Below are 57671 nucleotides of genomic sequence, written 5' to 3'. Positions count from 1 at the left end.
ACGGCGCGGGCGAGCCCGAAGTCGGCGAGCTTGACCTGACCGTCGGTGCCGAGCAGGACGTTGTCGGGCTTGAGGTCGCGGTGGATGATGCCCGTCGAGTGGACGGCCTCGAGCGCGGCGAGGATCGCGTCGAGGACGACGATCGCCTGCCGGGGGGTGAAGGTGCCGCGGTGCTTGAGTTCGCGGCGCAGGGTCACCGACGGCAGGTGCTCCATGACGAGGTAGACGACGTCTCCGTCACGCGCCTGGTCATGGATGGCGACGAGGTTGGGGTGGGTGAGGCGACCGGCGTTGATGGCCTCACGGCGGAAGCGCTCGACGAAGGTGTCATCGGAGATGAGGTGCTCGTGCATGACCTTGATCGCGATCTCGCGGTCGAGACGCAGGTCGGTGCCCCGGTAGACCATCGCCATGCCGCCGCGGGCGATCTTCGCGTCGATCCGATACCGGTCGTTGAGGACGACCCCGATGAGCGGGTCGGGCAGCGAGTTCATCGGGCCTCCTCCAGCCGCTTCCGCTGGAGCTGCACGCCGCGGACGAAGGCCTTCGTCTCCGGGAGCGGTCCGTCGGCGCGGACCGAGCGCAGATCCTGGTAGTAGCCGGCCAGCGCCTCGTCCTCGGAGTCGGTGGACTCGATGAGCCACCCGAGGATGACGGTGCCGGCGACGATGTTGTCGGCGATGTCGAGGACGTCGAGTCCGCGTCCGACGATGTCGCTGGCCCATCTGGCCGAGCGGGGGGTGACCTGCATGATGCCGATCGCGTTGCCCGCCGAGACGGTCGCGTGCTGGAAGCCGGACTCCTGGGCGGCGACAGCCTGCATGAGCGCGGGCTCGGCGCCGAGCTCCTCGGCGATCGAGGCGACGAGGAGCCGCGCCTGCTCCGGGTTCGGGTGCGAGCGGCCGAGCAGCGTGGCCTTGTTCAGGCGGGCCGCCTGGACGACGCTCTCCCGCAGCTCCTCACCCCAGCCGCCGGCGGCGACCTGGGGCAGCGGGGCCGGAGGTTCGGGGGCCTGCCGGCGGGGGCGGGTGCCGGTGTCGCGGAGCATGAGCAGTTCTCCGACGCGGATGTGGGAGTCCTCGCCCATCCCGTTCGCCCGCCGCAGCGTGCCGGGGGAGACCCCGTGGGAGGCGGCGATGCCGAAGAGCGTCTCTCCGGGGGCGACGATGTGCGAGGGATCGGTCTCGGGCAGGTCGTTCTTCTCCGGCAGGGAGAGCACCTGGCCCTGGACGAGGTTCTGGCGCGGCGAGATCCGGTTGAGCTCGGCGAGCGCGGGCACGGAGACGCCGTGGCGGCTGGCGACGGCGTAGAGGGTGTCGCCCTGCTTGACCTTGTACGTCCGGCCACCGTGCGTGACGGGGACGGTCTCGCTCTTCGTGCCCGTCAGCCACTGCGGGGTCGCGGCACGGTCAGGGGCCGCAGACGACGGCGCGGTGTCGGCGGCAGGGGTCGACTCGGGAGCCGCCTCGGCGGGGGCATCGCCGGACCCCTCGGGACGGGGGACGGGACCGGTCGAGTTCACCCGGGAGGCCGCACGGATGTCAGGGGCGGCGGTGATCGGCATCGGAGAAGTCCGTCGCGAGCGTGTCATCTGTCACCTGTTCGGCTGCATATCGTGTGGGGAAGTTCCACCCACCAGCGTATCGACTGGGCCGCTCCGAGCCCGGGATTGCGGCGGGCATGGCGGCGTGTTTCTTCCGAGGAATTGCTACGCTGGGGGCGTGAACACCGAAGAACTCGTCGAGGACTGGGCCACCCTTCCCGACATCGCGGAGACCACCGGACTGGGCATCACACAGGTGCGCCGACTCCTCGAGGACGGCGCCATCTGCGGATACAAGCACGGAGACCCCAAGGTGCTGCGCGTGCCGACGGCCTTCTTCGTCGACGGCGAGGTCCTCACCCCGCTCAAGGGGACGCTGAGCACGCTCAAGGACGCCGGATTCGACGACGAGGAGTCGATCAGGTGGCTCTTCACCCCCGACGACTCCCTGCCGGGTCGTCCCATCGACCTGCTGCGCGCCGGCAACCGCAAGGAGGTCCGCCGGCGGGCCCAGGCCTTGGCCTTCTGAGCCCCCGCCTGCGCCTCGGCGCAGAGCTCTCAGCGGCTCAGCGCTGCCGGTAGCTCAGCGTCTCCGCGAAGGACGTCAGCCGCGTCCGTGCCCCCTCGCCGAGGTCGAACGCCGCCCCGTTGCCGCCTGACCAGGCGCTGAGCTCGCTCAGCGCCGCAGCGTGCCGGTCGGCGATGATCTCCTCGAGGGCGTCGAGTCCGCCGACCGTCCGGAGCATCGCGACTGTCTCCGCCACCGTCTCCGCGCTCAGCGTCGGATCGCCGAGGCGGGAGGCGAGCAGGTCCGCCTGCTCCCTGTCCATCCGGCGCAGGCTCTCTGCGATGAGGACCGTCCGCTTGCCCTCGCGGATGTCGTCGCCTGCGGGTTTGCCTGTCGCGCTCGGGTCGCCGACGACGCCGAGGACGTCGTCGCGCAGCTGGAACGCCTGCCCGAGCGGCAGGCCGAAGCGGGAGAGCGCGGCGAGCTGCGCGTCGTCGGCCCCGCCGAGCGCGGCCCCGAGGAGCAGCGGCTGCTCGACGGAGTACTTCGCCGATTTGAAGCTGAGCACCTCCCACGCCCGCTCGCCGATGCGGGCGTCGTCGAGGGGGATAACCTCGGCGCGGACGTCGAGGAACTGCCCGACCATGACGTCCCGGCGCATCTGCGCGCGCAGACGCTGCGCGGGGACGGAGGCGCCGAGGCGGTCCTGCGCGGACTCGAAGAGCTCCTCGCTCAGGGCCAGGCAGATGTCGCCGATGACGATCGCGGCCGAGACCCCGAAGGCCTCGCCGTCGCCCTCGTAGCCGAGCGAGGCATGGAGGGACTCGAACTGCCGGTGCAGGGCCGGAGCCCCGCGGCGGGTGTCCGAATGATCGATGACGTCGTCGTGGATGAGGGCCGCGGCGTGGAGAAGCTCGAGGGAAGCGGCTGCCTCGGCGAGCCCGGTGCGCGCCTGGGACCCCGGGGTCAGCTCGCTGCCGGCGGCCAGCTGGAAGCCCCACCACAGGAGGACGGGTCGGATCCGCTTGCCGCCGCGGGTGTAGGCGATGAGCGAGTCGCCGATCTCGGCGGTGTCCGGGGAGATGGCCGCGAACTCGGCGGCCTTCGCTCGGAGGAAGCCTTCGATTCCGGCGGCCGCCTCGGCGGCGATGTCAGCGGGAGCGTCGAGGGACTCGACGCGGTCGGCTGAGATCACGGAGCGATGTTCCCGCCGAGGGAGACGATCGAGGCCTTGGGATCGTCCGGGTCGTCGCTGACGGTGATGACGAGGACGCCGTCGTTGTCCTTGTGCCGGAAGTTGACGACCTGCGCGGACTTCGTCATCGACTCCTTGCCGAAGGTCTCGAAGCCGGCCTTCTCGAGCCGGTCGGTGTAGAAGGAGATGATGTCCTTCGGTTCGGCCTGCGCGCGCATGACGAGACTCACGGCGTCGAGTTCGCCCGATTCGGCGGCCGCGCGCGAGCTCGAGATCACCTCGGCGTCGGGGTAGGGCTCCATGAAGTCGGGGAGCTCGACCTCCTCCTCCGCAGCCGTCTCCGTCGGGGCCGGAGACCCGGTGGGGTCGGCGGACTGCGTGCCCGCCGGGGTGGTCGATGCCTCGCTCGGCGAGGCGTCCGGCGTCGACCCGGACTGGCCGGTGCAGCCGGTGAGAGCGAGGCCCAAGGCGAGAGTCAGCGTCGTGACAGTCCTGCGCGATACCATGTCTGACAGATTACCCGCAGACCCCGCAGGAGCCGAACCCGCCGGTTCGGACCGCGATCGAGCCATGGGTGGGACATGAGCCGCAAACAGCTGGCCCGCTCCGGCGGTGACCTCGAGCATCTCGGCACGGACGACACCGGTGCGACGATGCTCCACCTCGACATGGACTCGTTCTTCGTCTCCGTCGAACTCCTCACCCGTCCCGAACTCGTCGGCCGTCCCGTCATCGTCGGCGGGCGGGCCGGCCGCGGCGTCGTCGTCTCCGCGAGCTACGAGGCCAGGGAGTTCGGCGTCCACGCCGCAATGCCGATGTCCCGGGCGATGGGCCTGTGCCCCGTCGCCGAGGTGATCCCGCCCTCCCACGGCCTCTACTCCGCGTACTCGAAGCAGGTCTTCGAGCTCGTCGCCCAGGTCACCCCCGACTGCCACCAGGTCAGCGTCGACGAGGCCTACATCGACGTCTCCGGGGCGGTGCGGCGCCTCGGCTCCCCGGTGGCGATCACCTCGGCGCTGCGCGCGGAGATCGAAGCGCGCACGGGCCTGAGCGCCTCCGTCGGCATCGCCGGCTCCCGGGTGGTCGCGAAGCTCGCCTCGGCGCGGGCGAAGCCGCACGGCCAGCTCCTCGTCCCGCTCGCCGCGACGCAGACGTTCCTCGACCCGATGCCGATCGAAGCGCTGCCGGGGGTGGGGGAGAAGACCCGCATCGGGTTCGCAAAATACGGGATCCGGCTCATCGGCGACCTCGCGGCCATGGACGAGGCCTGGGTCGGGCGGGTGTTCGGGGCGCACGGACACCACCTGTGGCGCAGCGCCCACGGACTCGACTCGCACGGCATGGACCGGCAGGTCAAGGACCGCTCGATCAGCGCCGAGCACACCTTCGGCGCCGACATCTGGGACGTCTCCGAACTCGAGCACGAGCTCCTGCGCCTCTGCGACAAGGTCGCCCACCGGGTGCGGGCCGAGGAGAAGGTCGCGACGACCCTCGGGCTCAAATACCGTCTCGACGACTTCACGACCCTGTCGCGGTCGATCACGCTCGAGGCGCCCACGGACCTCGCCCGGGAGATGTACGAGGCGCTGCGGCCGGCGCTCACCGGGCTGCGCGAGCAGCGTCAGCGGGGGGTTAGGCTGCTCGGGGTCAGGGCCGCCGGGCTCATGGACTTCGCGGTCAGCGGACGACAAGCCCGCTTGGACGAACCCGAGCATGCGGGGAGGGAGGCGGAGATGGCGCTCGACGACGTGCGCCGGCGCTTCGGGACCGATGCGATCTCCCAGGCCTCACTGCTGCGTAGGCACCCCAGGCCGCGCTGAGGACGGGGCGGGAACCGAGTACGGCGGCTGGCCTGGGAGAACGTCGAGGCCCCTCGACCCGGCCGCGGCACCGGGGCCGCAGCGCCGGTCTGCAGCCCTGCGGAGACGGGCGTGCGGACGAGTCTGTGGACGGGATGGGAATACCGCCGTCGCCCCCGTTCCCGAGATGTTTTTTCAGTGTTCAGAGACTATGATTGAGGCACAGGCCAGAGTAAGGAAACGGGGGTTCGACATGCCACTCTCCGATCACGAACAGCAGCTTCTCGATCAGTTGGAGAAGCAGCTGCGCAGCGAAGACCCCCGGTTCGCACGCAACATCTCGGAGACCCAGGCCGCTGTCAGCGGTCCCGGGTTCTCGGCGAAGCGCTTCGTCGTGGGCATCCTCGTCGCGCTCCTCGGTCTCGCCGCAACGATCTTCGCGATCTCGATGGTCAACCAGGCCGTCGCCTGGATCGCCCTCGGCGTGGTCGGCTTCGGCCTCATGGTCGCCGGCATGTACTGGGCGTTCAGCCGTCCCGGTCGCATCGGAGGCGGGGCGAAGGGCTCCACGGGTGCGGCGGCGCCGAAGTCGAACGCGAAGGGCTCCTCCGGCGGCTTCATGAGCCGGATCGAGGACCGGTGGGAGAAGCGCCAGCGCGGCGAATGACCGACCGCTGAGACACCGAATGCCAACCGAATGCGCTCCCAGCCGGGGGCGCATTTCTGCTGTCCCTGCCGGATCCTCCCGGGGGAGGAACGACTCGTGCGCACAGCCGCAGCACTGACCTCGGCCGGGGTGATCGCCGCGATCGGCGTCGTCGCCTTCGGTGAGCTCTCCAGCTGGGCCGCCAGCCGGCGAGGGTTCCCGCGGAGCGGGTCGGAGACGTCGGAAGGCGCCACCGATCCGTCGGCGTCGCACGCCGTCCTCGTCCTCGGGTACCGCAACCCGGGTCCACGGGCGAACGCGATCAACCGCTTCCGGGTGCGCGCAGGCGTGCGCTCGGTCGATCCGGAAGCCGCGGAGTCCGCGCTCGTGCTCTCCGGCGGCGCGGTCGCAGGAGCGCTCCCCGAAGCCGAACTCATGCGCCGGTACGCCCGCGACGAGCTCGGCTTCACCGGTGCCATCCGCCTCGAGACGGCAAGCACGAGCACGAAGGAGAACATCGAGCAGGCGATCCCGCTCCTCGAGGAGGCGACGAGCATCGCCGTCGTCTCGACGTCCCACCATGCCCTCAAGGCACGGATCTGCCTGCGGCGGCTGCGCCCCGACCTCGCCGAGCGCCTCGTCCGCGGCGGCGACTACCGCCTCGGGGAGCTGTGGTGGGTCAAACCCGTCGAAGCGGTCCTCGGACGCCGGAGCCTCCGGAGGCTCACTTCGGCGGGCTGAAGATGCTCGCCGGCCAGATCTTCGCCCGGATCCGTGCGCCCGGCGTCGCATGCTCGGACAGGTCGGTCTGCACCTCGTCGACGACCGCACGGGCCTCGGCGTCAGAGACGTCGACCGGCTGCGCACCGTAGCGCTTGGCCTCGAGGGCGTCGATGAACCCGGCCAGCGCGGTGTCGCGGCGGCCTCCGTCAGGGCCCGAGGGCACCGGTCGACGCAGGGCGTCGAGTCCGCCCGCAGGGGCGAGTCTGCCGTCGGGGCGCGCGGTCGCGCTGTCGGGTCCGGCAGTCGCACCGTCGGGTCCGGGGCCGGGCCCAGGCCCGCCCGTCGCCGGGTCCCCGGCGGTTGGCCCGGCATCCCCCGGAGCGGCGCCGGCGACTGCCGGACCTCCGGCGAGGACGAGCTCGTCGTGGCGCAGGGTGCGGCTCGGGTCGAGGCTCTGCCCGTAGTCGGTGGCCAGTGCCCTGATCTCCGTCCACACCCGTTCGACGTCGACGGGTGAGCCGGTGCGGCGGCTGCGCAGAAGCATCCGCCAGATCGCGGGGATCGCGAGCAGGAGGAGGACGAGCGCGGCGATGACCAGGGCCCAGACGATCGTCGAGTAGTCCGCCGACGCCGGCTGGGCGGCCGCGTCGGTCTCCTCGGTCGTCGGCTCCTCGGTCTCGGCCGGAGCCGTCTCGGCAGCCGACTCCGTCGGCTCCTCTGTCGGCGAGGCCGACTCCTCGGTCTCCTCGTCGGTGCTCTCACTGCTGCCGTCGGCGAGCGTCCACGCCGGCGGGGCGCCGGCCGGTCCGCCGGGCGTCGGTTCGAAGCGGACCCAGCCGGCGCCCTCGAAGTAGAGCTCGGGCCACGCGTGCGAATCCTGCATGGACACGTCGTACCCGTCGCCGGATTCGGTGCCTCCGGCGAAGCCGACGCCGATCCGGGCGGGGATCCCCATGGTCCGCGCCATGATCGTCATCGCCGAGGAGAACTGGACGCAGTAGCCCTTCTTCTCGGTGAGGAAGTCGGAGATCGCATCGCCGCTGGCCTGTTCGGGAGCGTCGAGCGAGTACTCGAACTCACCGCTGCGGAAGTACGCCTGGAGGAGCACAGCCGCCTCCCACTGGTTGCTCGCCCCGGCTGTGACGTCCTCCGCGGTCTGCTGCACGCTCGGGGGCAGGCTCGCGGGCACTTCGAGCTCGGTCTCGAACTGGCTCGAGTTCACCGGAGTCGCCGTCCTCAGATCCTCGACGTTGGGGGTGATCGAGAGGTACTCCATCGAGTACTGCTGACCTGCTGAGCGCTCACCGTTGCCGACGATCGTCAGCGACTCCTCGTCGTAGATCCACCGGCGGTTGAGTCCCTGGGGCTGCTGCGGCGCATAGGGAGTCGGCAGGTACTGCTGGTCGTAGTCGCCGATCGTGACGTCGATGCGCTCTTCGGTGTAGCCGTTGTTGCGCGGCAGCCCCTCCGGCCACGGCAGCCCTTCCGAGGCGATCGCGAACTGGTCGAGGCCGAACGGCGTCGGGGCCCACGTCTGTCCGTCGAACGAGTTGACCGAGGTCAGCCGGATCGGCTCCGGCTCCTCCGCCGTCGTCGTGTAGGAGAACAGCGTCGAGTCGTCCCGGTCACCGAGGTCGGAGCGCAGATCGAGGAACGGATTCGTCACCGTGAGGTCGCCCTGGTTGTTCGAGGCCCGGTCCGGCAGGGTGGGGACCGTCGGCAGGATCGTGGGCAGACCGATGCCGAGGATGACGGCGACCGCTCCGGCGACGAGCGCGGTGAGTCCGCCCTGCCACTTCGCCGCCGGGAAGTACGGACTGAGGATGAGGAGGAGGAAGGCCGCGAGCACTGCGGCGATGTGCCACCAGCGGACCTCGGCGGGGGCGAAGAAGACGGGGATCATCCACAGCACGAGCAGGAGCACACCGGAGACCTTGGGCGCGCGCAGGTCGGAGACGAGGCCGTCGATGAGGATCGTGATGAGTGTGAAGGCGATCGTGAGCATCGCGGTGAAGCCGGGTGTGCTCGCCGCCGGCGGCGTCGAGGCGTAGAGGTCGCTCACCCCGGAGGAGAGGAGGTCGATGACGGCGACGAACGAATCACCGGTGGGGATGACTCCGAAGAGCATCGTGTCGGGCACGCAGAGGATGAGGACGGCGAAGACGCCGACGACGCACTGGGCGATGACGGCGGTGCCGGTGGCCCGCAGTCCGGCGATGCTGCGGAAGATCGCGCCGACGGCGACGATGAGGGCGACGGCGACGAGGACCGGCGGCAGCCAGCCCAGGTCGGAGAAGACCGCGGAGAGACCGATCGCCGTGAGCACCATGGCGACGAACACGGCGAGGGACTCGAACCAGGTCGAGGACTTCGCCTCGGTGGTCTGGGCGAGGTCGGCGGTCATCGGATCACCCGTTTCGTCTCGAAGGTCGTCCACGATTCCGGAAGGTCCTCGCTGAGGCCGAGCATCGTCATGTCGTCGATCTCGGAGAGGCTGCGGACCGTGATGGGGATCCGCCGGGAGAAGTGCGCGGCCATCGCCTCGGCGCGGGAGTCGTCGGCGGCGCAGATGACGACGTGGTTGGGATCGTCATGGGCGGGCAGCTCGGCCCGCCCGGGTTCGATGAGCGCGGTGAGCAGGCGCAGTCGGTCGACGTCCTTCTGCCCGCGGAACCTGATCTCGTGTCCCGGAGCGACGACGCAGACCTCGTAGTCGGCGCGGAGGAAGGCGACGCCGGCGGCTGCCGCTGCGGCGATGAGGAACTCGGTCTCGAGCTCGTCGGGTGCCTGCTCCGGACGATCGAGGTCGATGACGATGAGCGCGTGGAGCGTCTCCTCCTCGGCCTCGTGGCGGACCATGAGCTCCCCGGACTTCGCGGTCGTCGGCCAGTGCACGTGCCGGAGGTCGTCGCCGGGCACGTACTCCCGGGTGTGGAAGTCGCGGGTGGTGTGCCCGGAGCGGATCTTCCCCTCGTCGAGGCGGGCCGGCCGGTTCGCCGATTCGCGGGGGATGCGCGCGCCGAGCGTCGGCACAGCCACGGCGATGGGGAACGACCCGAGGACCTTCTTCTTCGCCGTGACGAGCCCGAAGGGCCCGGCGACGGTGATGAGCACCGACTCGATGCCGCTGACCCCGCGTCGTCCGGGGGTGAAGGAGGTGAGCACGGTCTGCGAGCGACCGCCGGCCAGCGGCGGGACCTCCCCGACGGTGGAATCGCCGAATCCGTCGGCGGCGATGAAGTCGATCGTCGAGGACGGCACCGCGAGATGGCCCGTGTTCGTCACCACCGCGTCGAGCTCGACCTCCTTGCCTTCGGGCGCCAGGGGGTACCGGTCGCCGCCGGGCCGGAGCCGGACCTCGGGCAGGGGGGTGCGCAGGCTCACCGAGATCCGCCGGGTGCTCCACCCGATGAGTGCCGCGGAGAGGAGCACGAGGGCGAGGAGGAGCAGGCCGGCGGGGAGCAGACCGGGCAGGGCGAACCGGTAGGCGCCGACGATGAGCGCGGCACCGGCGATGATGAAGATGATTCCCGAGGTGCTCAGTCGCATGCCGTCACTGATTCGCAGAGACGGGGACCCGCTGGAGGACACGGCCGATGAGTTCGGCCGCGAGCTCGGAGTCGTCGCCGTCGCGGGGGATGATGCGGTGGGCGAGGATGTACGGCGCGAGTGCCTGGATGTCGTCGGGGGTGACGAAGGTGCGGCCCGACAGCGCTGCGCGCGCCTTCGCCGCACGGAGCAGGTGGACGCCGCCGCGCGGCGAGGAGCCGAGCAGGATCGCCTGGTCGTTGCGGCTGGCCTGGAGGATCGCGACGATGTACTCGCGCAGCTCGCGGCTGGCACCGACGTGACGGACGATGTCGCGGGCCTGTCCGACCTGTTCGAGGCTCGTGACCGCCTGTGCCGCGGCGAGCGGGTCGTGCTCGATCTGATTGTCGAGCAGATCGACCTCGTCGGCCGTCGCCGGGTAGCCGAGCGAGAGTCGGGTCATGAAGCGGTCGCGCTGGGCCTCGGGCAGGGCGTAAGTGCCCTCCATGTCGATGGGGTTCTGCGTGGCGACGACGATGAACGGCGACGGCATCCTGTGCGTCTCCCCGTCGATCGTCGCCTGACCCTCGGCCATGCACTCGAGCATCGCCGACTGGGTCTTGGGGGAAGCGCGGTTGATCTCGTCGGCGATGACGATGTTCGCGAAGACCGGGCCGCGACGGAACTCGAAGTGGCGGGTCTCCTGATTGAACAGGTTGACCCCGACGACGTCGGTGGGCAGAAGGTCGGGCGTGAACTGGATACGGCGGACCGAACCGTCGACGACCTTGCCCATCGCACGGGCCAGGAGCGTCTTGCCGACGCCGGGCACGTCCTCGAGGAGGACATGGCCGCCGGCGAGGAGGGCGATGAGGGAGAGGCCGACGGCCTCGTCCTTGCCCTCGAGCACGGAGTTCATCGCCGTGCGGGCGCGGGACGTCAGCTGCTGAACCCATTCGATGTGCTCGGTGCCGATGACGGAGTTGGTCTGCGTGGCTTCCTGGCTGGTCGACATGCGTCCATTCTTCCCTATCCCGCCCCCGGCATCCATTCGGGCGCCTCTCAGGAACTCTGCGGTCGCCGTCGACCTCGCCCCACTCCGCTCCCCGGCCCTGCCCGCACGCCTCCCGGCGGGTCTCCACTTCCCTCCCCACCTTCCTCCACCGCCCGCCCCACTTCGCTCCACCGCCCGCCCCACTTTCCTCCCCACTGCCCTCCACCTCGGCGGTCAACCCCGGAAATCCGGGGATCACGGACCCTGACACCCCCGCCGAGGCGGCCCATCCCACCGGGAGACGAGCACCGTCGAACGCGCCGATGGGAAATTTTCTCCACTTTCCTCCACCGGTCTGACCTGGGATTTCATTGGCCTTGGAGGGGAAGTGGGGGGAATGTGCTGGATGATGTGGAGGGAAGTGGAGTAGGGTGGTTGCTATCGGAGCCGATTGGTTTCGAAAGGGGTGAGACGACATGTTCTTGGGCACTCATATGCAGAAGCTCGACGACAAGGGTCGCCTCATCCTGCCCGCAAAGTTCCGTGACGAGCTCTCGCCAGGACTCGTTCTCACCCGTGGCCAGGAGAACTGCCTCACCCTGTTCCCCACCACGGAGTTCGAGGCCGAGCACGAGCGGATCCAGAACGCGCCGAAGACGAACAAGGAGGCACGCGACTACCAGCGCGTGTTTCTGTCGGCGGCCTTTGCGGATCAGCCGGACAAGCAGGGGCGCATCACCGTCCCGCACATACTGCGGCAGTACGCATCGCTCGATCGGGAGGTCGCAGTAATCGGCATGGGCAACCGAGTCGAGATCTGGGACGCACCGACGTGGGAGGAGTACCTCGTGGGAGCGCAGCAGGCCTTCGCCGAACGCGAGAACGAGGTGATCCCCGGAGTGATCTGATCCTGCTCGGGTTCGATCCTTGCCCGCCGTGTGCTGAGATTCGGGGCACTTCCCCGGTTCCGAAGCTCACCCGTCCTGACACACTTCCCCGGTGCCAGGGCCGCGGCGGACAAGGTTCCGACTCCAGCAGGGCACCGAGACCAGAGACGACCACGCACGAAGGACTCCACCATGAACGCACAGCATGTGCCAGTGCTCCTCGAGCGCGTGGTCGAGCTCCTCGGCGTCGGCGTCGCCGCCGCCCGCGACCAGGGGCGCACCCCCGTCATCGTCGACGGCACCCTGGGCATGGGCGGCCACGCCGAGGCGGTGCTCCGGGCCTTCCCCGACGTCCACCTCGTCGGCATCGACCGCGACCTCGAGGCCATCGCCATCGCGACGAAGCGGCTGGCCCCCTTCGCCGAGCGCACCGACATCGTCCACGCCGTCGACGACGAACTGCCGCGCGTCCTCGCCGACCTCGGCATCGAGGCGATCAGCGGCATCCTCCTCGACCTCGGCGTCTCCTCCCTCCAGCTCGACGAGGACGACCGCGGCTTCTCCTACTCCCGTCCCGCCCCGCTGGACATGCGCATGGACCAGAGCCGGGGGAGGACCGCCGCCGAGGTGCTCGCGACCTATCCCGAAGCCGAACTGCGGCGCATCCTGCGCGAGTACGGCGAGGAGAAGATGGCCGGGAAGATCGCGAAGATCATCGTCACTGACCGTGAGACGACCCCGTGGGAGACCTCCGATCAGCTCGCGGCGATGCTCGCCCGCGTCCTGCCCGAGGGCAAGAAGCGCTCCCACCCGGCGAAGCGGACGTTCCAGGCGCTGCGGATCGAGGTCAATGACGAACTCGGCGTGCTCCGCACTGCCCTGCCGGCCGCGCTGGAAGCGCTCCACGTCGGGGGAGTGGCCGTCATCGAGTCCTATCAGTCGCTCGAGGACACGATCGTCAAGCGGATCTTCCGAGCCGGCACCGTCAGCCAGGCGCCGCCGGACCTGCCCGTCGTGCCCGAGCACCTGCAGCCGTGGCTGCGCGAGATCGTGCGCGGAGCCGAAGTCGCCGACGACGAGGAAGCCGAGACCAACCCTCGCGCGAAGAGCGTGAGACTGCGCGCCGTTGTCAAGATCAGGGAGGACCAGCAGTGAGCCACGCACACGCCGTCGCCGGAGCACCTCAGCGCCGCAGGCAGGAGACCCCCGCATCGTCTCCGCGGCTGCGCCTGCTCAAGTTCGAGCTGCCGAAGTCGAAGCTGCCCTTCTCGCTGCTCTGCATCGGGATCCTCGTCGCCACGCTCGTCGCCGTCCTCCTCCTCAACATCTTCATCTCGAACACCTCGTATGAGATCGAGCGGCTGGGAGCGGAGAAGGAGAAACTCGCCGAGGAGAAGGACCGCCTCGTCGAGGACAACTCCTACCGCGAGTCCCCGCAGAACATCGCCAAGGCCGCCGAGGAGCTCGGCCTCGTCCGCGACACCTCCCCGGAGTTCCTCGACGCGAAGACGGGCAAGGTCATCGACGCCCCGCCGATCGACGAGTCCGGTGAGAAGAAGCCGACAGTCGTCCCCGGCCCGCGCGCCGATACCAGGGAGGACCTCCGACCCAATCTACGATCGGATGAGAAGCTTCCCGTCGTCGGCGGAAGCCCGGGCAAGGACATCGCACCCCCCGCACAGAAGTCCCCGAACTGATCCTCGCCCGCTCGGGGCGGGGGAGCCCCGCAGCCGGGCCGGCGCCCGGAGACAGAGACGAGCCACGAGGTAAGGACGAGGCATGGCCCCACGAGCGCGCAAGGCGAAGGCACCCAACCTGCGCCGTCGGATCGCCGTCGTCGCGATCCTCTCCGTGATCGTCCTCGTCGTCACCGGCGTCCGCCTCGTCTCCATCCAGGGCATGGACTCGATGAAGCTCGCGGAGAAGGCGCTGGCCAACCGCCTCGTCACCCGCACCCTGCCCGCCGACCGGGGACAGATCGTCGCCGCCGACGGCACGGTGCTCGCCGACAGCGTCTCCCGCTATCAGCTCGTCGTCGACCAGAAGAACGTCGCCCAGTACAAACGGGACGGCAAGCTGCTCGGAGCGTGGGGGGCCGCCGAGGCGCTCGCCGGACCGCTCAACACCGACCCGGGCCTGCTCTACCCCGAACTCGTCGGCGACAAGCGGTGGAACCCGGTGGCCAAGGGCCTGACCTCGGAGACCTGGCGGGAGATCGAGGCCCTTGACATCCTCGGCATCTCCGCCGAGGAGTACGCGGTCCGCTCCTATCCCTCCGGCGGGGTCGCCGGCAACCTCGTCGGCTTCCTCAGCTCCGACGGCCAGGCCCAGGCCGGCCTCGAACTCGCCTACGACGAGCAGCTCTCGGGCCGTGACGGGCAGCAGCAGTACGAACGCGGCGCGCGCGGGGACATCATCCCCCTCGGCGACAACAACATCCGCGCGGCCAAGGACGGCGACGGCATCCGCACGACGATCAACCCGTCCGTCCAGTACTACGCGCAGCAGGCGATCGCCGAACAGGTGAAGAAGCACAAGGCCGAGTCGGGATCGGTCGTCATCAAGGAGATCAAGACCGGCAAGATCCTCACCGCCGCCGATGCCCCGAGCGTCGACCCGAACAATCCGGGCAAGGTCGACGGCGCCGACCGCGGGTCGCGCATCTTCACCGACGTCTTCGAGCCCGGGTCGACGGCGAAGATGGTCACCGCCGCAGCGCTGCTCGACCAGGGCCTCGTCACCCCGGACCAGGAGTTCACGGTCCCCGACACGTGGAAGGCACCCAACGGCGAGGAGTTCCGCGACTCCTCACCCCACCCCGACCAGAAGCTCACGTTCGCCGGCATCCTCGCCGAATCCTCGAACACTGGAACGATCCTCGCCGGTCAGGCGCTCACCGAGGCGCAGCGGTATGAGTACATGAAGCGCTTCGGCTTCGGATCGGCATCGGGCATCGGCTTCCCCGCCGAGACCGGCGGCATCCTCCACCCCTATCAGGACTGGGACGGGCGGACGAAGTACACGGTGATGTTCGGACAGGGCATGGCGGCGAACGCGATCCAGACCACCGACGTCATCGCGACGATCGCCAACGGAGGAGTCGACGTGCCCTCCCGCCTCGTCGACGGCACGATCTCCCCATCGGGCAGGACGATCCCTCTCCCCGCCGACGAACCGAGACGGGTGGTCAGTGAGAAGGCCGCCGACCAGACGCTGGCGATGCTCGAGGGCGTCGTCGCCGAGGGCACCGGACAGTCCGCGCAGGTCTCCGGCTACCGCGTCGCCGGCAAGACGGGCACCGCGCAGGCCCCGTCCGCCGAAGGCGGCGGCTACGACGGCTACACCGCGTCCTTCGTCGGAGTCATCCCCGCCGAGGACCCCCAGTTCGCGATCTCCGTGACGTTGCAGCGCCCGCGGAAGGGCTACTACGGTGGTACCGCCGCCGCGCCCGTGTTCTCCGATGTCGCCGGCTTCGTGATGCGGCACTACAAGATCCCCCCGTCGTCGACGGACCCGAACCTGCCTGCTCGAGAATGGAAATGATGCGCATCTCCCAGCTGCTCCCCGCGGCCCCCGGCACGATCCACGGAGACCCCGACCGTGAGGTCTCGGGAGTCTCCCACGACTCGCGCACGGTCGCCCCGGGGCAGCTCTACGCCGCCCTGCCGGGGTCGAACGTCCACGGCGCCCGCTTCGCCTCCGACCTCATCGCCGCAGGCGTGAGCGCGATCCTCACCGATCCGGTCGGCTGGCGGCTGATCGCCGAGGCGGTCGACCCGGACGCCCTCGCCGCGGTCACCGGCCTCGTCGTCGACGACCCCCGGGCCGTGCTCGGCTTCGTCTCCGCCGCCGTCTACGGCACCGACGTCCGCCCCGAGCTCCTCGGCGTCACCGGGACCAACGGGAAGACGACGACGACCTACCTGCTCGCGGGCATGCTCGAGGCCCTCGGACGGCGCACCGGCGTCATCGGCACCGTGGCGACCCTCATCGACGGCACCGCCGTGCCGGCCGTGCGCACCACTCCCGAGGCGCCTGAGCTCCACGCCCTGTTCGCGAAGATGCGCGCCGCCGACGTCGACACGTGCGCGATGGAGGTCTCCTCGCACGCGCTGAGCCAGCACCGCGTCGACGGCGCCCACTTCGCCGTCGCCGGGTTCACCAACCTCTCCCAGGACCACCTCGACTTCCACCATTCGATGGACGAGTACTTCGCGGCCAAGGCCGCGCTCTTCACCCGCGCCTTCGCCGACCGGGCCGTCATCGTCATCGAGGACGAATGGGGCGAGCGGATGGCCGCGGCCGCGCAGATCCCCGTGACCACCCTCGGCCGCGACGACCGCAGCCGGCTGCGGATCGACCACACACCCGGCGAATCCGACTTCAGCCTCCGCCTCGGCGAGGGAGAGACCATTCCCCTGCGCTCACCGCTGCCGGGGGACTTCAACGTCACGAACACCGCACTCGCGGCCGCGATGCTCGTCGAATCCGGGATCCCGGCGACCGAGCTGAGCGCGATCGGGCGGACGTTCACCGCCGCCGTCCCCGGACGCATGGAGGTCATCGGCATCGCCGAGGACGCAGCGCACGAGCTTCCGCGGGCGATCGTCGACTACTCCCACACGCCCGATGCGATCGCGAAGGCCCTCGCCTCGCTCGACGCCGACAGCGACGAGCTCGTCATCGTCGTCGGCGCCGGCGGCGATCGCGACCCCGGCAAGCGCCACGGAATGGGTGCGGCCGCGGCACGCGGGGCCGATGTGATCGTTCTCACCGACGACAACCCGCGCAGCGAGGACCCCGCGGCCATCCGGGCCGCCGTCAGGGCGGGAATCGATGCCGAGATCGCTGCGGGAGGCGCGCGTGTGAAGAAGGTCATCGAAATCGGCGATCGCGGCGAGGCCATCGACAAGGCGATCGCCTCCGCGAGCCCCGCGACCACAGTGCTCATCGCGGGCAAGGGCCATGAGACGGGCCAGTCGGCAGGCGGCGTCGTCACCGAATTCGACGACCGCTCGAGGACACGCTCAGCGCTGACCGCGCGACTCGGGCGCCCCGAAACAGGTAAAGTTCACAGTTGATATGAAGCGACTGAGTGCAGCCGAGATCGCAACCGCCGTCAACGGCGAGTTGTACGGCATCGACCCCGAATCCCTGTTGAGCGCCGGAGTCGTCACCGACTCCCGCGAAGTCGGCCCCGGTGACATCTACGTCGCCCGCCGCGGAGAGAATTTCGACGGCATCGAGTTCGCCGCCGCCGCCGTGGAGGCCGGTGCCGCGCTCGTCATCGGCGAATCCGTCCCCACCGTCGACGACAGCCCGCTGCCGACGGTCCTCGTCGCCGACGCCACCGAGGCGCTCGGGCAGCTCGCCCGCCGCAGCGTCGAAGCGCTGCGCGAGACCGGGGAGCTGCGCGTCATCGCCATCACCGGCTCGGTCGGCAAGACCACCGTCAAGGACCTCACCGCCGATCTCCTCGCCGGTGCCGGCCCGACGGTGTGGCCCCCGAACTCGTACAACAACGAGGTCGGCGTCCCGCTCACCGCGCTGCGCGCCGACGAGGAGACGCAGTTCCTCGTCCTCGAGATGGGCGCTCGCTCGATCGGCAACCTCGCCTACCTCACGAGCCTCATCCGGCCCGACATCGCCGTCGAACTCGCCGTGGGCACCGCCCACTCGGGCGTGTTCGGCTCGATCGACAACACGGCCCGGGCGAAGGCCGAACTCGTCGAATCGCTCGTCGCGGGCTCGACGGCGGTGCTCAACGCCGACGACTCCCGCGTCGCGGCGATGCGCGAGGTGCTCGCCGCAGACGTCGAAACGCTGTGGTTCTCCCAGCGGGAATCCCTGCCCGAATGGGTCGGTGCCGACGACCGCATCGTCCGCGCGACCGGGATCTCCACCGACTCCTCCGGCCACCCCTCGTTCGCCCTCCATCTGCCCGGCGAGGAGCCGCAGGAGGTGCGTCTCGCGCTCGTCGGCGAGCACCACGTCGGCAACGCCCTGGCCGCGGCCGCCGTGGCCTTCGCCTGCGGAGTCGGGGTGAAGTCGATCGTCACCACGCTCGCGACCTCCTCGGCGGCGAGCCGCTGGCGGATGGAGCTCATCGACTCGCCCTCGGGCGTGACCGTGCTCAACGACGCCTACAACGCCAACCCGGAGTCGATGCGCGCCTCGCTCAAGACGCTCGCGGCGATGGGCCGCGGCGACGAGGACAGCCGCCCCCGCCGGACCTTCGCCGTGCTCGGCGAGATGCTCGAACTCGGCGACGAGAGCGTGTCCGCGCACTCCGACATCGGCGAACTCGTCGTCCGGCTCAACATCACCCGCACCATCGTCGTCGGCGAGGGGGCGAAGCCGATCTTCAACGCCGCCAACCTCGAAGGCTCGTGGGGCAACGAGGCGACCTGGGTCGCCACCGTCGCCGAGGCCAAGGACCTGCTCGGCGCCGAACTCGCCCCTGGTGACATCGTCCTGTTCAAGTCCTCCCGCGACGCCGGTCTGCGGTACCTCGGGGACGACATCGCCGGCGTCTCGGGGGCCCAATGATCGCGGTTCTGCTCGCAGCCTGTGTCAGCCTCTTCCTCGCGCTCGTCGGCACCCCGCTGTTCATCCGGGTCCTCGTCAAGCGCGGCTACGGGCAGTTCGTCCGCGATGACGGTCCGACCACGCATGCGACGAAGCGCGGCACCCCGACGATGGGCGGCGTCGTCATCATCGGCGCCGCGATCATCGCCTACCTGCTCGGCCACCTCCTCACCGGCTCGGTGCCCACCGCCTCGGGACTCCTCGTCCTCTGGCTCGCCGCGGGCCTCGGCGTCGTCGGCTTCCTCGACGACTTCATCAAGATCAAGAAGCAGCGCTCGCTCGGTCTCCGGCCGGTGCCGAAGCTGCTCGGGCAGGCCTTCGTCGGCATCTCCTTCGCCGTCCTCGCCCTCCAGTTCCCCAACGCCTTCGAAGAGACCCCGGCGTCGACGAAGATCTCCTTCATCCGCGACACGAACATCGACCTCGCCTTCGCCGGCGGCGTCCTCGGCCTCATCCTCTTCGTCATCTGGGCGAACCTCATCGTCACGGCCGTCTCGAACGCCGTCAACCTCACCGACGGACTCGACGGTCTCGCCGCGGGCGCCTCGGCGGTCGTCTTCGCCGCCTACGTCGTCATCGGCACGTGGCAGTCGACGCAGAACTGCAACCTCATGTCCGAGGCGACGAACGCGTGCTACTACATGCGCGACCCCCGCGATCTCGCCATGGTCGCCGGCGCCATGGCCGCCGCGTGCTTCGGCTTCCTGTGGTGGAACACCTCACCGGCGAAGATCTTCATGGGCGACACCGGATCGCTGGCGATCGGCGGCGCGATCGCGGGTCTGGCGATCATGTCGCGCACCGAGCTGCTCCTCCTCGTCATCGGCGGACTCTTCGTCATCATCACGCTCTCGGTGATCATCCAGGTCGCCTCGTTCAAGACGACAGGCAAGCGCGTCTTCCGGATGGCCCCGCTGCAGCACCACTTCGAACTCAAGGGCTGGGCCGAGGTGACGATCGTCGTCCGCTTCTGGATCATCGCCGCACTCTTCGTCATCGCCGGCATCTGCCTCTTCTACGCCGAATGGGTCGCCCGCGTTGGCCACTGACCCCGACCTGAACTATCCGCTCGCCGACCGGGTCCCCGCGGCCCTGTCCGGACCGAGTTCGTCCCTGTCGGGACTGCGGATCCTCGTCACCGGACTCGGCGTCTCCGGCTTCCCCGCCGCCGTCCACCTCGGCGAACGCGGTGCCGAGGTCGTCGTCATCGACGGCGACACGACCCGCGACCTCAGCGAGAAGACCGAGATCCTCGAGGTCTTCGACGTCGACATCCGACGCGGACCGGCGGCAGTGGCGGGCCTGCCCGAGGGTCGGTTCGACCTCGTCGTCACCTCACCGGGCTGGAAGCCCGAGCAGCCCGTGCTCGCCGCGGCGATCGCGGCAGGGATCCCCGTCATCGGTGAGGTCGAGCTCGCCTGGCGCATCCGCGGGACCAACGACGCGAAATGGCTCGCGATCACCGGCACGAACGGCAAGACGACCACGACGACGATGCTCGAATCGATGCTGCTCGCCGCCGGGCTGCGCGCCCGGGCCTGCGGCAACATCGGCACGCCGCTGCTCGAAGCCGTCCTCGAACCCGGACTCGAGGTGCTCGCGATCGAACTCTCGAGCTTCCAGCTCCACTGGGAGTTCTCGATGTCGGCGACCTCCGCCGTCGTCCTCAACCTCGCCCCCGACCACATCGACTGGCACGGCAGCGCCGAGGCGTACGCCGCCGACAAGGCGAAGATCTACCACGACGTGTCCACCGCGTGCGTCTACAACGTCGCCGACGAGGTGACCCTGCGCATGGTCGAGGACGCCGACGTCGTCGCCGGGGCCCGGGCGATCGGCTTCACCACGGAGATCCCCCGCGCCGGTGAGCTCGGCGTCGTCGACGAGCTTCTCGTCGACCGGGCCTTCATCCCGCAGCGCTACACCGCCGCGGCCGAACTCGCCTCGCTCAGCGACGTCGCGCAGGCCGCCGGCACCCCGGGCAGACGACCCGCCGATCACCAGATCGCCAACGCCCTGGCCGCAGCGGCACTTGCCCGCAGCATCGACGTGCCCGGACAGGCGATCGCCCAGGGGCTGCGCGACCACGCCCCGGGTGCCCACCGGATGGTCACCGTCGCCGAGGCCGACGGGGTGAGCTGGGTCGACGACTCGAAGGCGACGAACACCCACGCCGCCGACGCGTCGCTGTCCAGCCTCGAGTCGATCGTCTGGATCGCCGGCGGCCTGCCGAAGGGCGCCGACTTCACCGATCTGCTCTCCCGGCACGGCCAGCGGCTCAAGTCCCTCGTCCTCATCGGCGCCGACGACACCGCGCTGCGCCAGGCGGCGATCGCGGCGGTCCCCGACCTCGAGATCGTGCGCATCGACCCGAATCTCGCCGACGACCCGAACGATCCCACCGTCGCCCCCCGTGAGCGGGGAGCTGCGGTCATGGACGCCGCGGTCGCCGCGGCAGTCGACATCGCCTCGGCCGGGGACACCGTGCTCCTCGCCCCGGCCGCCGCGAGCATGGACCAGTTCCTCGACTACACCACCCGGGGCGACCTCTTCGCCCGCGCCGTCCACGCCCGCACGGAGGCCTGACATGGGACGGCAGAGCACCGCGAAACCGGGAGCACGCCGACCGACGAGTTCCGCGGCAGCGCCCGCGAAGGCGGCAGCGCCCGCGAAGGCGGCAGGAACAGCGAAGGCGAAGCCGAAGCCGGCGAAGTCCGCGAAACCGAAGCGCACGAAGCCGGCGACCGCCTCGGCGAGGACCGCTTCGGCGACAGCGACGGCTGGCCGGACTCGCAGGCCCTTCCCCGGTCGCGGACTGCTGCGGGCGATCGGCGCCGAGTACTCCCGGGTGTCGGCCCACCCGCTCACGACCTACTACATCATCCTCATCTCCGTCGTCGCCCTCACCTGCCTCGGCCTCGTCATGGTGCTCTCGGCGTCCTCGATCACCTCGTACGACGGGGGAGAGGGCTCCTCGTTCGCCTACTTCAACAAGCAGGCGGGCTTCGCCGGCGTCGGCTTCGCGCTCCTCATCGCCGCCTCCTTCGTCCCACTGACCATGTGGAAGCGCCTGGCGTGGTGGGCGATGGGCCTCGGTGTTCTCATGCAGGCCGCCGTCTTCGTCCCCGGGCTCGGCAAGGCGACGAAGGGCAATGCGAACTGGATCCAGATCGGCGGCTTCCAGCTCCAGCCCTCGGAGTTCCTCAAGATCGCCCTCGCGGTGTGGCTCGGCTGCGTGCTCGCGAACAAATTCGGGAAGATGACGACCTTCAGCCATGCGATGATCCCCGTCGTGCCCGGCATCGCCGCCGCTGTCGGCCTCGTCGTCGCGGGCAACGACCTGGGCACCGCGCTCGTCCTCATGGCGATGGCCCTGGCCTGCCTCTTCATCGGCGCCTTCCCCGGGAAGTACTTCGCTCTGCTCGCCCTCGGACTCGGCGCCGTCACCGCTTTCTTCGTCTTCAGCAGCGAGAACCGTCTCAACCGGCTGACCACGGTGATCACCGGTCACTCCGACCAGTCGGCGATCGACGTCACCGGTCAGGCCTGGCAGTCCAACCACGGACTCTTCTCCCTGGCCTCGGGAGGATGGTTCGGCGTCGGGCTCGGAGCGAGTCGCGAGAAGTGGTCGTGGCTGCCCGAGGCACACAACGACTTCATCTTCGCCATCATCGGCGAGGAGCTCGGTCTGGCCGGAACGCTCGCCGTCATCCTCGTCTTCGCGATGCTCGCCTTCGGACTCATCCGGGTGATGGTGCGCTCGACGAGCCTGTTCGTCACGATCACCACCGCGGGCCTCTTCGCATGGCTCATCGGCCAGGCGGCCATCAACATCGGCGTCGTCGCCGGCCTCCTGCCCGTCATCGGCCTCCCGCTGCCCTTCGTCTCCTACGGTGGATCGTCGATCATCGCCTCCCTGCTCGCCGTCGGCGTCCTCCTCTCCTTCGCCCGCACCGAAGAGGGAGCCGCCGAGGCGATCCGTGCCCACAAGGACCGTGTGCGGTCCTCCTTCGGCGTACTCGCGAAGAAAGTGAGGAAATGACGTGACGAGCATTCTCCTGGCCGGTGGCGGCACCACCGGGCACATCTCGCCGATGCTGGCGATCGGACGGCAGCTGCGGGAGTCCCTGCCCGAGGCCGACGTCTTCGCGCTCGGAACCGACGACGGCCTCGAGACCAGGGTCGTGCCGGCGGCCGGCTTCGAGCTGCTGACGATCGAGAAGGTCCCCATGCCGCGGTCGCTCTCGGCCGGGCTGCTGAGGTTCCCGAAGCGCTTCTCCGACAACATCGCAGCGGTCCGGGCGATCATCGCCGACCGGGACGTCGCGGCCGTCGTCGGCGTCGGGGGATACGTCTGCCCGCCCGCCTACCTCGCCGCGAAGCAGGCGAGGATCCCCATCGTCATCCACGAGGCGAATGCGAAGCCGGGCATGGCCAACCGCCTCGGTGCGGCCCTCACCCGTCCCGGACGGGTCGGAGTGACCTTCCCGGGGACGAAGCTGCGCGGTGCTGAGCTCGTCGGGATGCCGATGCCCGCCGCGATCACCGACCTCGACCGTGACGACCCGTCCGTGCGCGCGGCCGCCCGGGCCGCCCTCGGGCTCACCGATTCCCGGCCCGTCCTCGTCGTCACCGGCGGATCCTCCGGCGCGCAGCGGATCAACGAGGCCTTCGAAGGCGCCGCCGCCGCGTGCCAGGCCGCGGGCGTCCAGGTCCTCCACCTCACTGGTGCCGGCAAGGGCGAGGCCCTGCGGCAGACGACCGCCGAGCTTCCCGACTACCATGTCGTCGACTACGTCGACGGGATGGACCGGGTCTACGCGGCCGCCGACCTCCTCGTCGCGAGGTCCGGGGCCGCCACCGTCGCCGAGACCACCGTCGCCGGGGTGCCCGCGATCTACGTCCCTCTGCCGATCGGCAACGGCGAGCAGCGTCTCAACGCCGCCGGCAGCGCCGAGGCCGGGGCATCGCAGATCATCGACAACCAGGCGTTCACCGAGGCGACCGTCACCGACGTCGTCCTGCCCCTGCTCGCCGACCCCGACCGCCTGCGGGGGATGAGCAGGGCCGCCCGCGCGCTCGACTACCCGACCGATGCGGCGGCCACGATGGCCCAGATCACCACTTCCGCTCTGAGAGGTTGACCATGAGCACAGCTGAGATCGTCCCCGTCACCGAACTCGGAGCCGTCCACTTCATCGGCATCGGGGGCTCGGGCATGTCCGGGATCGCCCGGATCATGGCGATGAACGGGGTGAGCGTGTCGGGATCGGACGCGAAGGAGTCCGCCGTCGTCGACATCCTCCGGGCGCTCGGCGCCCGCGTGGAGATCGGCCACTCCGCCGACCACCTCGGCGAGGCCGACACCCTCGTCGTCTCCTCGGCGATCCGCGAGGACAACCCGGAACTCGTCGCCGCGCGCGCGAAGGGGCTGCGGATCCTCCACCGCTCCGGGGCACTCGCCTCGCTCATGGCCGACTCGAGGGCCGTCGCCGTGGCAGGCACCCACGGGAAGACGACGACGACGTCGATGACGACGGTCGCGCTCCAGGCCTGCGGACTCGACCCCTCGTTCGTCATCGGCGGGGTGCTCTCGACGACGGGAACGAACGCCCACCTCGGCACCGGGGACGTCTTCGTCGCCGAGGCGGACGAGTCCGACGGCTCCTTCCTCCTCTACGAGCCCGCGATCGGCATCCTCACCAACGTCGAAGCCGACCACCTCGACCACTACGGGACCGCGGAGAACGTCCGGCAGGCCTTCATCGACTTCTGCGACGGGATCGGCCGGCGCGGCGGCACGGTCATCGCCTGCGCCGACGACCCCGGCTCCCGGGACGTCGCCGAGCATGCGCGCGAGACCGGGACGACAGTCCTCCTCTACGGCACCGCCGAGGACGCCGACATCCGGATCCTCGACCTCGTCTCCGGCCTCGGCTCGGAGTTCTCCCTCCTCGTGCCCGGACGCAGCGCACCGCTGCCGGTGGCGCTGCGCCAGCCCGGAGCCCACAACGCCCGCAACGCCACGGCTGCGATCGCGGTCGCCCACAGCCTCGGCGCCGACGTCGAACGGGCGGCTGCCGGTCTCGCCGGGTACGGGGGGACGCGGCGGCGCTTCGAGGAACGCGGTCTCGCCGCAGGCGTGCGCGTCATCGACGACTACGCCCACCACCCCACCGAGGTCCGCGCGGTCCTCTCCGCCGCCCGCGGCGTCGTCGCCGACGAAGGCCGCGTGTGGGCGATCTTCCAGCCGCACCTCTACTCGCGGACGGCGGAGTTCAAGGCGGAGTTCGGTCAGGCCCTCGGACTCGCCGACGAGGTCGTCGTCCTCGACGTCTTCCCGGCCCGCGAGGATCCCGTTCCCGGGGTCACCGGCAACCTCATCGCCGAACGCGTACCGCACTCCCACGTGACGTTCCTCTCCTCGTTCGGCGATGCCGTGCCGTACGTCGCCGAGCGCGTGCGCCCCGGCGACCTCGTCCTCACCATCGGCGCCGGCGACGTGACGATCCTCGGTCCGGAGATCCTCGCCGCCCTGGAGAAGTGAGACTGGTGCCCCTGCAGCCCCCACGCGTCGGCGACGAGTCGACGGCGGACCTCACCGGGATCATCCGGGCCCGCCGCCGCGAGATCTGGGCCAAGCGGCTGACCGTCCTCGGCAGCATCGCTGCCGTCCTCGCGCTCGCGGCCGTCGCCTGGTTCTCCCCGCTGCTCGCCCTCGGGTCGGTCTCCGTCGACGAATCCCGGCTCGTGGCCGGCGGCAAGGTCGCCGACTTCGTCGAGGCGGAGCACGGCGGCACCCCGCTGCCGCAGCTGCGGATGTCCCGGATCGAAGCCGAGGTCCTCGAGCGGTTCCCCCGCGCCGAGGCGGCCGACGTCCGCTACTCGGGCCCGCGCTCGATCTCGATCGCCATCACCGACCGCACCCCGGTCATCGCGATCGCCGCCGGCAGCGGCTTCACCCTCTACGACGCCGAGGCGGTCGACCTCGGCACCGTCGACAAGGCGCCGCAGGGGCTCACGGTCCTCGAGTCGGCCTCGCCGAACGAGGAGACGATCGCCGCGGTCATCCGCTTCATGTCCTCGCTCAGCCCCGAGCTGCGGTCGCAGCTGAGCACGGTCGAGGCGAAGGGCAGCGAGGGACTGGCCGGCACGATCGTGACGGGGGAGACGACGGCCTCCGTGGTCTTCGGCGACGCGGAGAACGCGAGCCAGAAGATGCAGACGGCACTCCAGCTCGCCGCGGACGGCCGCACGGAGATCGACGTGTCCGTGCCCTCGGTGCCCGTCACAGGCTGACCCGACCCGGACGACGTGCCGCGATTGGCTCCGACACACCGAGGCTGAGACTGGCCGATGTCCGACACTCCGGGGAGAATGGTTGCAGTGGTATCGCCCAGGCCAATAGCCTCAGGGCAGAGACTTCGAACAATGCACGCTTGAGACAGCGTGGACGATGCACGTGAGACGAGGAACCGACTTGGCTGAATTCCCACAATCCGGAGCGGATATCAAGGTTGCCGGTACCGGCGGCGGTGGTGTCAACGCTGTGCAGAGGATGATCGACGTCGGCCTGCGGGGCGTGGAGTTCATCGCCATCAACACCGACGCGCAGGCGCTCGTGCTCTCCGACGCCGACGTCAAGCTCGAGATCGGCCGCGACCAGACGCGCGGCCTCGGCGCCGGCGCCGACCCGGAGATCGGCCGCAAGGCCGCCGAGTCGAGCGAGGACGCCATCCGCGACGCCCTCGAAGGCGCGGACATGGTCTTCGTCACCGCCGGCGAGGGCGGCGGCACCGGCACCGGTGCGGCACCCGTCGTCGCCCGCGTCGCCCGGTCGCTCGGCGCCCTGACGATCGGAGTCGTCACCCGCCCCTTCACGTTCGAGGGCCGCCGCCGTTCGGCGCAGGCCGAAGCCGGCATCGCCGCGCTGCGCGAAGAGGTCGACACCCTCATCGTCATCCCCAACGACCGCCTGCTCTCGATCTCCGATCGCAGCGTCTCCGTCGTCGAGGCGTTCCGCTCGGCCGATGAGGTGCTGCGCTCCGGCGTCCAGGGCATCACGGACCTCATCTCCGTGCCGGGCCTGATCAACCTCGACTTCGCCGACGTCAAGTCCGTCATGCAGGACGCAGGCACCGCGCTCATGGGCATCGGCGCGGCCACCGGCGACGACCGCGCCGTCCAGGCCGCGGAGTCCGCGATCGCCTCCCCGCTGCTCGAAGCGAGCATCGACGGCGCCCACGGAGTGCTCTTCTGCATCCAGGGCGGGGCCGACCTCGGCCTCTTCGAGGTCAACGAAGCCGCCCGCCTCGTCCAGGAGGCCGCCCACCCAGAGGCGAACATCATCTTCGGCGCCGTCATCGACGACAACATCGGTGACGAATGCCGGGTCACCGTCATCGCCGCCGGATTCGACAGCACCGTCGCCGGACAGGAGTCGAACGTCGTCGAGGCCGTGCCGGCTGGCGTCGGCGCATCGTCGGGTCCCGCCGTCGTCGAATCGGAGGCCGAGACCTATGAGAGCTCCGAGCCCGAGACCTCCGAACCGGAGCCGCGCCGTGAGGAGCACCAGATCCCGACCTCGCTGCCCAATGAGCGGAGCACGTCGAGCCTCGACAACGATCTCGACATCCCCGACTTCCTCAAGTAGCATCCGGCACCATGCTGCACTCGAGATTCGTCGTCCCCGGTCGGTCGACCGCGCACGTCGCGTTCACCGACCGGCACGGCGGGTACTCGAGCGGCGACTTCTCCTCGTTCAACCTCGCCCGCCACGTCGGCGACGATGAGGAGCTCGTCGCCGCCAACCGCTCCGCCCTCGCCCAGGTCCTCGGGCTGAGTGCGGAGCGTCTCAGCTTCGTCTCCCAGGTCCACGGCACGGCCGTCCACCACGTCACCGACACCGCCGACGTCCGTGCCGGCGCCGAAGCCGACGCCCAGGTGAGTGCGCTTGCCGGGGTCGGCCTGGTGATCATGGTCGCCGACTGCACGCCGATCCTCCTCGCCGACACCGAGGCGGGAGTCATCGGTGCCGTCCACGCCGGGCGGCCGGGAATGGCCGCAGGCATCGTCCCCGAGACCCTGGCGGCCATGCGCGACCTCGGGGCTCGTGAGATCCATGCCGTGATCGGCCCCTCCGTGTGTCCGCGCTGCTACGAGGTCCCGGCGTCCCTGCGCGACGAGGTCGCCGCGGTCGAACCCGTCGCCGCCTCGGTCTCGGTCTCCGGCACCCCCGCCCTCGACGTCGCCGGGGCCGTGGCCGAGCAGCTGCGCCGCGAGGGTGCGATCATCGACCACTTCTCCCGCACGTGCTCGCGCGAGTCCGAGGACCTCTACTCGTACCGTCGCAGCCGGCGGACGGGCCGCTTCGCCGGCGTCGTTTGGCTGCAGTGACCCCGTCGCCTCGAGGGATGTGAGGATTTTTCCGCACGACACACCGCGACGGCACCGCCTGCGGAAGCGGAGAGTGCGATAGTTTGGCCGCAGATGTCGAAGTGCCGCAGGCCAGAGGAGCGTTAGGTATGTCAGCAATCAAGAAGACTCTCGAGTACCTGGGATTCGTCGAAGAGGACGACGAGACCCAGACTCCCGAGCGACGGAACCGCGAGGTCGTCGAGAGCTACGACGAGCCCGAGCGTGCGAAGGAGCCCGCCCCGGTCGACGAGCGTCCGCCCGCGCAGGTGACGCCGATCCACCCGACACCGATTCGTCCCGTTGACACTCCGGCGCCAGGAACCTCCATGAATCGCATCAAGACCATCCATCCCCGCAGCTACAACGACGCCATGGTCATCGGCGCGGCCTTCCGCGACGGCACCCCGGTGATCATGAACCTCTCGGAGATGGACGAGAACAACTCGAAGCGCCTCGTCGACTTCTCCGCCGGCCTCATCTTCGGCCTCCACGGCTCGATCGAGAGGGTGACGAACAAGGTGTTCCTCCTCACCCCGGAGAACATCGAGGTCAGCGGAGAGAGCGAATCCGACGCGGACACGCAGGCGAGCTTCTTCAACCAGAGCTGAGCCGGTCTGAGCAGATCCTCAGGTCGACCGTATAGTCTGGTCGACGACAGATCCGCACCGACGAAAGGCACGAGGATCCCACGTGGCCATCATCTTCTACATCCTCGGCACGGCACTCAGCCTCTACGTGTACGTGCTGCTCGCCCGAGTCGTGCTCGATCTCGTGCAGGTCTTCTCCCGCGACTGGAAGCCGCAGGGCTTCTTCCTCGTCCTCGCCGAGATCGTCTACACGCTCACGGATCCGCCGCTCAAGCTCCTGCGGAAGGTCATCCCTCCGCTGCGCCTGGGGCAGATCTCGCTCGATCTCGGGTTCATCGTCCTCCTCATCGGCATCCAGATCATCGCCTCGTTCCTCTTCGGGCTCTCGCGCTCGGGCGTGTGAGACTGCGGCAGGGGACCTGACGGGCGGAGAAGTTCGCCCAGTTCGGCGTGGCGGAGCATTTCTGCACGACAAAGCGGCAGGTGTTACGCTAATGTGACGTTGAAGCCGTCCCATGTGGGCGGCAGTGAAATGAATGCAGATCGACCAAAGGTGACCTCATGGCGCTCACGCCTGAAGACGTAGTAAACAAGCGGTTCCAGCATGTGAAGTTCCGCGACGGATACGACCAGGACGAGGTCGACGATTTCCTCGACGAGGTCGTCGTCGAGCTCCGCCGTCTCTACCAGGAGAACGACGAACTGCGTCAGAAGCTCTCGGCCGCCGAACAGCGCGTCAAGGAGCTCGAAGCCGGTGGCGGCTCCGCCAAGGCCGCGCCCGCGGGTGACATCGACGCCACTCAGGCCATGCCCGCCGCCGTTCCTGCGCCGGACTCGTCCAAGGACGCTCCCGCCCCGAAGGCCGAGAAGGCTCCCGAGGCTCCGTCTGCTCCCGCCGCCGACGAACCCAAGGCCCCGGTCGTCAAGGAAGCCGCCCCGGCTCCGAAGACGAACGACTCCGCTCCCGCCGTCTCCGCCGCGGCCCCGGCCGCCGCCGCTGGTGCAGCGGGCGCCGGTGCCGGTGCCGCCGCCGCGGGCGGCAACGACTCGCACGGACTCATCGCGCTGGCCCAGCGGGTCCACGACGAGCACGTCGCCGAAGGTGAGCGCAAGCGCGCCGAACTCATCAAGGGTGCGGAGAAGGAAGCACAGGACATCGTCGGCAAGGCCGAGGCGAAGCGCGACGAGACCCTGTCGAGCCTCGAGACGCAGAAGTCCCAGCTCGAGCGTTCGATCGACCAGCTGTTGAACTTCGAGCGCCAGTACCGCACGCGTCTGAAGAGCTACCTCAACGATCAGCTGCGTGACCTCGAGAACTCGACGAGCCTCGCTCCCGAGACCCTCGACGGCAACTCGTTCGGTTCCTCGAACCACAAGCTCTGATCTCCGAGCGCCTCGCTGGGGCCGGACGACCGATGTCGTCCGGCCCCAGCGTCGTCTCCGCGCAGACCGCGGTCTCAGGGAGTCCGCGGAACTCTCAGCCGGTGCACATTCGTCCGGTGCCGCGGCGGCACATTCCGGTCGGTCGGGTCGGCTAGAATGATCCGAATGAACGATCACCGCCCGGAGCCGCGACGGCGGCTGCTCGTCATCCTCTTCGGCCTGGCCGCGGGAATCCTCGTCATCGACCAGGTGCTCAAATTCCTCGCCGTGACCTTCCTCGAGGGCCAGCCGCCGATCCCCGTCATCGGCTCACTCGCCGGATTCACCTTCTACCGCAATCCCGGCGCCGCACTCGGACTCGGCTCCGGAGTGACGTGGATCTTCCCGCTCATCGCCATCGCCGTCTTCGCTGCGATCCTCGTGATGTCGCGCAAGCTCGGCTCCCGCGTCTGGGCGATCGGTCTGGGGATGCTGCTCGGCGGACTCTTCGGCAACCTCGTCGACCGGCTCTTCCGTCAGCCCGGCTTCCTCCGCGGCGCCGTCGTCGACTACATCGACCTCTCGCTCTTCATCTGCAACTTCGCCGACATCGCGATCTCCGCGGCAGCGGTCACCCTCGTCATCGCGAGCATCCGCGGGATCGAACTCGACGGCTCGCATCGGCGCAGCGAGGAGAGGACCAAGGAGGACCTCCATGACTGAGCGCTCGATCCTCGTCCCCGAGGGCCTCGACGGGCAGCGGGTCGACTCGGCCCTGTCGAAGCTGCTGGGACTCTCCCGCACGGCCGCCGCCGACATTTGCGCCGACGGCGGGGTCGAACTCGACGGGAGTCCCGTCGGCAAGTCCGACCGTGTCACCTCCGGCGCCCGCCTCGACGTCACGCTGCCCGAACCCAAGCGCCCGCTCGAGGTCGTCGCCGACCCCGTGCCGGGGATGCGCATCGTCCACGACGACGACTCGTTCGTCGTCGTCGACAAGCCGGTCGGGGTCGCCGCCCATCCCGCGATCGGGTGGACCGGGCCCACGGTCGTCGGCGGCCTCGCGGCGGCCGGCTTCAGGATCGCGACCTCCGGCGCATCGGAGAGGCAGGGCATCGTCCAGCGCCTCGACGTCGGCACCTCGGGACTCATGGTCGTCGCGAAGAGCGAATACGCCTACAGCGTGCTCAAACGCGCCTTCAAGGATCGGACCGTGTCGAAGACCTACCACGCGCTCGTCCAAGGCCTGCCCGACCCCGTGCTCGGAACCATCGACGCCCCCATCGCCCGACATCCGCGCCACGACGGGCTCTACGCGGTCCACAGCGAGGGCAAGCACGCGATCACCCACTACGAGGTCATCGAAGCCCACCGGCGGGCGGCACTCCTCGAGATCCACCTCGAGACCGGGCGGACGCACCAGATCCGCGTCCACTTCTCCGCTCTCAAGCACCCGTGCGCCGGGGACCTGCCCTACGGGGCCGATCCCGTGCTCGCGAAGGACCTCGGGCTGCAGCGGCAGTGGCTGCACGCCGTGGGCCTCGGCTTCCACCACCCGGAGTCGGGGGAGTGGGTCGAATTCGAGAGCGAATACCCCGACGATCTCCAGCACGCTCTCGACACGATCCGCCAGGGCTGAGACACGCCCGGACGGGGCCCCGACCGGTGTCCTTCGGGGTCGCCGAGATCACCTCAGCCGTGTCCCCGGCATGGTCTAAGCTGGGTGGGCAGACAGGCCCGCATCCGAGGGAAGGCAGCCCGTGCCGAACGACGATTTCGTCCATCTCCACGTCCACACCGAGTACTCGATGCTCGACGGGGCGGCCCGCCTCGGCGACCTCATGGCGGCGACGAAGGCCTCGGGGATGTCGGCCATCGCGACGACCGACCACGGCTACCTCTTCGGAGCCTTCGACTTCTGGTCGCAGGCGACCAAGGCCGACATCAAGCCGATCATCGGCGTCGAAGCCTACGTCACTCCCGGCACCGACCGGACCGACAAGACCCGGGTGAAGTGGCGCACCGACGAATCGCAGAAGTCCGACGACCTCTCCGGCGGCGGCCTCTACACGCACATGACCCTGCTGTCGAAGGACAACACGGGCATGCGCAACCTCTTCAAGGCCTCCTCGCATGCCTCCCTCGACTCCGTCACCGCGAAATGGCCCCGTCTCGACCTCGACCTCCTGCAGAACTACTCCCAGGGCCTCATCGCCACCACCGGCTGCCCCTCGGGCGAGATCCAGACCCGACTGCGCCTGGGCCAGTACGACGAGGCGAAGGCCGCGGCGGGCAAGTACCGGGAGATCTTCGGGGCCGAGAACTACTACTGCGAACTCATGGACCACGGGCTCTCGATCGAGAAGCGGGTGACCAAGGATCTGCTCCGCCTTGCCGGAGAGATGGACATCCCGCTCGTGGCCACGAACGACCTCCACTACACCCACGAATCCGATGCGAAGGCGCACGAGGCGCTGCTCGCCATCCAGTCGGGTTCGAAGCTCATCGAACCCACCTACGACCAGGGCGGGTCCCGCTTCGCCTTCTCCGGTTCCGGCTACTACCTCAAGACGCCGGCGGAGATGCGGGCGCTCTTCCGCGAGATGCCCGAAGCCTGCGACAACACCCTGGAGATCGCGGAGAAGTGCGAGGTCTCCTTCGACACCTCGGCGAACTACATGCCGAAGTTCCCGTGCCCTCCCGGCGAGGACGAGACGTCGTGGCTGATCAAGGAGGTCGAGAAGGGCCTCGAATACCGGTACCCCGACGGCATCCCCGACGACGTGCGCAAGCAGGCGGACTACGAGCTCGACATCATCATCTCGATGGGCTTCCCCGGCTACTTCCTCGTCGTCGCCGACTTCATCAACTGGTCGAAGGACAACGGCATCCGGGTCGGGCCAGGCCGTGGCTCGGGTGCCGGATCGATGGTCGCCTACGCGATGCGCATCACCGATCTCGACCCGCTCCAGCACGGACTCTTCTTCGAGCGCTTCCTCAACCCGGACCGTGTGTCCATGCCCGACTTCGACGTCGACTTCGACGATCGTCGCCGCGGGGAGGTCATCGAGTACGTCACCCGGAAGTACGGCGACGAGAGGGTGGCGATGATCGTCACCTACGGCACGATCAAGACGAAGCAGGCGCTCAAGGACTCCGCCCGGGTGCTCGGCAAGCCGTTCTCCCTCGGCGAGAGGCTGACGAAGGCCCTGCCGCCGGCGGAGATGGCCAAGGACATTCCGCTCGCCGACATCGAGAACCCCGAGTCGAAGCGGTACAAGGAGGCCGGGGAGTTCCGCGAATTCGTCGCCACCGACCCCGAGGCGAAGGAGACGTTCGAGACGGCGAAGGGCCTCGAGGGACTCAAGCGCCAGTGGGGCGTCCACGCGGCCGGCGTCATCATGTCCTCGGACCCGATCATCGACGTCATCCCGATCATGCGCCGCTTCCAGGACGGCCAGGTCATCACCCAGTTCGACTACCCGACCTCAGAGGGCCTCGGGCTGATCAAGATGGACTTCCTCGGTCTGCGGAACCTCACGATCATCTCCGACGCCGTCGAGAACATCAAAGCCAACCGGGACTTCGACCTCGATCTCGAACACCTGGAGCTCGACGACCGGGGCGCCTACGAACTCCTCACCCGCGGGGACACGCTCGGCGTCTTCCAGCTCGACGGCGGCGGCCTGCGCGCGCTGCTGCGGATGATGAAGCCCGACAACTTCGAGGACATCTCGGCGACGCTGGCCCTCTACCGTCCAGGCCCGATGGGTGCGGACTCGCACACGAACTACGCCCTGCGCAAGAACGGCCTCCAGGAGGTCACCCCGATCCATCCGGAGCTCGCCGAACCGCTCAAGGAGATCCTCGACACGACCTTCGGCCTCATCATCTACCAGGAGCAGGTGATGGCGATCGCGCAGAAGGTCGCCGGCTACTCGCTCGGTCAGGCCGACATCCTCCGGCGCGCGATGGGCAAGAAGAAGAAGGCCGAGCTCGACAAGCAGCAGGTCGGCTTCTTCGGGGGCATGAAGGAGCGCGGATACTCCGAGGCCGCCGCGCAGGCGCTCTGGGACATCCTCCTGCCCTTCTCCGACTACGCGTTCAACAAGGCCCACTCCGCGGCCTACGGAGTCGTCTCCTACTGGACGGCCTACCTCAAGGCGCACTACACGGCCGAATACATGGCGGCCCTGCTCACCTCGGTGGGCGACAACAAGGACAAGCTCGCGATCTACCTCAACGAGTGCCGCCGCCTCGGGATCACGGTGCTCCCGCCCGATGTCAACGAGTCCGCACTCCACTTCACCCCGGTCGGCGAGGACATCCGCTTCGGCATGGGCGCGGTGCGCAACGTCGGCGGCAACGTCGTCGACGGCATCGTCGCCGCGCGTGAGGAGAAGGGCTCGTACACCTCGTTCACCGACTTCCTCGACAAGGTCCCGAGCCACGTGTGCAACAAGCGCACGATCGAATCGCTCATCAAGGCCGGAGGCTTCGATTCGCTCGGACACACCCGCCGCTCCCTCGTCGAGGTCCATGAGGAGGCCGTCGACTCGGTCATCGGCGTCAAGCGCAAGGAGGCGATCGGCGAGTTCGACCTCTTCGCCGGCCTCGACGGCGGCGACGACGGGCCGAGCTTCTCCGTCGCGATCCCCGACCGCCCCGAGTGGGAGAAGAAGGAGAAGCTCGCGTTCGAACGCGACATGATCGGCCTCTACGTCTCCGACCATCCCCTCAACGGCCTCGAAGGGGTGCTCGCCGCAGAGTCCGATGCCTCCATCGCCGAGGTGGTCGACCCCGAATCGCACCGCCCCGACGGTTCGCAGATCAAGGTCTGCGGGATGATCACCCAGGTCACGAGGAAGGTGTCGAAGAACTCCGGCAAGCCGTACGCGATCGTCACGCTCGAGGACCTCGACGCCGAGGTCGAGGTGATGTTCTTCGGAGACACGTACGAACCGGTCGCGAGCCTGCTCGCCACCGACCTCGTCATCTCCCTGACCGGGCGGATCCGTCAGTCCGACGACCGGCCGACCTCGCTCATGGCGATGTCGATGACGATCCCCGACATCACGGATCCCGGCGACCGGCCGCTCAACCTCATCGTGCCGATGGAGAAGGCGACCGAGGAGATGGCCGAGAAGCTGCGGCGCATCCTCGAAGCGAACAAGGGCCACACGGACGTCCACCTCGTCCTCACCCAGCCCGGCCGGCAGACCGTCATGCGTCTCGACCGGTCGATCCGCGTCGACCCGAACCCGAGCCTCTACGGCGACCTCAAGGCACTCCTCGGCTCCCGCTGCCTCAGCGCCTGATGCGGCGTCGGGAGCCCGCGACCGCGGGACTAGAATGGTCTGGTGAACATTCTCGACTTCCGCGGTGAGACCCTGAGCCGACGATTCCTCCGGCAGCGACTGCCTCGGGCGGCGGAGACCCATGCCGACGTCGAACGGCGGGTCGCCGAGCTCCTCGACTCCGTCGCAGTCGGCGGCTCGAGTGTCGTCGCCGACCTCACCGAACGCTTCGACGGAGTCCGTCCGGAGACGCTGCGGGTGCCCGCCGAGGCGCTCGCGCAGGCGGCGGCCGACCTCGACCCCGAGGTCAGGGCCGCGCTTGAGGAGACGATCGAGCGCACCCGCCGCGTCGCTGCCGACCAGGTGCCCACCGACGTCCGGACCGAACTCGGTCCCGGAGCCGAGGTGACCACCCGCAGCCTGCCCATCGAACGCGTCGGCCTCTATGTCCCCGGCGGACTCGCCGTCTACCCGTCGACGGTCGTCATGAACGTCGTCCCCGCGCAGGCCGCAGGTGCCCAGTCGCTGGCGATCGCCAGCCCTCCCCAGGCCGACGGCCTCCCGCACCCGGTGGTCCTCGCCACCGCCCACATGCTCGGCGTCGACGAGGTGTGGGCGATGGGCGGAGCGCAGGCGATCGGGGCGCTGGCCTACGGCTTCGACGACGCCGAGGTGCTCGAACCGGTCGACCTCATCACCGGCCCCGGCAACGCCTACGTCGCCGCGGCGAAGTCACTTGTGCGCTCGCACGTGGGCATCGACGCCGTGGCCGGGCCGACCGAGATCATCGTCCTCGCCGATGCCACGGCCGATCCGGCCTTCGTCGCAGCCGACCTCATCAGCCAGGCCGAGCACGACGAACTCGCCGCTTCCGTGCTCGTCACCGACTCGCAGCCCCTGCTCGAGGCGGTGGAGGCCGAGCTCGAGCGGCAGGTCCCGGAGGCCGCCCATGCCGAACGGATCCGCACGGCCCTGGCCGGCAGCCAGTCCGCCCTCGTCCTCGTCGACGACCTCGACGACGCGATCACCGTCGTCAACGCCTACGCCGGTGAGCACGTCGAGATCCACACCGCCGACGACCGCGCCGTGGCCGCACGGATCGTCAACGGGGGAGCGGTCTTCGTCGGCCCGTACGCTCCGGTCTCGCTCGGCGACTACTGTGCAGGATCGAACCACGTGCTCCCGACCATGGGCACCGCCGCCCACGGTTCGGGTCTCGGCGTCCATTCGTTCCTCAAGGTCAGCCAGGTCATCGACTATTCGCGTCCGGCGCTCGGCGAGGTCAGGGACCATGTCGTGGCGCTCGCGCGGACCGAGAACCTTCCGGCCCACGGACGTGCCGTGGCCATCCGCTTCGAGGAGTGATATGCGCTGTCCATTCTGCCGGGAGTCCGATTCCCGGGTGGTCGATTCGCGGACGAGCGAGGACGGGGCGGCGATCCGCCGTCGGAGGCAGTGCCGCCATTGCGGACGCCGCTTCACGACGATGGAGGCGACGAGCCTGTCGGTGATCAAGCGCTCCGGCGTGACCGAGGAGTTCTCCCGCCAGAAGATCATGTCCGGCGTCCGCAAGGCCTGCCAGGGCCGCCCGGTCGGCGACGACGACCTTGCGAAGCTCGCCCAGAAGGTCGAGGAGGACATCCGCTCGAAGGGGATCGCGGAGATCGACGCGGACGAGGTCGGGCTGAGCATCCTCGAACCGCTGCGCGAACTCGACCAGGTCGCCTACCTGCGCTTCGCGAGCGTCTATCAGGGCTTCGATTCGCTCGAGGACTTCGAAGCGGCGATCGATTCGCTGCGCGCCGATGCGGCCCTGCGCTCCGGCGATTCACGTCAAGCGGTGCCCGAGGACTTCGAGGACTGAAGATTCTTCGGAAAATCTCGCCCGGGATTCCGCGATCACGTCCATAGTTGTGTACCATTGTCAGTGCGCGCCTATGGTGCGTGGCCGCTTGCGGTTCGGAGGGGAAGCCGAACCGTCAAGCGGCCTTCTACGTTCCCGGGCAGTGAGCGGCGATTCCGGCCGTTCGTGCTGGTGAGAGCAGAAGAAGTCCCCACGCAACGACCATGGTCGTCGCGTGGGGACTTCGTGTCAGTCGAGACCGAGTTCGGCGAGCTCCGTCGGTGCGGCGGCGAGCACGCCGAGGCGGTCCGTCGTGCGGGTGAGCGCGACGTAGAGCGCGCCGACACCCTCGTCGCCGCCCACGGGCGCGATGAGCCCCGGCTCGACGATGAGCACCGAATCGAACTCGAGGCCCTTGGCCTGCTGCGGGGTGATCACCGCGATCTGATGGTCGAGCCCGGCCGCCGAGCGCCCGACGTCGAAGCCCGCGAGCACCTCGGCGACGGAATCGAGAAGGACCTCGGGGGCGATGACGGCGATCTTCCCACCCGCGACGGCATCGACCTCCTCCGCGGTCGCCTCGGGGAGGCCCGCGATGACGGCCGCGGTGTCGGGATAGGACACCAGCCTCGGCGGGTGCCCGCCCTGACGCACGGACTCGACGAGCTCGAGCTGCGGGAAGTGGCGGTGGAGGTAGGAGTTGGCGAGATCCATCACCGCCTGCGGGGTGCGGTAGGAGACGGTGAGGACCTCGAGGGCGAAGCGGTCGCCGACGAACTCGGAGAGGATCGATCCCCAGGTCCGGGAGCTGTCGCTGTGCGAGGCCTGCGCGAGGTCGCCGACGAGGGTCGCCGACTTCGAGGGCACGCGGCGGAAGAGGACCCGCCACTGCATCGGCGAGAGCTCCTGGGCCTCGTCGACGACGAGGTGGCCGTACGTCCATTCCCGGTCCTCGATCGCGCGTTCGGCGAGCGTCGTCGCCGGTCCCTCCTCGGCCCACCGCGCGGCGAGGGTCTCGGCGCTGACGATCGACGAGGTCTCGGTCATGTCGACGACGGCCTCGGCGTACTCCCGGGCGGATTCGTCCCGGGCCGCGGTCTGCTGCGGGGTCGAGCCGAGCAGCTCCGCGAGCTCGTCGAGGAGGGGAGCGTCCTCGATCGTCAGCGGCGCGTCGACCGGGCGGATGAGCTCTGCCTGCTCGTCCGGGGTGAGCACGCCTGCCGCAGCAGCCTCGAGTTTGTGGGGTTTGGTCAGCAGCGCGCGGAGGGCATCGCCGGGGCTGATGGGGAACCACGCGAGATTGAGCGCGCGGCGGACGTCGACGGCGGAGCGCAGCTCGTCGAGGAGCTCCGGCAGCCGCTCGCCCGCGCCGTCGAGTCCCATCTGCACGGCGAGGTCCTCGGCGAGGGTCTTGAGCAGGCCCGAGACGAAGCCGGTGCGCGCTGCGTTGTGGGGGTCCCCGCTGCGGCGGGCGCGCTCCCTGGCCGAGCGCACGTCCTTGCGGCGCAGGAGCACCGTGTGGGCTCCCACCCGGAGCCGTTCGTCGTGCTCGGGCACCCGCTCGTAGTTGGCGATGTGGTGGGCGAGCACTCTCGCCATCGCGGAGCGTCCCTTGATCTCGGCGACGACGGGATCGTCGGAGATCTCGGTGTCGAGACCCGGGTAGAGCTGTCCGGGGGTGAGCAGCAGCGCACCGGTCTCGCCGAGGCTGGGCAGGACCTTCTCGATGTACTTGAGGAACACCGGAGAGGGGCCGACGAGGAGGACGCCGGACTTCGCGATCCGCTCGCGGTGCCGATAGAGGAGGTACGCGGCGCGGTGGAGGGCGACGGCGGTCTTGCCGGTGCCCGGTCCTCCCTGGACGACGAGGACGCCCTGGAGGGGCTGGCGGATGATCGCATCCTGCTCGGCCTGGATGGTCGCGACGATGTCGCCCATCCGGCCCGTCCGATGCGTGGTGAGTGCGGCGATGAGGGCGCCCTCACCCTGGAGCGCCGAGCGCTGGGAGTCGTCGAGCGCGTCGATGTCGAGGACGTCGTCCTCGACATCGGTGACCCGGCGGTTCTTCGTCACGAGGTGGCGGCGGCGCACGACGCCTTCCGGGTTCGCCGCGGTCGACTGGTAGAAGGGCTCGGATGCGGGAGCGCGCCAGTCGATGAGGATCTGCTTGCGGTCGGCGTCGGTGAGTCCGATGCGCCCGATGTAGCTCGGTTCGTCCGAGTCCCTGAAGTCGAGGCGACCGAAGCACAGTCCGTCCTCAGCGCTGTTGAGGCGGATGAGCTGGTCCTCGTACAGGGTGGCGAAGGCGTCGCGTTCGCTGCGGTGCTGGTGATTTCCCCCGACCTCGGAGATCCGGACGGTCCCCAGACGGGCGGTGGTCTCATCGCGCAGCTCGTCGAGTCGTGCGTAGAGTTCGTCGAGCTTGCTCTGTTCGACGCGGATTTCTGAAGTCTCGCTCATCTCACCTTCCAATCGGCATTCAATTATGCCGAACTTTGGGCGACGGGAGTAGTCGGGCCGTCACCTGGACGGTGTGTTCGCCGTCACTGAGGTGCTCACCTGCCGAATCGGGCGCGCAGCTCCTCTGCGCTCAGCCACCGCGCCATCGTCGCCGCCGTGCGCAGCGAACGGTCGAGCGCCGAATCCGGCAACGGCTCCTGTGCCGCGGCGACGACGACGTTGCCGCGGCGCCTGCCTTTGAGGACCCCGGACTCGGAGGCGGCGGCGACATGGGAGAACGCCGAGCCGGCGGCTTCGAGCTCGGCCCGCAGCACCCGATGGTCGCCGGAATCGGGAACATTGGCGAGGAAGAGGCCTGCGGGGCGCAGGACGCGAGCGCATTCGGCATAGAACCCCGGGGTCTGCAGGCTCTCGGGAACGGAGTCGTGGGAGAACGCGTCACGGACGATGACGTCGGCGGTGTCGTCGCGGAAGGCCGCGATCTCCTCGGCGGCGTCCCCGGCGCGCAGCGCCAGGGCGGGGGAGCGGGGAAGGGCGAACCAGGTCCGGACATGCTCGATGAGCACGGGGTCGATGTCGATCGCCGTCTGTCGTGAGCCGGGTCGGCGGGCATCGAGCGCGCGGGCCAGCGCGCAGCCTGCGGCACCGAGGTGGATCGCCCGCAGCGAGCCGTCGGGAAGGGCGGCCTCGATGATCCGTGACATCCAGTCGAGGTATTCGAAGTCGAGCCTGGCGGGATCGCTGAGCGTGATCGACGACGACGGCACGCCGTTGACGTGGAGGACGTAGCTGTCGGGTTCTCCGTCGACCTTCTCCAGCCGGGCCTCCCCGGTTGCGATCGGAACGACCTGTGTGCTCGGGGCTGTGAATATCCGTCTCTTCGCCACCCCTCACTTCTATGCCAATTCGCCGCCGAGGGCAATTCGCCGCCCGGGCGCGTGTGGACGGCGACGCCGACTCGTGTGCGCTCGGCCTGTGCACGGCCAGGCTCCGTCCACAGCCGGGACCGCGGCTCTGGCGCACGGCCGGGACGGGGGAGTCGACTGTGGGCATGGACACGCCAGCGAAGACGGCCGAGGATCTCATCGGGATCGTGCCGCACACCCTTGGATACACCCCGGCGAGCAGCCTCGTCGCCATCCTCGTCGTCACCGACGGCGACGGCGTGCAGTCGTGCGGGACGACGATGCGCGTCGACTTCGACCTCGAGACGGCTGCGATGACGCTCGCGGAGGGAGGTGAGTGGTTGCGCGATCTCGTGTGCCGGGCGTGTGCGCCGAGCGGGGTCTTCCTCATCCTCTACGACGACGACTACATCCCCGCCGGTGCCGTCCCCGAGCGCTTCGGGCCGACCCGTGGGCACGGGGACGGGGTCGGCGATCGTGTCGGGTTCGGAGACGGTGCCGGCGGGGACAGCGTCTGCGACGACGATGCCGACGAGGACTGGTTCGATGAGGACTATGCGGGACTGCACCGCGGACTCGTGCGCGCCGCGACCGATGAGATGGCGACGGCGCTCGGCGATGCGGGCATCGCGACCCTGAGCGCGTGGTGGGTGAGCGGCGGACGCTTCGGTCGCATCGACGACGGCGAGGATCCCGGCACCGACATCGCCCTCGCCCAGTCCTCGGCGTGCGCGACCGAGCTCGTCTCGACCGGATCCGCCCCGGCCGCCGGGCCCGCGGACCTCGTCGTCCGACCGGTGGACGCCGAGGCGGCTGCCGAGTACCGCAGCGGCGCCGCCGATCCCCGCCCGAGCGTCGAGGAGAGCTTCGGCCGCCTCGGCGAGATCTATCCGACCCTGCTCGAGATGCGGGCGGGGACCGAGGCCTTCGACCGGGAGCGACTCGAGGCGCTCATGACCCCCGACGTGGTCTGCGCCTTCGACCGCCTGCTCGCGGCGAAGTGGTCGCGCGACGCCCTCGAGATGATCCTCAGCTTCGACCACCCCGACTTCCTCCCCAAGCGGATGTGCCGCCTCGCCCCGGCCGAGCTCGCCCGCGCGGCCCGCCGCGCCGGGGCCTCGCGGCTGGCCGCCGAGCAGATGATCGGCCTGTCCGCGCGCGCCCCGCAGCCCCGCGACATCCTGCTCGCCATCGACCTGTGCGAGGCGTACGTCCACTGGTCCGGTCCCGAGACGCTCGCGACCGCCTACGGAGTGATCGCGTGGTTCCACTGGTCGCTCGGCGGATCGACCCTGGCCGAGCAGTACGCGTTCGCCGCGCTCGACCACGACCCGCACCATTCGCTGGCCGAACTCCTCGTCTCGGCGATCGGTCAGGGGTTCCTCCCGCAGTGGCTCATGCCCGAACCGCGGGGAGCACGCGACCTCTGACGCGGCGGGACGCCGCGCCGGCAGGAACCGGCCGCGGAATGGACAGGACACGGAATAACGTGCGAGGATTGTGCGTTGACCCTGTCATTGCATAGTGGGACAGTTCTGCGATCGTCCCCGCGGGCACGAACTCTGCGCCCTCTTGACAAGGGTCTTAGTAGTGTCCTGGTGCAATCGGGAAGTATGAACGCTCGCGAAAGGTGTACACGTGCCGACAGTCGACAGGAAAACGGTGACTGAGGAGTCCGAGGCCACGTCCGCGACGGCGTCCACGGGCGGCTCCACGACCACAGCGGCGAAGGGGAAGAAGGCGACGAAGACGTCGACGACCACGCGAGCGAAGACGACGGCGGCGAAGAAGTCGACGGCCGAGAAGAAGACGACCGCGAAGTCGACGACGGCGAAGAGGACCACGGCCAAGAAGGCGGCGGAGAAGGCCCCCGCCGGCGACACCGATTCGGCGACGACCGAGGCGACGAAGAAGGCACCGGCGAAGAAGACCGCCGCGAAGAAGACCGCAACGGCGAAGAAGACGACGGCCGCGAAGAAGTCCACTGAGCCGAGCGAAGAGACGACCACGAAGAAGAAGTCCGACGCGGACCTCGAGTCGACCGACGAGGTCGAGCCGACCGCGGATGCGCTCGCCACCGAGCTCAGCCCCTCCGAGTCGACGGAGACGAAGAACTCCGAGGAGAAGGAGAAGAACGCCGCGGTCACCGAGGCCGGCGGCTTCATCGTCTCCGACGCCGACGAGGACGACGCCCCTGCCCAGCAGGTCGTCTCCGCCGGTGCGACCGCCGACCCGGTCAAGGACTACCTCAAGCAGATCGGCAAGGTCGCGCTGCTCAACGCCGCTGAGGAGGTCGACCTCGCCAAGCGCATCGAGGCCGGAATGTACGCCGAGCACCTCCTCGAGGAGGGCGAGGTGAGCGACCCGCGCCTGACGATGGACTACAAGTGGATCATCCACGACGGGCGGATCGCGAAGAACCACCTCCTCGAAGCGAACCTCCGTCTCGTCGTCTCCCTCGCCAAGCGCTACACGGGCCGCGGCATGCTCTTCCTCGACCTCATCCAGGAGGGCAACCTCGGTCTCATCCGCGCCGTGGAGAAGTTCGACTACACGAAGGGCTTCAAGTTCTCGACGTACGCGACGTGGTGGATCCGGCAGGCGATCACCCGCGCCATGGCCGACCAGGCGCGCACGATCCGCATTCCGGTCCACATGGTCGAGGTCATCAACAAGCTCGCCCGCGTCCAGCGCCAGATGCTCCAGGACCTCGGCCGCGAACCGAGCCCCGAAGAGCTCGCGAAGGAGCTCGACATGACGCCCGAGCGCGTCGTCGAAGTGCAGAAGTACGGCCGCGAGCCGATCTCCCTGCACACGCCCCTCGGCGAGGACGGCGACTCCGAGTTCGGTGACCTCATCGAGGACTCAGAGGCCGTCGTGCCCTCGGACTCCGTGAGCTTCACCCTGCTCCAGGAGCAGCTCCACTCGGTCCTCGACACGCTCTCCGAGCGTGAGGCCGGCGTCGTCTCGATGCGCTTCGGCCTCAACGACGGGCAGCCGAAGACCCTCGACGAGATCGGCAAGGTCTACGGGGTCACCCGTGAGCGGATCCGCCAGATCGAATCGAAGACGATGGCGAAGCTGCGCCATCCGTCGCGCTCGCAGGTCCTGCGCGACTACCTGGACTGATCGCGGTCACAGCTGCGACGACGTCGGGCACGGCACTTTCTGGTGCCGTGCCCGACGTCGTCGCGTCTCCAGGGGTCCCTGCGCGGCGGACGGGGGACTCAGAGCCAGTCGACGATGCCCGCAGCGATCGCCTCGGCGTAGCGCCGCCGCCCGTCCTCGGATTCCATCACCTCGGCCTCGTCGGGGTTGCGCATCTCCCCGCATTCGACGATGACCGCGGGCACCGAGGCGTTGTTGAGCCCGGCGAGGTCGGGGCGCGGACTGATCGCATCCTCTCCGTAGGCCTGATTCGGGGTGAACGACTCGGCCATCGCCGTGCTCACGGACAACGCGAGCGCGCTCGACTGCTCCTCGAGTTCGGGACTCGTCCCGGGGTCGGCGACGATGACGTGGTAGCCCTTCGTCCTCGTCGACTCGCTGCCGTTGGCGTGGATGCTCACGAGTACGTCGGCATCGTCGGCGAAGGTGCCGCGCTCGTCGACGCACGGACCGACCCCGTCATCGTTCTCGCGGCTCATGATCACTCTCGCTCCCTTGGCCTCGAGGTCGTCGGCGAGCAGCTGGGCCACTGCCCACGCGAAAGCGGATTCCGCGTATCCGTCGTCGGTGGCGGTGCCCGTCGTGTTGCACGCCTTCGTCCCGCCGCGACCGTCGGGGACCCGCCGCGCGATCTCATCGGGGTTCGCGGCATTGCCGCCGTTGTGCCCGGGGTCGAGCGCGATGGTCCGCCCCGTCAGCTCGTCGGCCGCAGGAGTCTCCGCCGCCGAGGCGGATGTGGCCAACGGCTCCGGAGCGACCGAGGGCGGGTCGGCGGCGGGAGAGGGTCCCTGCGCGCAGCCGGTGAGCATCGCCGCCGCGACGAGGGTGCTCGCCCAGGCGAGCGTGCCGCGGGGCGGGTGCGAGGTGCGGCGCAGAGTTGTCATGAGTCCATTGTCCCAGCATTCGGAGCCGACACGGTGCCCCCGCAGCCCGCCGCCCGGGAGTCGGACGATTAGAATTCAATCGAACGAGAGGAAGAGTGTGGAAGAGGAAAGCTACGGCGCCCGCCATCTGTCCGTGCTGTCCGGCCTCGAGGCCGTGCGGAAGCGACCGGGCATGTACATCGGAACGACCGACTCCCGCGGGCTCATGCACTGCTTGTGGGAGATCATCGACAACGCCGTCGACGAAGCCCTCGGCGGGTTCGGTTCGTCCATCCTCATCGAGCTCGAACCCGACGGCTCCGTCGCGGTGACCGACCACGGTCGCGGCATTCCCGTCGACATCGAACCGAAGACGGGGCTGACCGGGGTCGAGGTCGTCATGACCAAACTCCACGCCGGCGGCAAGTTCGGCGGCTCCTCCTACGCCGCCTCGGGCGGTCTCCACGGTGTCGGCGCCTCCGTCGTCAACGCCCTGTCCTCGCGTCTCGACGTCGAGGTCACCCGCGGGTCGAAGGTCCACAAGATGTCGTTCCGCCGAGGCGTCCCCGGTCGTTTCGACGACTCGGGGGGCGCCCCGAGCCCGGACAGCCCCTTCGAGGAGTTCCACGAGGCGACCGGCCTCGAGATCGTCGGCAAGGCCAAGCGCGGGGTCACCGGCACGAAGGTCCACTACTGGGCCGATCCGCAGATCTTCCTCGGCAGCGCCCAGTTCGACTACCAGCACCTCGTCGAACGCGCCCGCCAGACGGCGTTCCTCGTCCCCGGCCTCGAGCTCACGATCGTCGACCGCCGGGGTGTCGCCCGTGACGAGACCGGTGAGGTCATCGCCGAACGCGTCGAGGACTTCCGCTTCGACGGCGGGATCACCGAATTCGTCGACCACCTCTCGATCGACCCCCCGATCACCGACACGTGGCGGATGCAGTCGACGGGATCGTTCAAGGAGACCGTGCCGGTCCTCGACTCCTCCGGCCACCTCGTGTCGAAGGAGGTCGAACGTGAGGTCGGCGTCGACGTGGCGCTGCGCTGGGGAACCGGCTACGACACGAAGATCAAGAGCTTCGTCAACGTCGTCGCCACTCCGCACGGCGGCACCCACCTCGCCGGCTTCGAACAGGCCACGCTCAAGGCGATGCGCAAAGCGGTCGAGGCCAACGCCCGCAAGCTCAAGCTCGGCAAGGACAGGCTGGAGAAGGACGACGTCCTCGCCGGGCTCACCGCCGTCGTCACCGTCCAGCTCGCCGAACCCCAGTTCGAGGGGCAGACGAAGGAGGTCCTCGGCACCGCCGCGGTCCGCCAGATCGTCGCGAAGACCGTCGAAGCCCAGCTCGGAGCCGTACTCTCCTCGACGAAGCGTGCGGAGAAGCAGCAGGCCGCTGTCCTCATGGAGAAGGTCGTCGCCGAGCTCAAGTCGCGGATCTCCGCGCGCACCCACAAGGAGAACCAGCGCCGTAAGACCGCGCTCGAGGCCTCATCGCTGCCGGCGAAGCTCTACGACTGCCGCGACAGCGGAGTCGAGACCACCGAGCTCTTCATCGTCGAGGGCGACTCGGCGATGGGCACGGCGAAGGCCGCCCGCAACTCCGACTACCAGGCGCTCTTCCCGATCCGCGGCAAGATCCTCAACGTTCAGAAGGCGTCGCTGTCCGATATGCTCGCCAACGTCGAGTGCGCCGCACTCATCCAGGTCATCGGGGCCGGCTCGGGCCGCAGCTTCGACCTCGAATCGGCTCGGTACGGTCGGGTCATCATCATGACCGATGCCGACGTCGACGGCGCCCACATCAGGACGCTGCTGCTCACGCTCTTCTTCCGGTACATGAAGCCGCTCGTCGAGGAGGGTCGGGTCTTCGCCGCCGTTCCGCCGCTGCACCGGGTGGAGATCGTCACGAAGCGCGGCATCCCCAACGAGATCGTCTACACGTATTCCGAGGCCGAACTCCACGCGCTGCTCAAGAAGCTCGACAAGTCGAAGAAGACGTACAAGGAGCCGATCCAGCGGTACAAGGGCCTCGGAGAGATGGACGCCGACCAGCTCGCGGAGACGACCATGGACCCCGCCGACCGCACCCTGCGGCGGGTGACGATGGCCGACGCCGAGGCGGCGGAGCGGACCTTCGAGCTCCTCATGGGCTCGTCGGTGGGCCCCCGCAAGGAGTTCATCGTCTCCGGCGCCGCGATCCTCGACGCCGAACGCATCGACAGCTGAGCGGCTGGCGCGGTCGGCTCGTCGTCGGGGGAGCCGACCCGGATCTCAGGTGAGGGCGGGGACGGGAACGAAGAGGAGCACCGTCGGGATGAGCAGCAGACCGGCGGCGGCCAGACACGAGACCAGCCGCACCATCGCCCGGGCCGGGTGCCGGGGTTGGCAGAGCCGCTCGATGCGCTCGGCGCTCAGCTCTTCCCGATGCTCGGGACTGATGCGGGCCGCCGCCGACACGGCTCGGGCGAGCACGGCCGGATCGATGCGCTCACGGGCCTGGTCGTCGGCCATGAACTCGATGAGCCGGTTGACCGAATTCAGTCCGATCGCGGTGGCCGAGAAGAACGGCAGCGCCCGGTGCCAGGCGGCGAAGGGAATGACAAGGATATCGTGACGAAAATCGAGGTGCGCCTTTTCGTGGGCGATGACCGCGGATCGCTCGTCTTCGCTGAGGACCTCAAGGAGCCCTGTTGAGAGCACGGCTGTGCCCTTGCGCGGGCCCTGCGGAAGGCAGTACGCCACGGCCTCGTCGGAGGAGATGATGCGCGTGTCGGGATAGTTCTGGGATGGTTCGCTGAGCAGGTGTAATATCTCGGCATGACGCAGTCGAGTCCTCCGCGCTGAGTAGAACGTCAGCGCCAGGCAGCCGAGGAGGCGCCCGATCAGCACGAGCGCGATGATGAGGAACGTCCACGCGAAGATCGAGAGCTTCGCGTGGGATTCGCCGCGCACGAGATCCCAGAGGCCGTGGGGCAGACTGGTGGACGCAGGGTCGACGGCGAAGGCGAGTGCCGCTCCGATGAGGGAGAGGCCGCCGGAGAGGCCGACCGCCTGCCAGAGGATGACCTCGGAGATCGGATCGCTGCGGAATCGCCGCAGCAGCGCAGGCACGGGCCACGCCAGCAGGAATGCGAGAATCGCCAGAAGGCATCCCACGAGGATCATGGTGGAACTCGGCCGGCCGTCAGGAACGCGAGGAGTGGTTGCGTCCGAGCAGGTTGCGCAGGGTGTTCTCGTCGGCCTCGGTCACGGTGCCGAGGAAGCGGGCGAGGACAGCCTGGCGATCCGGGGCCTGGGAGAGCACCTCGGTCATGAGTTCGGCGACGTGGTCCTCACGCGTCGACACCGCGATGTAGCGGTGCGGGCGGACGCTGCGGTCGCGGGTGACGAAACCCTTCTTCTCCAGCCGGGTGAGAACGGTGTGGATCGTCGTCAGAGCGAGATCCCGATCAGCGAGGGCGTCGCGCAGCTCGGCTGCGCTGAGTCCGTCGTCGTGGACCCAGATGGCGTCCATGACGCTGCGTTCGAGTTCGCCCAGTGTTCCCACGATTCCCTTGTCCTTCGAGAAGTCCATTCGCCTTGTCCGCTCATTCTACCTCTACGCAATGTCGAATTCCATGTGAGGCCGGCCTCTGTGCGCGGTGGGTTCGACCTGGTGCCGCGGAATCTGCCGCGACGCCGATGCGGTTTCTGGGACGTGATGAGTCGCACTGTGAGACGTTGTCCAACCGACTTCTACCGGGCGTAGAATTCTACGTGTTGTAGAAAGATTCCCTCGACGACAGGATTGGAGAAGCCCATGGAACTGGATCCGGTGCTCATCGGCCGTTGGCAGTTCGGCATCACCACGGTCTACCACTTCTGGATGGTTCCGCTCACCCTCGGGCTCGGCATGCTCGTCGCGATCCTCCAGACCATCTACCACCGCACGGGCAACGAGGTCTACCTGCGGGCGACGAAGTTCTTCGGCAAGCTCTTCCTCATCAACTTCATCATGGGCGTGGCCACCGGTCTCGTCCAGGAATTCCAGTTCGGCATGGCCTGGAGCGAATACTCCCGCTTCGTCGGCGACGTCTTCGGTGCCCCGCTGGCGATGGAGGCTCTGCTCGCCTTCTTCCTCGAATCGACGTTCCTCGGCATGTGGATCTTCGGTTGGGGACGACTGCCGCGCTGGCTCCACCTGACCGCGCTGTGGTGCGCGGTCATCGGCTCGTGGATCTCAGCGTTCTTCATCATCGTCGCGAACTCGTGGATGCAGCACCCCGTCGGCGTCGAACTCGTCGACGGCAAGCCCGTGATGACCGATGTCTGGGCGGTGCTCGGCAACAACACCGCGATCGCGGCCTACACCCACACCCTCTTCGGCGCCCTCGCCGTCGGCGGCAGCTTCCTCGTCGGCATCTCGTGGTACCACCTCTACCGTCGGCGCAAGGACGGCATCGACTCCGTCGGAGCCGACGGCAAGGTCATCGTCGGCAGCGCTGCGGACGTTCCCGGACGCGACAAGATCGACTACAAGGTGTGGATCACCTCTCTGCGGATCGGAGCGATCACCGGCATCATCGCCTTCGCCGGCGTCTCGATCACCGGCGACATCCAGGCCAAGCTCATGTTCGAGCAGCAGCCGATGAAGATGGCCTCGGCCGAGGGCGCCTGCCACGACGGCACCGAGTTCTCTGTGCTCACGATCGGCGACCCCGCCTCGAACAAGTGCTCCGAGGTCCAGAACGTCCTCGAGATCCCGGGTCTGCTCTCGTTCCTCGCCAACGGCGACTTCGAGACTCCCGTCCACGGTATCACGACGCTGCTGCCGGAGTACCAGGAGCGCTACGGCACGACGATCCCCGACGATCCGCGCTACGGCGAGCATGCGGGCGAACCGATCAACTACCAGCCCATCATGATCGTCACGTACTGGGGCTTCCGCGCCATGATCGGCTTCGGCATCATCGCCGCCGGTGTCTGCGTCGTCGGACTGTGGCTCACCCGCAAGGGGACGGTGCCGACCTCGACCTGGCTGATGCGCGGGGCGCTGCTGGCGATCGCCGCGCCGTTCATCGCGAACTCGGCCGGGTGGATCTTCACCGAGATGGGCCGTCAGCCCTTCGTCGTCGCTCCGAACCCGGCGCAGCTCGACGGGGTGTACATGTTCACCCAGGCCGCGCTCTCGCCCCAGGTGACACCGGCGATGCTGCTGTTCTCGCTGATCAGCCTCACCCTCGTCTACGGCGGGCTGATGGTCGTCGAGCTCAAACTGCTCACGAAGTACATCAGGGGAGGGGTCGCCTCGGCGATGCCCGAACTCGCCGAGTCCAATCACAGACCGACCATCACCGGCAAAGACGACGACGTTCTGTCGTTCGCCTACTGAGGAGGAGAAGACCGATGGAGATTCTTGCGACGATCTGGTTCGTCCTCATCGCAGTCCTGTGGATCGGATACCTCTTCCTCGACGGGTTCGATCTCGGCGTCGGCATGCTCATGCCGATCTTCACCAAGGACGAGCGCGGCAAGCGCGTCCTGCTCAATTCGATCGGTCCCGTCTGGGACGGCAACGAGGTGTGGCTGATCACCGCCGGCGGGGCGATGTTCGCGGCGTTCCCGCACTGGTACGCCTCGCTCTTCAGCGCCCTCTACATCCCGCTCACGCTCTGCCTGCTCGGGCTGATCTTCCGTGCCGTGGCCATCGAGTACCGCGGCAAGGGCCACACCCAGCGGTGGCTGACGTTCTGGACCTGGGCGATGGCGATCGGCTCGACGGTCACCGCCTTCCTCATCGGCGCCCTCCTCGTGACCACGACGACGGGTCTGCCGCTCAATGAGAACGGCGACCTCGTCGGCGGAGCCTTCGCGTGGTTCGGCTGGCCTGCCGTCCTCGGCGGTCTCGCCGGGGTGACCTTCTGCTTCGTCCACGGCCTCCTCTTCCTCACGCTCAAGACCGAAGGCGAACTGCGGGCGAAGGCCCGGCGCTGGGCGACGAAGTCGATGCTCGTGTGCTCCGTGCCGATGCTCATCTGGTTCGTCCTCGCGATTCTCAACCGCACGTGGCTCGTCGTGCCCGTCGGCATCGCCGTCGTCGCGATCATCGCAGCATACGTTGCGATCCGCGCGGGGGCGGAGAAGAAGGCGTTCTTCCTCCATGGGCTCTTCCTCCTCGCGGGCATGGCCGCCGTCTTCACCGGCGTCTACCCGAACGTCCTGCCCTCGACGCTCGATCCGGCGTTCTCGCTGACCGTGGGCACTGCCTCGTCGTCGGACTACACCCTCGGCGTCATGCTCATCGTCACCGCGATCTTCCTGCCGATCGTCATCGGCTACCAGATCTACAGCTACCGGCACTTCCTCAACCGGATCGCCGAATCGCACATCCCCGACGCCCACCGGGTGCCGGCGGCGATCCGCTCGTGAGCTCACCGCTCGGGATCCTCCTGTCCCTGCCCGGGGGCAGGAGGTCCCTCGTCCTCGCTCTCACCTCGGCCGCCGTCCGCGCGGTCGGCATCGTCTTCATCGCCGAGGCGCTCGTGCGCACGATCCTCGACCTCGGGCCCGTCCCGCTCTGGGTCGTCCTCGGCGTGCTCGGGGCGGCCCTGCGCGGGGCGAGCCTGTGGGCCGACCACAGCCTGGGAACCGCGCAGTCCGCCGCTGCCAAGCGGGGGCTGCGCTCCCGGATCCTCGGGACTCTGCTGCGCCGCCCCGGCCAGCCCCGCGCGAAGGCCGCGGTCACCGTCACCCGCGGCATCGACGACCTCGACGACTACTTCACCACCGTCGTCCCCGCCCTCGCGCAGGCCGCGATCGTCCCGGCCGTCCTCCTCGTGCGGATCGTCTTCGCCGATGTGCTCTCGGCGATCATCATCGTCCTCTGTCTCCCGCTCGTGCCGTTCTTCATGATCCTCATCGGCCGCTACACCGAGGAGACGACGAAGCAGAGCATCCGCGCCCTCGAACGGCTCTCGGACCACCTCGCCGAGCTCGCCGAGGGACTGCCCGTCCTCATCGGCCTCGGCCGCTCCCGGGAGCACGCGCGCACCCTGCGACGTCTCAGCGACGACTACCATGCGGCGAGTCTGACGACTCTGCGCGTCGCCTTCCTCTCCAGCCTCGCCCTCGAACTCATCGCGACGATCTCCGTCGCCCTCGTCGCCGTCGTCATCGGCGTCCGACTCGTGTCCGGGTCGATGGAGCTCAGTGACGGACTCCTCGCCCTGCTGCTGGCCCCCGAGTGCTTCATGCCGCTGCGGGCCCTCGGGGCCGGCTTCCACGCCAGTGAGAACGGTCGGGATGCCTTCGACCGGGCCCACACCCTGCTCGACGACCCCGACCGCACGAGGGAGGACGCCGTCCCCGGCGACCGCGCCAGCGCCTCGGCGACGGGAGGCGACCACCGGGCCGTCTACGCCGACGGCACGACAATCACCTGGGCGGACACGATGCCGACGGAACCCGGGATCACTGCCGTGCTCGGTCCCTCGGGGGCGGGGAAGACGACGGTGCTCTCAGCGCTCACGGGCAGCCTTCCCGAAGGTGCGGAGACGACGATCGCCTCCCAGCCGGCCGCCCTCGTCCCGCAGAGCCCGCGGACCTTCGGCGCGACCGTCGGCGAGGAGCTTGCAACCTTCGGGCTCTCAGACGACGACGCGACCGCTGCCCTGCGAGAGGCGGGGCTGCCTGTCGACGGCGACCAGGCGACGGCGGCGCTCAGTCCCGGTCAGCTGCGCCGGCTCGCCCTCGTCCGCCTCCGCGCCCGGATGCGGGAGGACGCCGATCTGCTCGTCCTCGACGAACCCACCGCCCACCTCGACGACGACAATGCGGAGATCATCATCGCCATGATCGCCGAGGCGGCCGAGCACACCCGGGTCGTCCTCGCCAGCCATGACCCGCGGGTCCTCGCCCTCGCCACGGACACGATCACCCCGGTCCTCGGCCGGGCGGAGACGGCACCGGCGACCGATGGGGACAGGGGGCGCACGGGAGTCCCGAGCGCCTCGGGGGCAGCGAAGACCGCCTCATCGCACACCGCCGGCCCGAACACCGGAACGTCAGCGGATGTCGCGAGCCCGCCTCCCTCGGGTGCCGGCCCGGCGGGGCCTGCGACCGACACCGAGCGCACGGCAGAGCGCAGCGCGCAGGCTCGGATCGACGCGTCCTCGCGGACCCACGGAGAACCCGGCACCCTCCGCGCCCGCTGGAGGACGCTGCGGGCGACCCTGCCGCTGTTCACCGGCACCATGGCCATCGCCCTGCTCACCGCGTGCGCGGCGAGCCTCGCGGCGATCTCGCTCACCGCCGTCTCCGCGTGGCTCATCGTCGAGGCCTCGTACGGTCCTCCGATCATGACGCTGCTCGTCGCGATCGTCGGCGTGCGCTTCTTCGGTCTGTGCCGCTCCGTCCTGCTCTACGTGAGCCGGCTCCACCTCCACTCGGCGGTCTTCGGTGCGCTCGGACGGTTGCGCTCGGTGCTGTGGACGCACTTCACACAGGCCGGGATGAGCGACCGGAAGATGCTCTCCTCGGACACGGCGCTGGCGACGATGGTCGCCGACGCCGACGAAGTCCGCGACCTCGTGCCCCGCACGCTCTTCCCGCCCGTCGTCACAGCCCTCGTCGTCACCGCCGTGATCATCGCCGCAGCGATCCTCGACCCGGCCTCCGTGCCCGTCATCGTCGTCCTCGGCATCATCAACGTCATCGTCGTCCCACTCGTCTTCGTCCGGGCCGAGGGCGTGCTCGCGAACCGCATCCACGTCGGTCGGGCCATGGTCCTCTCGCTCCTCACCCGTGCCCTCGGTGCGAAGGCCGACCTGCGCGCCAACGGCGCCGAGGACGCAGTGCTCGACCGACTCGCCGAGGCCGAGGACGACCTCGAGTCCGCGCAGAAGCGGTCGGCGCGCCACCTCGGCGCCGCTCAACTGTGGATCGAGGCCTCGACCGTGCTCGCGGCGATCGTCATCGCACTGACCTCGGGCGCTCCCACGGAGATCCTCGCCGTCGTCGTCCTCAGCACCTTCGGCCTCGCCGACGTCTTCGCCTCCGCCCTGTGGGCGTGGCGGCAGATGCCCGCTCTCGGCATCGCCCTCGACCGGCTCCCGCCCGTCACCGCCGCCGCTGAGTCCGAGCTCGCCGAGGCGGATCCGGCCGAGTCCGAGGAGACCGAGGCCCACCCCGCCGAGGCGGCCCGAACAGAGTCCGACACCTGGGAGCCGGATCGTGCGCCCCTGACCGAGCTCGAGCTCGCCGACGTCTCGGTGGGCTGGGACGGCGTGCCCGTGCTCGAGGACCTCGCTCTCACGGCAGATGCCACCGCGTGGACCGTCGTGTGCGGGGAGAGCGGCAGCGGGAAGACGACGACTGTGAGCGTGCTCCTGCGCTTCCTCGACCCCTGGTCGGGCACCTACTCGGCCGAAGAGGGGGACGGCGGGCGCATCGATCTCCTCGCCCTCGGTCCCGAGGAGCTCTCCGGGCGCATCGCGTGGTGTCCGCAGGAGGCGCACGTCTTCAGGTCGACGGTGCGCGGCAACCTCGCCCTGGCCTCGCGACGGGTCTCCGACGATGAGGCGATGTTCTCAGCCCTGCGTGCGGCAGGCCTCGGGCACTGGGCGACCCCGGCCGGTCTCGACCGGTGGGTCGGTGACCACGGCGGAGAGATCTCCGGTGGGGAGCGGCAGCGGCTGGCGATCGCCCGCACCCTGCTCACCGGGGCCGAGGTCATCGTCCTCGACGAACCGACGGCCCACCTCGACGAGGGGACTGCGCACCGCCTCATCGACGACCTGCGTACCAGCCTGAGCGATCACACGGTCATCATGGTCACCCACGATCACAGCCTGGTGGCCGCGGGCGACCGGGTGGAGCAGCTGGGGACGGAGGTCAGTCCCGCTTCGATCCGAACATGATCTCGTCCCAGCTGGGGATCGAGGCGCGGCTGCTCTTCTTCTTCGCCCGCGACTCGGACTCCTTGGACTCGGACTCCTTGGGGGAGGCCACGCCGTCGCTGACACCGGGCTCGTTGAGCAGGGAGAGCTGATTGTCGTCGTCGAAGGTCCCGACCTCCTGGGTCGGCTCCTGCTCGTCCTCGCCGGAGACGTGATCCGCCTCGGCGGGGGAGCGGGACTCGAACGCGAGGACCTCGTCATCGGTGGCGTCGGCGGGACGACCGGGGGCGGTGTGAGCGCCCTGCGGATGGGTCTCGGGATCCTCGGTCACCGCGCGCAGACGGCCCCGAGGCTCCTCGTCGTCGTCATGCCGGGTCCGGCGACGGCGGAGGTTCTCCAGGATCCGACCCGTCTCGGCCTGATGGTCGCTCAGTGTGGACGGACGCTCCTGGGAGCGTGAGGCCACCTCCGCCTCGGCGGGGGGAGTCTCGATCTCCTCGGTGGTGCGGCGACGCTCCCCGTTCGAGCTGTAGCCGGGGATCGGTCCGGTGTCGGTGGGTCCGGAGTCGGCGAGCCACTTCGCCTCGTCGTCGAGGGCGGTGAGCGAACCCCGGTAGTAGTTCCATCCGGCGGTCCGCTTGCGGTCGGCGGCGGTGAAGCTGAGCTCGACGTACCAGTTGCCGTCCTGCTGCTTCCAGGCGTCCCAGTCCATCGTCTCGATGTCGACGTCGCGCATCGCCAGGCGGGTCTGGGCGAGCTCGACGAGGGGAGTCGGATCGCCGTTGGGATCGTGGTCGGAGTAGATGGGATGCCGGCTCGCGGTGTGCGCCATGTGCGCGCGTTCGGCGAGCGCCGGGCGTTCGTAGGTGCGGACCTGGTCGGGATCGGCGCCGGTGGCGGAGATGACCTCCTCGGCGCTCATGCCGCCGCGGATCATCGCCTGGATGTCGCGGGGGCGCACGGGCGCATCGGAGCGCACCACGGCCCTGTCCTTGCGCACAGCCGCATAGAGCGACTCGTCGAGTGCCAGTCTGTACTGCGCCCCGGAGTCATCGCCGAGGAGCAGATGTGTGCCGTCGGCGTCGACCCCGTGCAAGATCAGTTCACGCATTCGCCTTCGCTCCTTGTCATCGCTTCTCACCCTGCATCGTGTCACGTCCGAGCCCTCGAAGCCCGCAGATTTCCGCGCGAGTCGCGAAATCCGGCGCCCTCGTGAGTCGGATCCGCTCAGGGTGCGGACAGCGGGCGGCGGAGGACTGCAGCCTGTAAAATCGCAGTCGTGAATACGACAGCTCCCATCGACACCATCGTCCTCATGTCCTTCGGCGGACCGGAAGCTCCCGAGGAGGTGGTTCCCTTCCTCAAGAACGTCACCGCAGGCCGCGGCATCCCCGAGGAGAGGCTCGAGGAGGTGGGGGAGCACTACTACGGATTCGGGGGGAAGTCCCCGATCAACGACCAGAACAAGGCGCTGCTCGCGGCGCTGCGGGACGAGATCGGGCGCCGTCACCTCGACCTTCCCATCGTGTGGGGCAACCGGAACTGGACGCCCTACCTCACCGACGTCGCCCGCGACGAGGCGAAGGCCGGTCGCAGCCGCTTCCTCGCGATCGACACCTCGGCGTACTCCTCCTACTCCTCGTGCCGCCAGTACCGCGAGGACTTCGCCGGCACCGTGGATACGCTGGCCGCGGAGGGCGTCGAGGTGAGCTTCGACAAGATCCGCCAGTTCTACAACCACCCCGGCTACGCCGAGGCCTGCGCCGAGCTCCTCGGGGAGGGGCTGACCGACTTCGCCGGACAGGTCGGGGAGCTCGACCCGCAGCGGCACCGCATCCTCTTCGTCACGCATTCGATCCCCGACGTCATGCAGGCCGCCTCGGAGGTCGAGACCGTCGGCTACCGGGCTGAGCACGAAGAGCTCATGGCGTGGCTGCTCGACGGGCTCGAGGCCGGTCAGCGCCTGCCCGCCGAACTCGTCTACTGCTCGCGGTCGGGACCGCCTTCGATGCCGTGGCTCGAGCCCGACGTCAACGACCGGATGACCGAACTCGCCGCGGAGGGCGTCACCGGCGTCGTCCTCGTGCCCATCGGGTTCATCTCCGACCACATGGAGGTCGCCTTCGACCTCGACACCGAGGCGAAGGAGACGGCCGCCGACCTCGGGCTCGCGTTCACCCGCGTCGCCACCGTCGGTACCCACCCGCGCTTCGTCTCCGGGCTCGTCGACCTCGTCGAGGAGCGGCTCGCACAGCTGCGCGGGGAGTCCGTCGAGACGCCCGCGCTGCCGGGCACGACGCCGCTGTCCCCCGGCAGCGGCGCGTGCAGCATCGCGTGCTGCCGCGGCCGCGCCGACAAGCCCACGCTGCCGAACTGGGCGCCTGCTGCCGGGTGAGATCTCTCTCATTCACGCCGGCCGTCGCTTTGCGAGGCGAGGAACGTCCGAAAAGTGACGGCGGGCTTGAGCGAGCGCGGGTTCGCGCTCGACAGAGCATGCGCACGGACAGCGCGTACGCAGGAAGGCGGGTGCCCTCGGGCACCCGCCTTCCGTCGTTCCACCGCCTCGGTGGTGGGACTCAGCTCTGCTCTTCAGGCTCCGGGATCACCGGCAGCGCACCGGTCTCGGCCTTGATGACCTCGACGATGGGCCCGGTGTCGACGTCGTTGCGGTCGGCGAGTTCGAGGAGGTTCTCGAGGTCGTCGATGAGGTTCTCGACGAGGTAGTCGTCTCCGGCTGATCGGGCATCCTGCAAGCGGTGACGAACATCGTCGATCCTGCTGTCCAGCTGCTCTGCGAATTCACTCATCGTGCATCCGTCCTTCCGGGAATAGTCGGTCGGGGATGAGCGGAGTCATCGCCGACGTGTGTTCGGTGCTCGTCGAAATCCGGCGCACGCGCACGGCATCGTCCTCTGCATTCTGACAGAGCTTTTCGAGAGTCGTATGTGTGAGCGTCATAAGGTGACGAGAATCACCGTGACAGGTTATCATCTGCTCTTGCCAATGGGTGCCATGCAGTGCACAATGCTGGGGACACGATAGGCGACAGGGGCTGAAACTCCATTTCAGCACACCCGACAGAGAGCGATGAGGCCATATGGCAACCGATTACGACGCACCTCGCAAGCACGACGACGAAATCAAGAGCGACTCGATCGAGCAGCTCAAGGCGCAGCGCTCGCAGGCCCAGGCGAGCAAGATCGACGAGGACGAGACGGCGGCCGCCGAAGGGTTCGAACTCCCGGGAGCCGACCTGTCGAACGAAGAGCTCTCCGTCCGCGTGCTTCCGAAGCAGAACGACGAATTCACGTGCATGGAGTGCTTCCTCGTCCGTCACCGCTCGCAGCTGGCCAGCGATGAGGGCGGAATCCTCATCTGCACGGACTGCGCAGGCTGAGCCTCACCTCGTCGACGTCGTCAACGCGCCCCCATTCGGGGCGCGTTTTCGTTTTCCCGGGACGCAGCCGAGCCGGGCGGGC

General features: G+C 69.1%; 48 protein-coding genes (1 of these 48 cut by a window edge). 34 read left to right on the top strand and 14 right to left on the bottom strand.

The features are described 5' to 3' along the window. On the bottom strand, positions 1 to 494 hold the 5' portion of the coding sequence (locus tag AC0VYB_RS11445; protein ID WP_095376578.1) for a protein kinase domain-containing protein. It extends 1729 nt beyond the left edge of the window; 494 of the gene's 2223 nt are visible here — the first part of the coding sequence; it begins with the start codon at positions 492 to 494; the stop codon falls past the left edge of the window. Further along, the gene (locus tag AC0VYB_RS11440; RefSeq protein ID WP_009379970.1) at positions 491 to 1564 is read right to left on the bottom strand and encodes a LysM peptidoglycan-binding domain-containing protein; all 1074 of its coding nucleotides are present in this window, start codon (positions 1562 to 1564) and stop codon (positions 491 to 493) included. Before AC0VYB_RS11440 ends, AC0VYB_RS11445 begins: the two co-directional genes overlap by 4 nt. Positions 1565 to 1721: 157 nt before the next feature. Between AC0VYB_RS11440 and AC0VYB_RS11435 the strand changes: the two genes are divergently transcribed. After that, the gene (locus AC0VYB_RS11435; RefSeq protein ID WP_009379969.1) at positions 1722 to 2072 is read left to right on the top strand and encodes an Rv2175c family DNA-binding protein; all 351 of its coding nucleotides are present in this window, start codon (positions 1722 to 1724) and stop codon (positions 2070 to 2072) included. A 37-nt stretch (positions 2073 to 2109) separates the two neighbouring features. On the opposite strand, the gene AC0VYB_RS11430 is transcribed toward AC0VYB_RS11435, so the two are convergent. After that, on the bottom strand, positions 2110 to 3246 hold the full coding sequence (locus AC0VYB_RS11430) for a polyprenyl synthetase family protein (RefSeq protein WP_475384704.1): 1137 nt from the start codon (positions 3244 to 3246) through the stop codon (positions 2110 to 2112). After that, positions 3243 to 3752, bottom strand: coding sequence for a hypothetical protein (locus tag AC0VYB_RS11425; protein WP_081591034.1), 510 nt, complete (start codon positions 3750 to 3752; stop codon positions 3243 to 3245). The genes AC0VYB_RS11430 and AC0VYB_RS11425 overlap by 4 nt, the downstream gene beginning before the upstream one ends. 75 nt (positions 3753 to 3827) lie before the next feature. On the opposite strand from AC0VYB_RS11425, the gene dinB reads away from it, so the two are divergent. The 3 genes from dinB to AC0VYB_RS11410 all read left to right on the top strand — a co-directional run bounded on the left by dinB (position 3828) and on the right by AC0VYB_RS11410 (position 6432). Beyond that, positions 3828 to 5066: a DNA polymerase IV gene (dinB, locus tag AC0VYB_RS11420; protein WP_009379966.1), complete on the top strand. Its 1239-nt coding sequence runs from the start codon at positions 3828 to 3830 to the stop codon at positions 5064 to 5066. A 232-nt stretch (positions 5067 to 5298) separates the two neighbouring features. Beyond that, positions 5299 to 5712: a DUF3040 domain-containing protein gene (locus AC0VYB_RS11415; protein ID WP_009379965.1), complete on the top strand. Its 414-nt coding sequence runs from the start codon at positions 5299 to 5301 to the stop codon at positions 5710 to 5712. 96 nt (positions 5713 to 5808) lie between these two features. Next, entirely contained in the window at positions 5809 to 6432 is a 624-nt protein-coding gene (locus AC0VYB_RS11410; protein WP_009379964.1) for a YdcF family protein, read from the top strand. On the opposite strand, the gene AC0VYB_RS11405 is transcribed toward AC0VYB_RS11410, so the two are convergent. Genes AC0VYB_RS11405 through AC0VYB_RS11395 form a run of 3 tightly spaced genes read right to left on the bottom strand, consistent with a single transcriptional unit; the run spans position 6416 to position 10957 of the window. Then, on the bottom strand, positions 6416 to 8851 hold the full coding sequence (locus tag AC0VYB_RS11405) for a transglutaminase TgpA family protein (RefSeq protein WP_232252590.1): 2436 nt from the start codon (positions 8849 to 8851) through the stop codon (positions 6416 to 6418). The genes AC0VYB_RS11410 and AC0VYB_RS11405 overlap by 17 nt on opposite strands. Beyond that, positions 8815 to 9963 carry a DUF58 domain-containing protein gene (locus AC0VYB_RS11400; protein ID WP_101623678.1) on the bottom strand — a complete coding sequence of 383 codons (1149 nt, stop codon included), beginning with the start codon at positions 9961 to 9963 and terminating at the stop codon, positions 8815 to 8817. The genes AC0VYB_RS11405 and AC0VYB_RS11400 overlap by 37 nt, the downstream gene beginning before the upstream one ends. A 4-nt stretch (positions 9964 to 9967) precedes the next feature. Continuing rightward, complete coding sequence (locus AC0VYB_RS11395) at positions 9968 to 10957, bottom strand: AAA family ATPase (protein WP_063250842.1); 990 nt, start codon at positions 10955 to 10957, stop codon at positions 9968 to 9970. A gap of 455 nt (positions 10958 to 11412) precedes the next feature. Between AC0VYB_RS11395 and mraZ the strand changes: the two genes are divergently transcribed. From mraZ to nrdR, 22 genes are all read left to right on the top strand, one after another. After that, entirely contained in the window at positions 11413 to 11844 is a 432-nt protein-coding gene (gene mraZ / locus AC0VYB_RS11390) for a division/cell wall cluster transcriptional repressor MraZ (protein ID WP_040342214.1), read from the top strand. Positions 11845 to 12015: 171 nt separating this feature from the next. Continuing rightward, on the top strand, positions 12016 to 12978 hold the full coding sequence (rsmH, locus tag AC0VYB_RS11385; protein WP_063250878.1) for a 16S rRNA (cytosine(1402)-N(4))-methyltransferase RsmH: 963 nt from the start codon (positions 12016 to 12018) through the stop codon (positions 12976 to 12978). Beyond that, on the top strand, positions 12975 to 13520 hold the full coding sequence (gene ftsL, locus AC0VYB_RS11380) for a cell division protein FtsL (protein ID WP_101623679.1): 546 nt from the start codon (positions 12975 to 12977) through the stop codon (positions 13518 to 13520). The genes rsmH and ftsL overlap by 4 nt, the downstream gene beginning before the upstream one ends. Positions 13521 to 13602: 82 nt before the next feature. Then, positions 13603 to 15366: a peptidoglycan D,D-transpeptidase FtsI family protein gene (locus AC0VYB_RS11375; RefSeq protein ID WP_313450829.1), complete on the top strand. Its 1764-nt coding sequence runs from the start codon at positions 13603 to 13605 to the stop codon at positions 15364 to 15366. Continuing rightward, a complete protein-coding gene (locus AC0VYB_RS11370; protein WP_131247811.1) occupies positions 15363 to 16904 on the top strand; it encodes a UDP-N-acetylmuramoyl-L-alanyl-D-glutamate--2,6-diaminopimelate ligase in 1542 nt (513 codons plus the stop codon). The genes AC0VYB_RS11375 and AC0VYB_RS11370 overlap by 4 nt, the downstream gene beginning before the upstream one ends. Position 16905: 1 nt before the next feature. Further along, the gene (locus AC0VYB_RS11365; protein ID WP_063250875.1) at positions 16906 to 18372 is read left to right on the top strand and encodes a UDP-N-acetylmuramoyl-tripeptide--D-alanyl-D-alanine ligase; all 1467 of its coding nucleotides are present in this window, start codon (positions 16906 to 16908) and stop codon (positions 18370 to 18372) included. After that, positions 18369 to 19460 carry a phospho-N-acetylmuramoyl-pentapeptide-transferase gene (gene mraY / locus AC0VYB_RS11360; RefSeq protein ID WP_131247809.1) on the top strand — a complete coding sequence of 364 codons (1092 nt, stop codon included), beginning with the start codon at positions 18369 to 18371 and terminating at the stop codon, positions 19458 to 19460. The genes AC0VYB_RS11365 and mraY overlap by 4 nt, the downstream gene beginning before the upstream one ends. After that, positions 19450 to 20997: a UDP-N-acetylmuramoyl-L-alanine--D-glutamate ligase gene (murD, locus tag AC0VYB_RS11355; protein ID WP_131247807.1), complete on the top strand. Its 1548-nt coding sequence runs from the start codon at positions 19450 to 19452 to the stop codon at positions 20995 to 20997. Before mraY ends, murD begins: the two co-directional genes overlap by 11 nt. Position 20998: 1 nt before the next feature. Continuing rightward, complete coding sequence (gene ftsW / locus AC0VYB_RS11350) at positions 20999 to 22453, top strand: putative lipid II flippase FtsW (protein ID WP_131247805.1); 1455 nt, start codon at positions 20999 to 21001, stop codon at positions 22451 to 22453. Between the two features lies 1 nt (position 22454). Further along, positions 22455 to 23555, top strand: coding sequence for a UDP-N-acetylglucosamine--N-acetylmuramyl-(pentapeptide) pyrophosphoryl-undecaprenol N-acetylglucosamine transferase (locus tag AC0VYB_RS11345; RefSeq protein WP_167560837.1), 1101 nt, complete (start codon positions 22455 to 22457; stop codon positions 23553 to 23555). Between the two features lie 2 nt (positions 23556 to 23557). Then, complete coding sequence (gene murC, locus AC0VYB_RS11340; RefSeq protein ID WP_063250872.1) at positions 23558 to 24958, top strand: UDP-N-acetylmuramate--L-alanine ligase; 1401 nt, start codon at positions 23558 to 23560, stop codon at positions 24956 to 24958. A 5-nt stretch (positions 24959 to 24963) separates the two neighbouring features. Further along, positions 24964 to 25710: a cell division protein FtsQ/DivIB gene (locus tag AC0VYB_RS11335; RefSeq protein ID WP_475384703.1), complete on the top strand. Its 747-nt coding sequence runs from the start codon at positions 24964 to 24966 to the stop codon at positions 25708 to 25710. Between the two features lie 181 nt (positions 25711 to 25891). Then, positions 25892 to 27064 (top strand): cell division protein FtsZ, encoded by a 1173-nt coding sequence (ftsZ, locus tag AC0VYB_RS11330; RefSeq protein WP_063250870.1) that lies wholly within the window; start codon positions 25892 to 25894, stop codon positions 27062 to 27064. Positions 27065 to 27075: 11 nt separating this feature from the next. Further along, positions 27076 to 27807, top strand: a complete 732-nt coding sequence (gene pgeF, locus AC0VYB_RS11325; RefSeq protein WP_280559675.1) for a peptidoglycan editing factor PgeF — start codon at positions 27076 to 27078, stop codon at positions 27805 to 27807. 128 nt (positions 27808 to 27935) lie between these two features. Further along, entirely contained in the window at positions 27936 to 28436 is a 501-nt protein-coding gene (locus AC0VYB_RS11320; protein ID WP_063250181.1) for a cell division protein SepF, read from the top strand. A gap of 82 nt (positions 28437 to 28518) precedes the next feature. Beyond that, complete coding sequence (locus AC0VYB_RS11315) at positions 28519 to 28818, top strand: YggT family protein (RefSeq protein ID WP_009379920.1); 300 nt, start codon at positions 28519 to 28521, stop codon at positions 28816 to 28818. Positions 28819 to 28976: 158 nt separating this feature from the next. After that, entirely contained in the window at positions 28977 to 29798 is an 822-nt protein-coding gene (locus AC0VYB_RS11310; protein ID WP_475384702.1) for a DivIVA domain-containing protein, read from the top strand. 165 nt (positions 29799 to 29963) lie between these two features. After that, positions 29964 to 30500 (top strand): signal peptidase II, encoded by a 537-nt coding sequence (locus AC0VYB_RS11305; protein ID WP_009379916.1) that lies wholly within the window; start codon positions 29964 to 29966, stop codon positions 30498 to 30500. Continuing rightward, a complete protein-coding gene (locus AC0VYB_RS11300; protein WP_063250178.1) occupies positions 30493 to 31416 on the top strand; it encodes an RluA family pseudouridine synthase in 924 nt (307 codons plus the stop codon). Before AC0VYB_RS11305 ends, AC0VYB_RS11300 begins: the two co-directional genes overlap by 8 nt. A 169-nt stretch (positions 31417 to 31585) precedes the next feature. Then, the gene (gene dnaE / locus AC0VYB_RS11295; RefSeq protein WP_205772326.1) at positions 31586 to 35095 is read left to right on the top strand and encodes a DNA polymerase III subunit alpha; all 3510 of its coding nucleotides are present in this window, start codon (positions 31586 to 31588) and stop codon (positions 35093 to 35095) included. A gap of 39 nt (positions 35096 to 35134) precedes the next feature. Continuing rightward, positions 35135 to 36439: a histidinol dehydrogenase gene (hisD, locus tag AC0VYB_RS11290; protein WP_100227506.1), complete on the top strand. Its 1305-nt coding sequence runs from the start codon at positions 35135 to 35137 to the stop codon at positions 36437 to 36439. A 1-nt stretch (position 36440) separates the two neighbouring features. Further along, positions 36441 to 36938 (top strand): transcriptional regulator NrdR, encoded by a 498-nt coding sequence (gene nrdR / locus AC0VYB_RS11285; RefSeq protein ID WP_063250176.1) that lies wholly within the window; start codon positions 36441 to 36443, stop codon positions 36936 to 36938. A gap of 228 nt (positions 36939 to 37166) precedes the next feature. Here nrdR and AC0VYB_RS11280 read toward each other — a convergent pair whose 3' ends face one another. Both AC0VYB_RS11280 and AC0VYB_RS11275 read right to left on the bottom strand, forming a co-directional pair. Then, positions 37167 to 39377, bottom strand: coding sequence for a HelD family protein (locus AC0VYB_RS11280; RefSeq protein WP_095376589.1), 2211 nt, complete (start codon positions 39375 to 39377; stop codon positions 37167 to 37169). A 95-nt stretch (positions 39378 to 39472) separates the two neighbouring features. Further along, positions 39473 to 40264 carry a spermidine synthase gene (locus AC0VYB_RS11275; RefSeq protein ID WP_095376561.1) on the bottom strand — a complete coding sequence of 264 codons (792 nt, stop codon included), beginning with the start codon at positions 40262 to 40264 and terminating at the stop codon, positions 39473 to 39475. 164 nt (positions 40265 to 40428) lie between these two features. Here AC0VYB_RS11275 and AC0VYB_RS11270 point away from each other — a divergent pair, with 164 nt between their 5' ends. Together AC0VYB_RS11270 and AC0VYB_RS11265 are read left to right on the top strand one after the other, a co-directional pair. Next, positions 40429 to 41712, top strand: a complete 1284-nt coding sequence (locus AC0VYB_RS11270) for a DUF4192 family protein (protein ID WP_167560842.1) — start codon at positions 40429 to 40431, stop codon at positions 41710 to 41712. 208 nt (positions 41713 to 41920) lie between these two features. Next, a complete protein-coding gene (locus AC0VYB_RS11265; RefSeq protein ID WP_395948340.1) occupies positions 41921 to 43411 on the top strand; it encodes an RNA polymerase sigma factor in 1491 nt (496 codons plus the stop codon). Between the two features lie 98 nt (positions 43412 to 43509). On the opposite strand, the gene AC0VYB_RS11260 is transcribed toward AC0VYB_RS11265, so the two are convergent. Next, complete coding sequence (locus AC0VYB_RS11260; RefSeq protein ID WP_167560845.1) at positions 43510 to 44334, bottom strand: N-acetylmuramoyl-L-alanine amidase family protein; 825 nt, start codon at positions 44332 to 44334, stop codon at positions 43510 to 43512. 97 nt (positions 44335 to 44431) lie between these two features. Between AC0VYB_RS11260 and AC0VYB_RS11255 the strand changes: the two genes are divergently transcribed. Continuing rightward, a complete protein-coding gene (locus AC0VYB_RS11255; protein WP_475384701.1) occupies positions 44432 to 46543 on the top strand; it encodes a DNA gyrase/topoisomerase IV subunit B in 2112 nt (703 codons plus the stop codon). 45 nt (positions 46544 to 46588) lie between these two features. On the opposite strand, the gene AC0VYB_RS11250 is transcribed toward AC0VYB_RS11255, so the two are convergent. Together AC0VYB_RS11250 and AC0VYB_RS11245 are read right to left on the bottom strand one after the other, a co-directional pair. After that, positions 46589 to 47482 carry a M56 family metallopeptidase gene (locus AC0VYB_RS11250; RefSeq protein WP_009376978.1) on the bottom strand — a complete coding sequence of 298 codons (894 nt, stop codon included), beginning with the start codon at positions 47480 to 47482 and terminating at the stop codon, positions 46589 to 46591. 19 nt (positions 47483 to 47501) lie between these two features. Next, positions 47502 to 47864: a BlaI/MecI/CopY family transcriptional regulator gene (locus AC0VYB_RS11245; RefSeq protein WP_040341501.1), complete on the bottom strand. Its 363-nt coding sequence runs from the start codon at positions 47862 to 47864 to the stop codon at positions 47502 to 47504. 252 nt (positions 47865 to 48116) lie between these two features. Between AC0VYB_RS11245 and AC0VYB_RS11240 the strand changes: the two genes are divergently transcribed. Genes AC0VYB_RS11240 through cydC form a run of 3 tightly spaced genes read left to right on the top strand, consistent with a single transcriptional unit; the run spans position 48117 to position 54213 of the window. Then, positions 48117 to 49688 (top strand): cytochrome ubiquinol oxidase subunit I, encoded by a 1572-nt coding sequence (locus AC0VYB_RS11240; RefSeq protein WP_095376559.1) that lies wholly within the window; start codon positions 48117 to 48119, stop codon positions 49686 to 49688. A 14-nt stretch (positions 49689 to 49702) separates the two neighbouring features. Continuing rightward, entirely contained in the window at positions 49703 to 50725 is a 1023-nt protein-coding gene (cydB, locus tag AC0VYB_RS11235) for a cytochrome d ubiquinol oxidase subunit II (RefSeq protein WP_009376984.1), read from the top strand. Continuing rightward, positions 50722 to 54213, top strand: a complete 3492-nt coding sequence (gene cydC, locus AC0VYB_RS11230; protein ID WP_009376986.1) for a thiol reductant ABC exporter subunit CydC — start codon at positions 50722 to 50724, stop codon at positions 54211 to 54213. Before cydB ends, cydC begins: the two co-directional genes overlap by 4 nt. On the opposite strand, the gene sepH is transcribed toward cydC, so the two are convergent. After that, a complete protein-coding gene (gene sepH, locus AC0VYB_RS11225) occupies positions 54188 to 55303 on the bottom strand; it encodes a septation protein SepH (protein ID WP_009376988.1) in 1116 nt (371 codons plus the stop codon). The two genes, cydC and sepH, sit on opposite strands and share 26 nt — an antisense overlap. 168 nt (positions 55304 to 55471) lie before the next feature. Here sepH and AC0VYB_RS11220 point away from each other — a divergent pair, with 168 nt between their 5' ends. After that, complete coding sequence (locus tag AC0VYB_RS11220; RefSeq protein ID WP_009376990.1) at positions 55472 to 56587, top strand: ferrochelatase; 1116 nt, start codon at positions 55472 to 55474, stop codon at positions 56585 to 56587. Positions 56588 to 56768: 181 nt separating this feature from the next. On the opposite strand, the gene AC0VYB_RS11215 is transcribed toward AC0VYB_RS11220, so the two are convergent. Next, the gene (locus tag AC0VYB_RS11215) at positions 56769 to 56999 is read right to left on the bottom strand and encodes a hypothetical protein (RefSeq protein ID WP_009376992.1); all 231 of its coding nucleotides are present in this window, start codon (positions 56997 to 56999) and stop codon (positions 56769 to 56771) included. 290 nt (positions 57000 to 57289) lie between these two features. Here AC0VYB_RS11215 and AC0VYB_RS11210 point away from each other — a divergent pair, with 290 nt between their 5' ends. After that, positions 57290 to 57589: a DUF4193 domain-containing protein gene (locus AC0VYB_RS11210; protein WP_009376994.1), complete on the top strand. Its 300-nt coding sequence runs from the start codon at positions 57290 to 57292 to the stop codon at positions 57587 to 57589. Positions 57590 to 57671 lie beyond the last annotated feature (82 nt).

The organism is Brevibacterium sp. Z349TD_9 (genome assembly GCF_056173565.1).
Note: the sequence above shows the minus strand (reverse complement) of the source record. Positions and strands in the feature narration are given on the sequence as shown.

Excerpts from the sequence above, each read along its gene's own strand:
- AC0VYB_RS11365 (WP_063250875.1), top strand. The coding sequence starts at position 16,906 with ATGAAGCGACTGAGTGCAGCCGAGATCGCAACCGCCGTCAACGGCGAG.
- AC0VYB_RS11395 (WP_063250842.1), bottom strand. The coding sequence starts at position 10,957 with ATGTCGACCAGCCAGGAAGCCACGCAGACCAACTCCGTCATCGGCACC.
- AC0VYB_RS11270 (WP_167560842.1), top strand. The coding sequence starts at position 40,429 with ATGGACACGCCAGCGAAGACGGCCGAGGATCTCATCGGGATCGTGCCG.
- AC0VYB_RS11260 (WP_167560845.1), bottom strand. The coding sequence starts at position 44,334 with ATGACAACTCTGCGCCGCACCTCGCACCCGCCCCGCGGCACGCTCGCC.
- AC0VYB_RS11400 (WP_101623678.1), bottom strand. The coding sequence starts at position 9,963 with ATGCGACTGAGCACCTCGGGAATCATCTTCATCATCGCCGGTGCCGCG.
- ftsW (WP_131247805.1), top strand. The coding sequence starts at position 20,999 with ATGGGACGGCAGAGCACCGCGAAACCGGGAGCACGCCGACCGACGAGT.
- AC0VYB_RS11305 (WP_009379916.1), top strand. The coding sequence starts at position 29,964 with ATGAACGATCACCGCCCGGAGCCGCGACGGCGGCTGCTCGTCATCCTC.
- AC0VYB_RS11375 (WP_313450829.1), top strand. The coding sequence starts at position 13,603 with ATGGCCCCACGAGCGCGCAAGGCGAAGGCACCCAACCTGCGCCGTCGG.
- murC (WP_063250872.1), top strand. The coding sequence starts at position 23,558 with ATGAGCACAGCTGAGATCGTCCCCGTCACCGAACTCGGAGCCGTCCAC.
- dinB (WP_009379966.1), top strand. The coding sequence starts at position 3,828 with ATGAGCCGCAAACAGCTGGCCCGCTCCGGCGGTGACCTCGAGCATCTC.
- AC0VYB_RS11415 (WP_009379965.1), top strand. The coding sequence starts at position 5,299 with ATGCCACTCTCCGATCACGAACAGCAGCTTCTCGATCAGTTGGAGAAG.
- dnaE (WP_205772326.1), top strand. The coding sequence starts at position 31,586 with ATGCTCGACGGGGCGGCCCGCCTCGGCGACCTCATGGCGGCGACGAAG.
- mraZ (WP_040342214.1), top strand. The coding sequence starts at position 11,413 with ATGTTCTTGGGCACTCATATGCAGAAGCTCGACGACAAGGGTCGCCTC.
- AC0VYB_RS11210 (WP_009376994.1), top strand. The coding sequence starts at position 57,290 with ATGGCAACCGATTACGACGCACCTCGCAAGCACGACGACGAAATCAAG.
- sepH (WP_009376988.1), bottom strand. The coding sequence starts at position 55,303 with ATGCGTGAACTGATCTTGCACGGGGTCGACGCCGACGGCACACATCTG.
- AC0VYB_RS11370 (WP_131247811.1), top strand. The coding sequence starts at position 15,363 with ATGATGCGCATCTCCCAGCTGCTCCCCGCGGCCCCCGGCACGATCCAC.
- AC0VYB_RS11215 (WP_009376992.1), bottom strand. The coding sequence starts at position 56,999 with ATGAGTGAATTCGCAGAGCAGCTGGACAGCAGGATCGACGATGTTCGT.
- mraY (WP_131247809.1), top strand. The coding sequence starts at position 18,369 with ATGATCGCGGTTCTGCTCGCAGCCTGTGTCAGCCTCTTCCTCGCGCTC.
- AC0VYB_RS11320 (WP_063250181.1), top strand. The coding sequence starts at position 27,936 with ATGTCAGCAATCAAGAAGACTCTCGAGTACCTGGGATTCGTCGAAGAG.
- rsmH (WP_063250878.1), top strand. The coding sequence starts at position 12,016 with ATGAACGCACAGCATGTGCCAGTGCTCCTCGAGCGCGTGGTCGAGCTC.
- AC0VYB_RS11280 (WP_095376589.1), bottom strand. The coding sequence starts at position 39,377 with ATGAGCGAGACTTCAGAAATCCGCGTCGAACAGAGCAAGCTCGACGAA.
- AC0VYB_RS11425 (WP_081591034.1), bottom strand. The coding sequence starts at position 3,752 with ATGGTATCGCGCAGGACTGTCACGACGCTGACTCTCGCCTTGGGCCTC.
- AC0VYB_RS11250 (WP_009376978.1), bottom strand. The coding sequence starts at position 47,482 with ATGATCCTCGTGGGATGCCTTCTGGCGATTCTCGCATTCCTGCTGGCG.
- AC0VYB_RS11440 (WP_009379970.1), bottom strand. The coding sequence starts at position 1,564 with ATGCCGATCACCGCCGCCCCTGACATCCGTGCGGCCTCCCGGGTGAAC.
- nrdR (WP_063250176.1), top strand. The coding sequence starts at position 36,441 with ATGCGCTGTCCATTCTGCCGGGAGTCCGATTCCCGGGTGGTCGATTCG.
- pgeF (WP_280559675.1), top strand. The coding sequence starts at position 27,076 with ATGCTGCACTCGAGATTCGTCGTCCCCGGTCGGTCGACCGCGCACGTC.
- AC0VYB_RS11310 (WP_475384702.1), top strand. The coding sequence starts at position 28,977 with ATGGCGCTCACGCCTGAAGACGTAGTAAACAAGCGGTTCCAGCATGTG.
- cydB (WP_009376984.1), top strand. The coding sequence starts at position 49,703 with ATGGAGATTCTTGCGACGATCTGGTTCGTCCTCATCGCAGTCCTGTGG.
- AC0VYB_RS11240 (WP_095376559.1), top strand. The coding sequence starts at position 48,117 with ATGGAACTGGATCCGGTGCTCATCGGCCGTTGGCAGTTCGGCATCACC.
- AC0VYB_RS11300 (WP_063250178.1), top strand. The coding sequence starts at position 30,493 with ATGACTGAGCGCTCGATCCTCGTCCCCGAGGGCCTCGACGGGCAGCGG.